Raw genomic sequence first — 57,671 nt, forward strand, 5'->3', positions numbered from 1 at the left:
ATAAACATTGTGTTTAAACTTAAAATTTAAAACTTATACATATATACTAAAAAAATCTTAAATAAAACATCATAATATCATAACCCATGTGTAAGAATTTAATTTTTTAATGTTCATAAGCAAAATCACAAAAATAAAAGAACCTTTAAAGGTTCTTTTATTTTTTATGATTATTCAAACTCAAATATGCTTTATAATATACGTCTTTTAACACCAACATGGAATCTTCCAAAGAATATCCGTATTTATCCATAGCTTCCAAAATCATATCTTTAAAATGATTAATATAATACGTCATATCTATTTCATTTTCATAACGAGAAAGTACAGGGTAAACTTTTGACCAATCTATATCATACCCACCGGAAACTTCCTTCACCTCCAAGGTCTCTTTTCCCTCATTTTTATCCTTTAACAAATAATCAGTACTTACATTTAAAACTTCGGATAAACGTATAAGCTTTGAAATTTCAGGGTGTGAAAGAGATAACTCCCACTTGGAAACAGTCTGCCTTGAGACCTCCAGCATTTCCGCAAGCCGATCCTGTGTAAAATTTAAATTTTTTCTGGCTTTTGCAATTTTTTCTCCGATATTCATTTTATACCTCACATATGTAAAATTTAATTTTATACAAAGTTTTATCAAATTCAATGTATCTTTTCTTACAATACCTATTTTACCATTTATATAAGAAAATAAAACCAATTATCGGTTTCAAAATGCAACTTATAAGTGCTCTTAAAAGTTTTAAAAAGAAATAAAACAATACTTATATTTGAAAATACACGTTATAATCAAGCGTTATTTTTAATCCTTTCAATACCTTTATAAACAGATGGAATTGAAATAATGGCAACGGTAATCAAGGCTTCGGCTCCGATATATATACCGTTATATACCAACGAATACGGAAGAGGCGCCCATCCCTCCCACGCATACATACCAAAGAAAATCCAACCGGAAATTACAACAAAAACATATCTGCCTAAAACCCCAAGCAAATACCCCTTAAGAAGTCCTTTTTTCGACTTATAAAAAACACCTGATAATCCAAGGGCTCCAAAAGCCATAACATAATCAATAATAACCTGCAAAGGAAAAACAATATAAGGCTGAATGATAAATTGAAGTATACCGTATGCACTTGCCGTTAAAATACCGGTTATGGGTCCGTAAAAATACCCTGCAAGACACACAACGAGCATACTGCATAAAGTAATTGCTCCTCCAAACGGGAACTCATAAACTTTAAGCATTGAAGCAACTGTACCGAGAGCTATTATCATTGCACAAAATACCAACTGTTTTGTGCTCATAGTTTTCTTTTCTCTCTTCTTTGAAAAAAACACCGCAAGGAGCAATACTCCAACCAACAAAACAAATAAGGCTACATAACCATAATTTGTAAGAACATAACCGTCTGCAGTAGCAGACACAAAAAATGACATAAAAAATCCTCCTTATATAAACAAAACAGGAGGTACAAAAGATTTTCAGCTTCCTTACGCCGGCATAACCCGGATCAAGTAGTAAGGGTAAACATTATGTTTTCTCAGCCCGAAGGCTCCCCTAGCTTTGTTTATTTTATTAAATTTTTATTATTTTATCATCGACAAAAAATAATGTCAAACTTTATTTATGTATTTATAAATATTTGTCAAAATTTTTAAAATCGTCTTTATTTTTAAGCCAAAAAATTTTGCTGAATTTCAAAGAATCGACATTAACACATGCGCTTTCACATCCACATATAATAACGGCAATATCGAAACTTCCTTCACAATCATATGAAACATTAATACCTGAATTCTTTCTTAACAAGTTATTCAACTCTTTTATTCTGTCATACCTTGGATTGCATCCTCCGCAATATTTTACATAAATATCCATAAATTCACATCCTTAAAAGACATAAAAAATATCCGCTGACTTTTATTTTATCAAAACTTTAAACACAAGGATTATCTTAAATTTAAATATCCTATAAACATTATATATGCGTTAATGTTTTAATATTTTTTTCGCAATATCTATTAATTCTTCGCTGACTTCTTCAACTAAAATAACATCTTTGACTTCGGCAAGTTCATCCATAATATTGAACTTTATCAAATCTTCATTGGTCGCTTTTGCGGCAGGACATGAAGAACATGCTCCTATAAGCTTAACTTTTAATATACCTTCATTATACTCTTTTACAACAACATCTCCCCCATGACTTCTAAGAGAAGGTCTGACTTTTTCATCAAGAATTTTTTCTATTTTTTTCAACATAATTATCACCATCCAACATAATTATTATATCCTACGAAGAAAATAATTACAATTACTTATTAATTCTACCAAAACACAAAATCTTTATTATTGAATTAATAAGCCGAAACTACTAGAATAACAAACAAACTTTTGTTGTAAAAATGCAACAAAAAGAGTAAAATAAAGATATATTTCTTATGGGAGTTTTATATGGACAGCAAATTTGAAATGTTTAAAAATTTACAAGAGGCAAATGAAAGGCTGGACGCAGTAATAGAAAATTCTTTTGACGGAATTTACATTACTGACAATAAAGCCAATACAATAAAGGTAAATAAATCATATGAGATGATAACCGGACTAAAAAAAGAAGAAGTTCTGGGCAAAAACATGATAGATTTAATAAAAAACAATGTAATATCAATCTCAGGATCCGTTCTTGCATTAAAAAAGAAAAAGCCCGTAACACTAAAACAGGAGTTTAAAACCGGGAAAAAAGCTTTAATAACCAGTTCTCCGGTATTCGACAATAAAGGTAACATAATTATGGTTGTCACCAATGTAAGAGACCTAACAGAAATATATAACCTGAAAGAAGAAGTAAACAAAAACCTACTGTCTAAAGTCACAAATGACAAAAATACAACGCATTCAAAAGAGAACTCCTCACTGTCGGAAAAATTAATATGTGTAGACAAAAATTCCATCGCAACATTGGATATGGCAAGAAAAGTCGCTCCCCTGGATACCACGGTAATGCTTATGGGTGATACGGGAGTGGGTAAAGAATTATTTGCCAACTATATATACAAGAACAGTTCAAGAAAAAACAAACCCTTTATAAAAGTTAATTGTGGTGCAATACCTCAAGGTCTGGTTGAAAGTGAATTCTTCGGATACGTAAAAGGGGCATTTACAGGTGCGGACAAAAACGGAAAAGAAGGATTATTTGAAGCCGCAAATAACGGAACGATATTCTTGGATGAAATAGGAGAACTTCCTCTCTCTATGCAGGTAAAACTGCTTAGGGTTTTACAGGAGCAAGAAATTGAAAGAGTCGGAGGAACAAAACCGATTAAAATAAATGTCAGAATAATCGCTGCCACAAATGCAGATTTGGATAAACTTGTTGAAGAAAAAGTATTCAGAAAAGATTTGTATGACAGATTAATAGTGTTCCCTATTCATATTCCGGCATTAAAAGACAGAAGAGAAGATATTATCCCGCTAACGGATTTTTTCACCGATAAATTCAATAAAAAATACGACTTCAACAAATATTTTGACAAAGAGGCATTAAATAAATTAAAGGAGTATTCTTGGCCCGGCAATATAAGAGAGTTGAGAAATATAGTTGAAAGAGGCTTAATATTAAGTGACAACAAGAAGGTTACGTTAAAAGATCTCCCTTTTAATGAAAAACCCAAAGAAGACTTCGTCGGGTTCAGATTAAAAGAAACGAACAATTTAAAAAAGTTAACCGAAAGCATAGAACTTGAATATATAAATCATGCTTACCAAAAATACAAAAATGTCAGAGAAGCGGCTGAAAGCCTTGGAATGGACCCATCAACATTCGTGCGAAAAAGAAAAAGATATTCAAAATAAAACGGCATAATGTTTATTGCCGTTTTTTATGCAATCAGCTTTTATATTAATACACATTAATATACATAATAAAATATATAATTTATAATTCTAAAGCATATATATTATTAAATCCCAATATTTATTTTGCATTTATAACAAAATAAAATTACAAAATCGCAATATATCAATTTAAAGTCAATTTTTCATCAAAACTTCGACAATTTAGAACGACAAATATGTAGTATAATATCTCTTGTATTATGTTTAAATAATAAAAAAGGAAAAAGAGGTTTGGGGAATGAGTATGAAAAATTTAAACAAAAATATGGAAACAAATGGCACGGAAAGCGAATCCTTCTCAGCGGAAACGAGGATCAACGGTTCCACTGCAAATTCAATGAAAGATTCTTTAATAAAATCTTTATCAAAACTGGAAATGTCCGTTTTAACGCTAAACAGAAAAGACATAAATTCTATCATCAAAACATATGAGGACTTAAACGAACTAAAAAAATTAATGAAATATGTAAGAAAATATGTTCCGATAAATAATTTTATCTTAAATCATATTCAAGGACATATAGACAAATACGAATTTTATCTTAGAAATAAGTTTCAAATATAATTAAATATACTTTATTTAAAAAGGCTGTTATAAAGCAGTCTTTTTATTTTGAGCATAATGTATTTAATTTACCGATATTTTATTTTTTATAAATTTCAAATAAAGTACTATATGTAAATTAAACAATATATAATACCAAATCCATAAAAATAGACAATATCATATAACGTTCCTATACAAAACAAATAAAAAAGAGATTACATAACGTAACCTCTTTGATCAAAACATTAAAAATCAACATCGTCAGGATCGGCACATTGACCTCCGCAATAAGGAATGTTGTCAATAAGAGCCATATCCTCTTTTGTCAAATTAAAATCAAATATATTTGCATTCTCTACTATCCTGTTTGGAGTAACCGATTTCGGAAGAGGAAGTATATTATGCTGCAAAACCCATCTCAAACATATTTGAGCAGCAGATTTATTGTATTTTTCAGCAAGAGAAAGTAATTTTTCATTGCTTAAAGCATCCTTTCTTCCAAGAGGAGACCAAGCCTCGACAACTATATCATTATCAATGCAATACTCGGCAGTTTCAATCTGAGCAAATCCGGGATGAAATTCTATTTGATTTACCATAGGCTTAATTTTAGCGGTTTTCATCAAAGCTTCTATATGATGAGGAAGGAAGTTGCTTAACCCTATCGCTTTTACTCTTCCGCTTCCATATATCTCTTCAAAAGCTTTCCATGTCTGTGCATTTATCTCTTCCGCATTATCAAATTGTTTTTTTATAGCCGGCCAATGGATTAAGAACAAATCAAGATATTCAAGTCCAAGATTATCCATTGTCTTTTCAAAAGCAATCTTTGCACTTTCGTATCCTCTGTCACTGTTCCAAAGCTTACTTGTAACAAATATATCTTCTCTTTTTACTCCGCTTTCTTTTATTGCTTTTCCGACACCTTTTTCGTTTTGATAAAAATATGCAGTGTCTATATGTCTGTATCCTGCTTTTAATGCCTCCTTGACACCGCTTACAACACTCTCTCCGTCAGGGGTCTGGAATGTACCGTATCCGACACATGGAATACCGATACCGTTATTTAATGTAAAGACATCTGTTAAATTTTTCATTTCGCACCTCTTATTTTTAATTATATTTATATTTTAACATAATCTGAAACGTTATGTAAATTTCTATAAAATATTTTTATTAAATTTATCATATACCCCTATTTGAACAAAAGTGATAAATTTATCTATGCAACATAAACATTTTAAGTTATAATTAATTTAATTTATCAATTAACAAAAAAGAGGTTAAAAATGAACATACAATGGTATCCGGGGCATATGGCAAAAGCCACAAGACTTATAAAAGAAGATCTTAAAAACGTAGATATAATAATAAAGCTTTTGGACTCAAGAGCCGTATTAAGAAGTGAAAACAAAGATTTCAACAAAATAATAAATCAAAAAAAATCCATCAAAATATACAACAAATCAGATTTGAGTGATGAAAAAGCTACAAAGGAATGGATTTCATATTTCAAAGATAAAAATGAAGATGTATTCTTCATTGACTCCATAAGCAAAAAAGGTATAAACGAAGTTGTCGAATACTTAAACAGTTTAAAATCAAAATTCAGATCAAACAGAGAAGTAAGGGCTATGGTTGTCGGAATACCAAATGTGGGTAAATCGATGTTTATAAACTCTATAACAAAAAAATCCAATGCAAAAACAGGAAACAGACCGGGAGTAACCCTATCAAAACAATGGATTAAAGTAAAAGGCGAACTATACTTATTGGACACACCGGGAGTTCTTCCTCCCAAATTCGAGAATTTGGAGGATGGAGTATGCCTTGCATCTTTAGGTTCTGTAAAAGAAACTATACTCGACAGAGAGGAGTTATGTCTTAAACTTATTGAATTTTTAATTGACAATTATCCAAACAATTTAAAAGAAAGATATAAACTGGACAATGTAAACAATCCCCCCCTTGAAGTATACGAAGACATAGGAAGAAAACGAGGATTTCTCTTAAAAGGAGGAGAAATCGATTATTTAAGAACCGCAGTAACGGTTTTGGATGAATTTAAAAACGGACAAATCGGCCGTATGTCATTTGATAAAGTATCAGATCTATAGGAGGTATTGGTATGATTGACGTTAAAAACACAAAAATTACGATTATAAAAGAAATGTTGAACGATATCCCTTTTAATGAATATGAAAAATACATCGAAGCCTTTAAAGCTGATGACAGAAAGGCAGTTCATAAATACGCATTAAAACTTCAGCGAACACTTGATGCATATAACAAAGAAGTAACAAGATTAAACAACATGAAAGAATACGAGTATCACCTTTATGAAAAAGGCTGCAAATATATAGCCGGCATTGATGAAGTAGGAAGAGGACCTTTGGCGGGACCTGTAGTTACGGCCAGTGTAATAATGCCAAAAGACAGCAAAATAATGTATATAAATGATTCAAAAGCACTCAGTTCTCAAAAAAGAACAGAGTTGGCAGAAAAAATAAAATCGGAAGCTTTGGATTATTCATACGGCATTGTGGATAACAAAGAGATAGATAAAATAAATATACTTAACGCAACAAAAAAAGCAATGCTAAGCTCCGTAGAAAATCTTAAATTAAAACCTGATGCACTTCTTATAGATGCAGTTACAATCGATACCGATATAGAGCAAAAATCCTTTATAAAAGGCGACAGTAAAATCTACAGTATAAGTGCGGCAAGCATACTTGCAAAAGTATACAGAGACAAATTAATGGACGAATACGCAAAACAATATCCTGATTACGGTTTTGATAAAAACAAAGGATACGGAACGGCAGAACATATGGAAGCCATAAAAATGAACGGGCTTACTCCGATTCACCGAACTTCTTTTACGCAGAACATAGTAAAAAGTGCAGTTGAAAAAGGAAGAAGTTATGAAAATGTAGTAGTAAATTACTTGGCAAAACAAGGTTATACCATACTAAACAGAAATTATAAATGCTCTTACGGAGAAGTAGACATAATAATAAAAAAGGACGATATGATTGTTTTTGTCGAAGTTAAAGGGAGACATAAAAATATCATTCCGCCCAAAAATTATGTGGAAACATCAAAACAAAAAAGAATAATAGACAGTGCTCAAAATTATCTGAAAGAAAAAAATATGACGGATAAATATAAAATACGATTTGATGTCGTTGAAATTATAAACAAAACAAAAGGAACTTTCGATATAAATATAATAAAAGACGCATTCAGAGCTTGATACATATTACCTTAACAATCATATTAAATATAAAACAACCATGCTTTAATGAACATAATTTTAATTTTTATAAGCGCAATAATTTTTATATAAAAACATGATTTATCAAAAGGTATGCTTTACTAAAGAAAAAATATGTTATATACTTTATAAAGATTATTTTTAAGGAGAAGAAAATGAAAATCGGACTAGTAGGATTACCAAATGTAGGTAAAAGTACATTATTCAATGCACTCACAAAAGCAAACGCAGGAGCAGAAAACTACCCCTTTTGTACTATTGAGCCAAATGTGGGAGTTGTAAATGTTCCGGACGAAAGAATAGATAACTTAAGTAAACTTTACGATACATTAAAAACAATTTATGCAACCGTTGAATTTGTGGATATTGCGGGACTTGTAAAAAATGCGGGAAAAGGCGAAGGACTGGGCAATCAGTTTCTTTCAAACATAAGAAACGTACACGCGATACTTCAGGTGGTACGATGTTTTGACGACGGAAACATAACCCACGTAGACGGAAGCATAGACCCGGTAAGAGATGCCGAAACAATAAACTACGAGCTTATTTTTTCCGACTTGGAATTAATAGACAAAAGAATAGCAACAGTACAAAAAGCGGCAAAAAGCGGCAGAAAAGAAGAAAAATTTATGCTTGCCACGCTGGAAAAAGCAAAAAAATACCTTGAAGACGGTAAATTCGTAAATTTGGACGAGTTTGACGAAAGTGAATCTGAGTATTTAAAATCACAGGATCTTCTTACTACAAAACCGATAATGTATGCGGCAAACGTAAGTGAAGATGATTTAACAAAAGACAATGACTACGTAAAATCGCTAAAAGAATATGTAAAAGAAGTAAACCCAAATATAGAAGTAATCAAAGTATGCGCAAAAATCGAAGCAGAACTCAGTGAACTCGACGAAGAAGAAAAAAAGATGTTCTTGGAAGACTTGGGAATAAAAGAATCAGGTCTGGATCAAATCATCAAAGAAGGATACAAAATACTTGATTTAATAACCTTCTTAACGGCGGGGAAACAGGAAGTAAAGGGATGGCAGATAAAAAAAGGAACCAAAGCACCCGGTGCTGCGGGAAAAATCCACTCTGACTTTGAGAGAGGATTCATCAGAGCCGAAGTAACAAAATACGATAAACTTATGGAAGCCGGAAGCGACGTAAAAGCAAAAGAACTTGCATATACAAGAATCGAAGGAAAAGATTACGTTGTTGAAGACGGAGATGTAATATTTTTCAGATTTAACGTTTAGTTTAAAAAGAACATTGCAATAATTTATATAAAAATAAGAGATACAATATATTTGATATCTCTTATTTTTATTAGCATATGGATATTTTATTATAATTATGACGATTAACCTATTATCCGATTAAAAAATACTTGATATTATAAATTTCTTAATAAATATTTTAAGATATCTATCTTATATAATAAAATTTTATCACTTAATTATCTTTTTTAAAATATTAAAGAAATAAATAATACTTACAGTAAGCATAATATGAGATATGCCTGCCATTCCGGAAATTGATGCATTTATTGGAGTGGACAAACTAACGTTTAGAACCTGAACAACTCCTCGTACCAATAACATGACAGAAAATAGACATAAAGAAATATTGTACCAAATATAAAATATACTAAATTTTTTATTTTCTAAAATATCGGGATAACTTTTAATAAAAAGTGCTAATAAAAGAAAGAAAAAAACTCCTAATACAAACAAGTGAGTATGCACTACTCCAAGTGTTGTTTTACCAGTAAATCCATTAAATTTTGTAAATTCTCTGTAAAATACTCCTGCTACAAATGCCAATATTGAATATACAAAAGACGTATTTATAATTTTTCTCATCGCTTCCTCCACTAAAACATAAATTTAGAATGTATAACAAAAATAATTTTTCATAAATTTTATTCCTGCCCCAAATAATGCAGAACCCAAACCAGAATAAAATACCGCAATCACCATATCCGGTAAAAGATTTAAGTTTCTTATTAAAATACCGACTGTAATCATAAAAGCCATAATTAAAAATGACTGAATATCAAAGAAATTCCAAAAATATTTTTTTTCTTCATTATATCCAGTGATACGCACAGTGTGTTTCAAAACCAATTTATTAAAAATAAAAAAACAAAATAAGAAAAACACAATTAACGAATATATAATATTAACAAAATAAACATGTCCGGAATAAGATATAATACCGATTTTTAAAATATTAAATCCTGCAATCATCCAGACCAAACCGGCAATAAGTAATAATGTTTTTCGTTTAACCATAAACTTCTCCTATTCGAATAACCACATAAGATATATTAGTTAAAAATTTTTCAAAATAATTTTTAATGTTTATTATCATACTTTTCCAAAATCTATTTGTCAATAACAATACATTATTTTCTATACAGTTATTTAATAATTCGAAAAATAACTTTATAAATTTTAGTTCTACTTTAAAGGAACAATGCTTAAACTGAAAATTTACTCATATATAATGACAGTAATAAGTAATATATCATCATAATTTTGAAAAATATTCAAAATTCAAAGTATACCCAAATCAATACAAATACATAAACATTATTTCATAACTCAATCTCTGAAACATTTAGCATAAGTAACTCATATATAATTTGAAACAAAAATAAAACAGAGAATAAAGAGAAAATAGATTTCTAACAAAATCACACAAAAACTTTGCAATAAAAAGCTAAAGAGATATACTATATATTAATAATACTATATACCTGTATTTGAAGGAGAACAAATGAAAGCAACATTAATCGGAATAAACAGTGCATACACTCATACAAACCTTGCGGTTTATTATTTATTTAACAATTCTATACCAAAAGGTATTAATGCCAACATAAAACAATACAATATAAACATGCCAAAGGAAAAGGTTTTGGAGGATTTATTCGCGCAAAAAAGCGATATTTACATTTTCTCCTGCTATATATGGAATATAGAATATGTACTTCATATAGCTTCATCTTTAAAAAAGATTACAAACTCGACAATAATATTCGGAGGAAGCGAAGTAAGCTTTAATGCAAAAGATTATTTTGATAAATACGATTTTATTGATTACATCACAGCAGGTGAAGGAGAAGAAATAACATTAAAACTTTTAAAATCTATACAAAACAAAGAACAACCAAGAATACAGAATGTATTCGATAAAAATTCAAAAGATTATAACTATATAAAAAAGCATATAGATTTTAACGATGTAATATTTCCTTATACTAATATAGACATGAAAGAATTTGAAAATAAAATCGTCTATTATGAAACCCAAAGAGGATGTCCTTACAACTGCAGTTACTGCCTTTCGGAACTCGACAAAAGACTTAGATTTCGCGATATAGAAAAAGTAAAAGAAGAAATAATGTTCTTCATAAATAATAATATACCTTTGGTAAAACTTATCGACAGAACATTTAACGCAGACAACAAACGGGCAAAAGAAATAATAAAATTTATTTTAAAAAACAGCAAACACACAAAATTCCATTTTGAAGTCTGTGCAAATTTACTCGACGATGAAATAATAGAACTGTTTCAAAACGCACCAAACGATATGTTTCAACTGGAAATCGGTTTGCAATCGACAAATGAAAATACAATAAAAGAAATAAACAGAATTACCGATATACAAAAGATAGGTAAAAATGTAACCAAATTATTGAAAAACGATAATGTTCATATTCATCTGGATTTAATATCGGGACTTCCCTATGAAGATTTAACATCATTTAAAGAAAGCTTTAACTATGCTTACAACCTTAACCCTCATATGCTACAACTGGGATTTTTAAAAGTTCTTCACGGAACGATGATGGAAAAATCAAAAGAGAAGTACAAACTTAAATACAACAACTTCACTCCTTACGAAATTCTGGAAAATAAATGGATAAATTATAGTGAACTGTCAAAACTCAAAAACATAGAATTCTTAACGGACAAATACTACAATTCAAATAATTTTTGCAATACGCTGGAATATTTTGTGGAAAAAATTTCATCGACTCCATTTGAGTTTTACGAAAATTTAAACAAATATTTCATAAAAAGAAATCTATTCAAAAAAAGTCTCAGCAAAGAGGATTTATATGAAATACTGTATGATTACTTAAAACAATTTGATGAAAAAAAAGCCTATAACTTAATAAGCTTTGATTATTTAAATCACATAAAAATCAGAAAACCGCAAAAGAACTTTATCAAAAAAATACAACCTCTCAACAAAGAAAATATATTTGAGATTATAAAAAACGAAGCTTTTAAAAATAAGTATTTAAAAGAATTTACAGGAATGCCAACAAAAGAAATATATAAAAAGATAAACGTCTTTACTTTCGATATAAACCCAATAACAACAGAAGAAAAAGAAACGGTGATTATATTTAAGAACATAAAGGAAAAGAAAGTAAAAGAGGGTTTTAAATTCGAAATTATAAATTAAAACATACAATATAAAAAACAAGTAACAAAAGAAATCTTTTGTTACTTGTTTTTTATAATTTTATATGTTATTCAAATAAGTATACACATCTTCAGGAACGATAAAATGAATCCTTACATCGACGGAACGAAACCTTACCAGAGGTCTGTCTTTATAAACGGACAGACTCGCTTCATATTTGTCATATAAAAATATGTATTCATAGCTATACCGTTCGTTGCCTTTACCTGCTCCGATATCTTCTTTCTTATGCCCTTTCCCCTTTTCTTTCGCAACCTGCCAATCATCAATTTGAATTTTATTAACAAAATTTTTAATATCCTCTTTACTATTGAAAATTTTAACTATTTTATTTTTTGATTTATCCCTAACCTCAATCTTATTGCAATTTTTCAAAACCCCGGAATAACCGATAATCGGTTTATCATCTTCTTCTGCACCGCAAGCACAAAAAAACACAAAAACCGCAATTAATGTAAATATACAAAAAACTGCTTTTTTCATAAAATTCCCCCATCAAAAATATATATAAATATAATAACATAATTCACTTCTCTTAACCATATATATTACTTTTTTATTTTTGTGTTATATGATATAATTTTTTATTAATGAGGTATAAAATGACTGAAACAATAAAAGGAAAAGTAGATAGAATTATTTATCACAATGCTGATAATTTATATACGATTGCAGATATAGATTCTGATGATATTTTAATAACCATAGTCGGATATTTTGAAAATCTAAAACCGGGAATCGATATTCAGGCAACAGGTGAATACGTAAATCATATAAAATACGGCGAACAATTCAAAGTCGAAAGTCTGGAAATAATCGTACCTACGGATACTGATTCCATCTACACATATCTTTCAAGCGGAATGTTAAACGGTATAGGACCTAAAAAAGCAAAAGATATAGTAGACTACTTCGGAGAAGAAACCTTAGACATATTGGAAAACGATCCGATGCAATTATCAAAAGTAAAAGGCATAGGCAAAAAAACGGCTCTTATTATAGGAGTTGAATACAAAAACCAAGAAAATATGCGAAACATAATAATGAAACTCTCAAAATACAATATAAAACCAAACTATGCCAGAAAATTATACAATGAATATAAATCGGATACACTTAATATAATACAGACAAATCCCTATGCTTTAATAGATGATGTATACGGAATAGGATTTAAAAGAGCGGATCAAATTGCCATGAGCGTAGGAATAGAGCCGGAAAGCCCATACAGAATAATAAGCGGAATAAAATACGTTTTAAGCGGATGTTATCAAGACGGAAATACTTATATATTAAAAGACGAGCTCGAAAACAAAGTATCAAAAATGCTCGGAGTGGACGAAGACAATGTAAATCATATCCTAAAAAATATGTTTTTAGATGACAGTATTATACTTGAAACAACCCAAAACGAAGAAAGATGCTTTCTTAAAGAGCTTTATAACTGTGAAATAGAAAGCGCAAAAAATCTAATATATTTAAACACATACAAAGAAGAAAAAGAAGATACTGATTTTGAACAACTCATAAAAAACTATGAAACCCATAATAAAATAACTCTTGACGAAAAGCAAAAACAAGCTGTAATAAGTGCAATCAAATCAAAAGTTTCAATTATCACAGGAGGTCCCGGAACAGGAAAAACAACCATCATAAACGCTATAATATACATACTTGGCAGCATAGGTAAAAAATATACTCTTACGGCTCCTACGGGAAGAGCCGCAAAAAGAATGAGTGAATCGACAAAAAGTGAGGCTAAAACAATACACAGACTTCTTGAATACGAATATACACAAGAAACCGATCATTTCCTGTCTTTCGGAAAAAATGAAGACAATACAATAGACAGCGAATTTATCATAATAGACGAAATGAGCATGGTAGATATTTCCTTATTCGATGCTTTTTTAAAAGCTGTGAAACCAAAAACCTCATTGTTATTTGTCGGAGATATAGATCAGCTTCCCTCTGTGGGAGCAGGAAACGTATTATCTGACTTGATTTCCAGTGATATATTCCCCGTCACACGACTGAATACAATATACCGTCAAGACAAAGAAAGCTTGATAATAACGAATGCCCACAGAATAAACAAAGGCGAAATGCCGATACTGAAAAAAGAAGCAGAGGATTTCTATTTTATCAACACGATTTCACAAGAAAAAATAAAAAGGAATATACTGAATATAATATTCAATTACAAGAATACTCCTCTAAAAAAATACGACCTTCTTAAAGATTTTCAAATAATCTCACCAATGAAAAAAGGACTAGCCGGAGTAAGTGAACTAAACAAATCTGTACAGGAAATTTTAAATCCGCCTCACAAAGAAAAAAAACAAATTAACCACGGTCTCACTGTATTTAGAGAAAACGACAGAGTAATGCAGATAAAGAACAATTACCAAATGAAATGGACCGATATCAATACTCTAAAAAAAGGAGAAGGTATCTTCAACGGTGATATGGGAATAATAAAACGAATCGATAACGAAAAACAAACTTTGGAAATAGTATTCGACGATGAAAAAAGAGTAATATACCCAAAAGACCAAATGGAAGAATTAACACTGTCATACGCCATAACAGTACATAAAAGTCAAGGCAGTGAATTTAAGGCAGTCATAATCCCGATATTCAGCGGATACTCAGGATTTTTAAATCGTAACTTGCTTTATACCGCAGTTACAAGAGCAAAAGAAATGGTAATTCTCATAGGAGAAGTAAACGGGCTTAAAGGTATGATAAGAAGCGTGCAAAGAAATAAGAGAAAAACAACTCTTGCAGACAGGCTCAAAGAATTTTTATAATTCAAGAAAGGTTTTTGAATGAATCTCCAAAATATAATAAAAGAAACACTTGAGAAAATATTCTTTCCAACCGCCCCAAAATGCGGTATATGCAACAAAGTGCTGCTTACAAAAGAAGATATATACTGCAACGAATGCAAAAACAAAGTGGAATGGATAAAAGGAAAGCGATGCGATATATGCTCACGGGATATATCGGATAACCTCTATTCAAACTTATGCGAAAACTGCGAAGGAAATGAATATTATTTCACACAAGGCTATTCCATTTGGAACTACGACAAATACTCTAAAAGAATAATAAAAAAGATAAAATATTCAAATTGTGAAGGGCTGGCGATAGAGGCAGGAAATGTCCTCTATAAAAATACCCGGGATGTAGAATTTCTACAGGATATAGATATTGTAATCCCTACTCCTTCAGACAAAAAACGTTTTGAAATCAGAGGATACAATCAAGCACTGCTGATAGCAAAAGGATTTGCAGCCAATACCAAAATACCTTTAAAAGAAAATATAATCATAAAAGAAAGAAGTACAAAAGATCAAATCGGACTAAGCGAAAAAGAACGAAAGACAAACTTACACGAAGCATTCAAGGTAACAGACAGCGAAATAATCAAAAACAAAACTTTACTTATAGTGGATGATGTATTCACAACAGGTTCAACCATAAACGAAATAAGCAGAACTCTTCTTAAAGCAGGAGCAAAAGAAACCTATTTCTTAACTCTTGCTTCCAAAAAAAATATAATTTAGCGTATAAAAAGTAGAAAATTTATGAAAACGTGTTATAATATTAATAAGTTAATAAGAAACGTCGCAGATAGAATTTTATATCCTGACAATCCAATATGTTGTATATGCAAAAAAACAATGCTGCACGAAAATCAAATATATTGCGAAAAATGCAAAGATAAATTAACATATACAAAAACAAATAAAAACTTATACAATAATAAAAAAAGTCACTCAGTATACGATAACGATATAAATATATATAAAGGTCACAGTTTATGGTACTACGATAAGATTTCAAAAAGAATAATAAACCAAATAAAAAATAAAGGTTTTGAAAATCTATGCATAAAACTAGGCCAATTGATGTACGAAGAAACAAAAGATATGGATTTTATAAATGATACCGAAATAATAATCCCCGTTCCCTTACACAAGGATAAAAGAAAAATAAGGGGATACAACCAATCATATCTGATTTCAAAAGGTTTCAATCAAAAAGCAAACAAAAAACTGAAAAGAAATATTCTCATCAAGACAAAACCTACAGCAGACCAGAAAAGTCTGGATAAAAAACGTCGACAAACAAATTTAACAAATGCATTTGAAGTAAGGAACAAAAATGAAATTTTCAACAAAAAAATTCTTTTAATAGATGATGTTCTAACTACAGGTGCAACAATAAATTTGTTGAGAAAAATACTTATTAACAATGGTGCGAGTGAAGTGTATTTTCTTACTCTTGCCACTACAAAACCATTAATAAAAGAAACGAGGTAAAGATCATGAGAACTGACATTAAATTTAAAAATTATAATGGTGATTATGCTCTAATTGAAAAAGAAGCGGAAAAGAAATTGGAAAAATTAAGCAAGTATTTTCCTAAAGACCCAAAAGCAAGCATTATAATAAGTGAAGTAAGAGGCCTTGTTACAACCGAAATCACGGTTACTGTCGACTCTACATTCATAAGAGTAGAGGTTGCGGACAGAGATGTAAGAAACGGTATAGATAAAGCAATAGAAAAACTGGAAATACAAATCAAGAAAAACAAAGATAAACTAAAGAAAAAATTAACCGATTCCATCAGATATGATGAGAGCGAAGAAGATCTCGAACAAGAAGATTTAAAAATAGTAAAAAGCAAAAAATTTGCCATCAAACCGATGTCAAGTGAAGAAGCGGCTTTACAAATGGATTTACTCGGACATATGTTTTTTGTGTTCTTAAATGCAGATACAGATACGGTAAATGTAATTTATAAAAGAAAAGACGGACAATATGGGCTTATAGAGCCTGAATTTTAGACGAATTTCTTAAAAAGTATTGAATTTTCATTAAAAAAAATGTTAGAATGTAGTGTCTATGGTTTTATCCTTAGACACTACAACAATATTAAGTAGAAAAATACATAAAGACATTTATTTTTAATAATTACATTAAAGAGAATACTTTAGCTTTTTTACGGTTAAGAAAGGAATTGATTATGTTTTTATTTGAAATCGCAATTATATCCATAATAGTTGGACTGATCAGAAAAGGAAGTATAAAGAACTTTTTTATCGGAGGAGTCAGAGGTTGGTACATATTCCTTGTATCCATAGTACTCTTCATGTCTCAAAAAATATTGGCACTTGCGGGAGTAAGCGCACTTAACGATTACGCTTTTTGGATAACGATAGTAGCTTACATACTTCTATTCTTTGGTTTATTCTTAAACCTTGAAGGTATATGGGTCTATGCTTTGCTTATAGGGGCTTTAATGAACTTCGTTATTTTGGTTTTAAACGGAGGTCTGATGCCTGTAAGTGAATCTGCTTTAAGTATCGCAGGGCTCGGAAACGCAACCGGTGCATATATGACAAAATTTGCATCAACAATGGCCGTTGCAAATGATTCAACTATTTTCCTTTGGAAATATCTCGGAGCAATAATACCTTTACCTCTTCCATCAATTCTTGGCGAAGTATTAACTCCGGGAACCGTAATAATGGCTATATCTTCATTTGGATTTATACAAAGTGTAATGACTACAGAGTATATGGATGAAGATGAATATGAAAAATACATGAAAGAATTAAGCAGTGATGACAAAAAAGAAAGTCCTCTTTTAGATGATATATCAAGAATAAAAGAAGACAAAGATAATAAAAATGATATTTCTGATGACAACGATATAGACTACACCAATATCAATGAAGATGACAATTCATTGCTTGATAACGACTCAAATGAAGATTCTTTTGAAGAAGCACAAGAAAAAGAACTTGTAGAAAATGCAGCAGAAGAACAAGATTTCTTTGCCGATTTTGAATTGGACGACTTAAATGAAGAAGATCCTGAAAGTGAAGAAAATATCGAAGATTTATCTCTAATTCAAGAAGAAGGCTCAAAACTTGAAGACGAAGACCTTTTAAAAGAATTAGAAGACGAATTCAACGAAGGCGAAGAAGAGTTGTTTAATGAAGAAGATGAACCTGACAATCTTCTTGACGAAGCAATAAATGAAGAAGAATTAACTTCAGAAGAAGACGAAGAAGAAATTCAAGAAGAAGTTGAAGATATACCGGAAGAAGAAAAAGATGAAGATGACATTATAGAAAATATTGCCCCAATAGCAGCAGGAGCGGGAATTGCAGCCGCAGGAATTGCTATGGCAGATAAAGAAGAAGATGATAAAAACGAAAAAGAACCGGATTTGGAAGACTTATTAACAGAAGCTTTAGGCGACGATGAAGACGATGAGGATATAGAAGAACTTTTAAACGAACTCAGAAACTTATCTATGGAAGACGAACTTGAGTCTGAAGAAGCTGAAGTTGATTATGAAGAAATAGAAGAAAACGAAGAATCTTCTGATGAAGGAATCGATTATGACTTCTTTGAAGACGAAAATGACGATGAAATAAACGAAGAAGTTACAACGAAAGACCTACAAGAAGCTGAAGAATACGAAGACGAAGACAGTGAAACTGAAGAAATCATATCAAAAGATGATGATGAAGAATATGAAGAACTTACCGAGGAATCGTTCCAAACTCCAGAAAGTCATATAAAGGATGCAAAAGAAATCCTCAAAAAAGTAGGAAATACAAAATCAGAAAAACTCTCTGATCCAATAAATCCAATGCCTGATGTGGATGTTGAAAGTCCTTTCATTATCGCAGATGGAAGAATTGTCGAAAATCCTTATTATAAATTCAAAAAAGGCGGTACTTCCAGAAGAGAGCAAGTAATAGCTTCTCCAGAAATAGACGATAACGGAATTTATGTTATGAGTGGAGGCGGACTTGCAAAGGTAAAAGAAGGAAAAGTTGAACCACAAATACCTAAAGAAGAACAAAGGAAAAATCCGGTAAGAAAATCAAACATACCGAATATGACATCAACACCGGGATTTGATCAAAATCAGGAAGAAGAGTTTACGACAATAACAAAAAAAACTTCAGACAAACAACAATCAAGCGATATGTCACAATTCAAACCTTTAGGTTATAAAGAAAATGTAAGAAAAACAGCAGTTCAAAGCGAACCTTACACACCTATGAATAATTATGATATCAATAATGAAATACCGATGACTCAAAAAAGAGAAAACCCTATAAACTCACAACAAACAAATAATGATGTTTACGAAAGAGAATCAAAGATGACAATCGTCAATGATTCTTCTACGGGAAGAACGGTACAAAAAGATTATAATTATCCAAAAGAACAAGTTGTACAAACATACAGAGAACCGGTTATTGATTCCGAAGGAAAAGAAGTCATGAATCCATACGAAAAGGTTGAAATGAAAATCGGTGATGTGGAAATAAAATTCTGGAAAAAAGATAATCAATAAAAATCATAACCGCGGAAATATTTTCCGTGGTTATTTTTATAAGGAGCATAAAATGAGATTTTATAAGAACGAACTTCTTATAGGAAAAGAAAACACCGAAAAACTCCAAAACAAAAGCGTCATTATAATCGGTTGCGGAGGAGTCGGAGGGTTTTGTGCTGAAGCAATAGCAAGAAGCGGAATATACAATATAACGATAGTTGATAACGATAAAGTTGAAATAACGAACTTAAACAGGCAAATTATCGCTTTAAATTCAACCGTAGGAAAATATAAAGTCGATATATTAAAAGAGCGAATAATGGATATAAACCCGAATGCGAAAGTAACAAAAATAAACTCGTTTTTGGACAAAAGCAATATAGATAATATTGTATCAAAAGAATATGATTATGTAATAGATGCAATAGATTCAATGAGCAGCAAAATTGATTTAATAGACTACTGTTATAAAAACGATATAAACATAATTTCTGCTATGGGAATGGGAAATAAATTATCTCCCGAAAATATTATAATAGATGATATATATAATACTTCCTACTGTCCTATGGCAAAAATAATCAGAAAAGAATTAAAAAAGAGAAATATAAAAAAATTAAATGTATGTTATTCGAAAAACGAAGTGGATAAAAAGTTAAAAACACCTTCAAGTATGATATTTGCCCCGAGTATATGCGGCATTACCATGGCATATAAAGTAATAAAAGATCTAACGGAACAATAAAGGAGAATGTATTATGGCTGTTGAATTTAAAAATGATTGGCAGGAAATATTAAAAGGAGAATTTGACAAAGAATATTATAAAGAAATCCGAAAAAAACTGGTATATGAATACAGACACCACAAAGTATATCCTGATATGTATGACATATTCAACGCTTTGCATTATACATCATATAAAGACACAAAAATATGCATTATAGGTCAAGATCCTTATCACGGCGAAGGACAGGCTCATGGACTTTCTTTTTCCGTAAGAGAAGGTGTTCAGCCTCCCCCATCACTTTTGAACATATATAAGGAACTGGAAGACGACTTGGGAATAGAAAAACCTAAAACGGGATGTTTGGTACCATGGGCAAAACAAGGTGTTCTGCTTTTAAATGCAGTTCTTACGGTACGTGCAAACCAAGCAGCAAGCCACAGAAGTTTGGGATGGGAAGAATTTACAGACACTATAATCAAACTTTTAAACGAAAGAGAAAAACCCCTTGTATTTATTTTATGGGGAAATTTTGCGATTTCAAAAAAAACATTGATTACAAATCCGAATCATTTGATTCTTACAAGTCCTCATCCAAGTCCACTTTCCGCAAACAGAGGCTTTTTCGGAAGCAAACCATTTTCAAAAGCAAACGAGTTTTTAAAGCAGACAGGACAAACACCTATTGATTTTTCTCTTAAATAATATATAAAAACTATTTACAAATAACAAATATGACAGTATATTATAGTAAGACAAAAATTATAGGAGATGAATATGAGAAACAGCACAAAAGAAATTTTCAGCTGGATATTTACCATATTTATAGCGATAATACTCGCATTACTGATAAGAACATTCATATGCGAGCCCGTAATGGTAAAACAAACCAGTATGTATCCAACTTTGAACGACTCGGATAAAGTTCTTGCCAGCAAAATATCTTATATAATATCAGCCCCTGAATTTCAAGATATTGCCGTCGTAAAAATAGATGAAAACAATGACTATGTCAAAAGAGTAATAGGACTTCCGGGAGACAGCGTAGAAATAAAGAATTCAAAAGTATATGTAAACGGTGAAGAAATACAAGAACCTTACATATCGGAAGAACTGACCTACAACGACTATCCCCTTACCGTTGTACCCGAAAATCAATACTTTGTTTTGGGAGATAACAGACCGAATTCAAAAGACAGCAGGGATAATGAAATAGGAATGATTTCCAGGGAACAGTTTAAAGCCAAAATAGTCTTTAGAATACTTCCTTTCAGCAGTTTTGGAAAGATAAAATAAAAAGAACCTCTAAAGGTTCTTTTTATTTTATAGTCATATCTTCTCCCGGTTTTGTAAAGAAATCCATCGGAGGAAGTTCTCTTTCATATTTTTTATATACTCTGAAAGTATTATATAGCCAATTCCCCTTATCCAACTCCTTATTAGGTAAATGTATGATAATAACTCTTCTCGGATTTAATTTATTTATAATTTCTCTTCCTGCTCTTAAGGCTATATAAGGAAAAGGCGCCAATAAAACATCAATATCTCTTTTGAACATATCCGCATCTTCAAAATTTTCAATAACAGGAGCGCTATCCCCCAAATGAAGGAAAGTTTTACCTCCGAATTCAAAATAATAAGAGAAGTTTTCAACATCATTATAATTTTTACCGTCATGCTGTATGGATATAACCTCAAATGAAATATCTTTTATTCTTGCCATAATCGAATCCGAAAAAGGAATCTCAAACTCATGAACCTGAGACACTATTATAGGGTCAAAATTAGCTGCTTCTTTTAATCTTTCCATAACAGTAAAAGTACAAATCAACTGGGTAAGTCTGTTATTCTTAAGTATCTCACATACACTTGTTGCATCAAAATGCTCTGCATGATGATGAGTAAACAACATAACATCTATTTTATCATACGGAGCAATTCCATTTATCATTTTATTCAGTGTACTTTTATCCACACTGAAATAAGGAGGAATATCTTTAACATGAACTCCGTCTATAAGTATCTTTTTCCCTTTATTCTCCAGTAACACACCGGAATTTGCTATATATTCTAAGGTCACATTTTTTTTACCAAATGCCATATAAACACCTCTGCTTTTATAATTTAACATTTTAATTATACATTTTTTTTTATATTTTAACAAGTTAATATAATTTGTTTTTAATAATTTGTCAATAATTATTTAATTTAATTAGATTATTATGTTGAAATAGACTATAATATATTATAAGGGATAAAACTCCTTTAAATGTGACTTATGTAAAAGCATATAGCTTTAAACACTGCAATAAACGAATTAAATACATACAAATATAATAAGTCACAATATATATTTATTTAAAATTGATTTTCCAGAGGTTGGATGTTTTTGATATTTATTAATCTGTTTGTCTAAAATTATAATTAAGCAATGAATAAAAATCTATTAAAATAATTATAGTTAACAGTCAAACTCCTAAAATATTATATATTAAAAAAGGAATAAAACATATGAAACTTGATGAAGATAAAATTGAAATGCTGAGATACGAAACCGGCAGAGATTACGGTTTTTGCGAAAAGGCACTTATACGCTCCAGGAATAATTACGATAAAGCATTGGAATATATAGAAAACTACGATGACAGATATTTTATAAGATTATATAAACATATAGTGGCAATCAGTTTCGGAGAAAAAAGCTATAGATTCAGGATTAACAGTATGGATGAAAACATAATGGATATACCTCTTTTGATTCCTGTAATATTATGTCTGATAATTCCAATACCCTCAATTTTCATAGCACTTCTCATGATTTTGATTATGATTACCAATTCTTCTATTACCCTTGATGTAATAAACAGTGAAGATGTATTCATCCCCATAAAGAAAAGAGAGAAAATCAAGAAAAAAAACAATAAAGCAAACAAAAGTAAAACATCAATCGGTCATACAAAAATAATAAAGGATGACGAAGGCTTTAATATAATAGACATTATATAAATCGGAGGATAACATGAAAGAGATACTACTTATAGAAGACGAAGTCAAAATAGCAAGATTTCTTCAACTGGAACTAACCCATGAAGGTTACAATTTAACTATAGCAATAGAAGGAAGAGACGGGCTTATAAAAGCTATGGATGACAAATATGACCTTATTATTTTGGATTTAATGCTTCCTAATTTAAGCGGAATAGAAATATGCAGAAGGTTAAGAGCAAACAATATTTCTACACCGATAATAATGCTTACGGCAAAATCAGACGTTTCTGATAAAGTAATGGGGCTGGATATAGGTGCAGATGACTACATGACAAAACCATTCGCAATAGAAGAACTTCTTGCAAGAATAAGAAAGATATTATCAAGAAAAATCGCAAGCGAAGAAATAAGAGAACGTGAAGCAATTATCAAAGCAGGGAAAATAACACTCGATAAAAATACATATACTGCTCACTACGAAAATGAAGAAATATCCCTTACAAAAAAAGAATTTGAACTTTTGGAATACCTGATGATAAATAAAAATATAGTCCTTACCAGAGAACAAATAGTAAGCAACGTTTGGGGATATGATTACGAATCAGAAACAAATGTCACAGACGTTTATATAAGATATTTAAGAAGTAAAATAGATCAAAAATACGATACTCATTATATAAGAACGGTAAGAGGAATAGGATATCAATTTAAAGATGAGGAAGAAGAAAAATAATTCAAATTCAAATATCCATAAAAAAAAGATAAAGGTAAAAGGAACCAAAAGCATAAAGCAAAAAACAGCGCTTTGGTATACTTACCTTTATCTTTTAATTGCATTGATTGCAGTATTGGTACTAAGCATAACCATTTTAAAAACCGCTTATAAGAACGTATATAAAGAAAACAGCAAAATAAACAAAAGTATGACGCAAATATTACAAAACGGAAACTTTGAAGATACGGAATATATAAAAAGAAATATTTACAATATAGAAAAAACTTATGACGAATCCGTAATTTCTCTTATAAACACAAACGGAGACTACTATTTACTCGATGATAACAAAAATATCGAAGAATATATAAAGGGATTAAAAGAAAACGTGCTGTTTGAAATTTTCCCAAGATTATCTTTACTGAACAAGGGATATCTGGTAAGCAGCCGGGATATAAATGCAAACTCTCAGGTATATAAGCTCCTCATATTCTACCCCGCAGGACCTTTGATAAATACTTTGATGATAATTTTGCCACCGATAAGCATAGTTTTGAGTCTGGGAGCTTTTATGATTCTGATACTGGGCAGAATGAAATTAGGGAAAATACTCGCCCCTATTAATCAAATGAGCAGAACAACAAGAAAAATAACCGCTGAAAATTTAGATTTAAGACTGGATGTATCAGAAGCAGAGTATGAACTAAAAGAACTGGCAAAAACAACCAATGAAATGATAGATTCCTTCCAGGAAGCGTACGAAAAGCAAGAGCAATTCGTCTCAGACGTTTCACACGAGCTCAGAACGCCTATATCCGTAATTTCCGGATACGGAAATATGTTGAAACGTTGGGGTAAAAAAGACGAAGATATTCTAAATGAAAGCGTAGATTCAATTATATTTGAAGCAGAAAATATGAAAGAACTAGTAAACAGATTGCTATTTTTGGCAAAATATGACAAAAATAGTCTTCATTATAACTTTGAAAGAATGAATCTTACAGAATCCCTTAACCTGATAATAAAAGACTTCAGTGTAACACACCCGGATGTAACTATACTTCATAATATTCAAGATAACATATTCATTATGGGGGATGAATTCAGAATAATAGAAGTAGTAAGAATTTTTATAGATAATGCAATAAAATATTCTAATAATAACATTACATTAAAAATAAATTTACAAAAACAAGAAAATAATGCTATACTAACTATTAAAGATAATGGTATAGGAATAAAAGAAGAAGATTTAAAAAATATATTCTACAGATTTTACAGGAGCGACAAATCCAGAAACAAAGAAACAGGCGGAATGGGACTCGGACTTAGTATAGCAAAAGCCATTATCTTGGATCATAAAGGTAAAATAAGAGTCAGAACAAAAGAAAATGTAGGAAGTGAATTTTCAATTACATTACCTTTAGTAAAATAATATAAAGGAGATTCAATATGAGCAGTATGAAACAATGGCTTGAAACAAGAAGCAAAGAAATTTCCGGACAGGTAGTTGATATAAACCAAAAAGAATTGACCGACGAGGGTATAAGCGGATTCGGAACAAAAATAAGAGTAAATGAAATAATAGAAAATTTACAAGCCGGATTATTCCCTACAATATACGAAAAAGATCTTGATAACAAAGAATTTATAAACATTTATGTAAGAAAAAGATTAAATACGGCCGCAATGGAGCTAAACAGCATTATAAGAGAAGTTTTTATAAATATGTGTGATAATGAAAATAAGGATAAAAAAAATTGCAATAAATGCAAAACCAAAGCGGACAATGCAACAATAAGCTTTATGGAAAGTATTCCTAAAGTAAGAGAATATCTTTCAACAGACATTATTGCCGCATATAACGGAGATCCTGCGGCAATGAGCATAGAAGAAATTTTGCTGAGCTATCCTTATTTGGAAGCTGTAACCATTCAAAGACTTGCACATGAATTGTTTTTGCTTAAAGTTCCTTTAATTCCGAGAATCATGACAGAATATGCTCATACAAAAACAGGTATCGACATACATCCTGGTGCAAAAATAGGGAAATATTTCTTTATCGATCATGCAACCGGAGTTGTTATAGGAGAAACCTGCGAAATAGGAAATAATGTAAAACTATATCAAGGGGTGACTCTTGGAGCAAAAAGCTTTGAACTTGATGATGACGGAAATCCCGTAAAAGGAGTAAAAAGACACCCCAATATTGAAGATAACGTGATTATATATTCGGGCGCTACAATCTTAGGAGGAAACACAACCGTCGGAGAAGGCTCAATAATAGGCGGTAATGTTTGGCTGACCAAAAGCGTACCAAAAAATTCACGGGTTTACAACAATACTCCGGATAATTTAATAGAAGTGGCAAAATAAAAAGACCTTTTTAAAAGGTCTTTTTTATTTGATTATTTATTCCGTTTATTTTTATGAAAAATGGAAAAAATAGTATAAAAATAAAATGAAAAGGAGATAAAAAATTTGAATAAACTTGTTTTATTATTAGTTATAATAGGCGCCGTAAATTGGGGACTTATAGGATTTTTTCAATTCGACTTGGTTGCAACATTATTTGGAGGTCAAGCTTCAATAATGAGTAGAATAATATATGCAATCGTAGGACTCAGTGGACTGTATTCACTTAGTTTCTTTAATAAGGTAGACTAACAATGGTAAATTCCCTTAAATAGTTATTGACATATGACAAAAAATGATTATAATTATATATAAATAGCATATGCTAATAATTTACAAAGGGAGATGAAAAAAATGCCAAACAGAGATGGTAAAGGTCCAAGTATGAATTCAAGTTATTGTAATAATACTGGCAACTGCCAGCGTAAACAAAAAAGACAATGCAGAAGAAGAAATTGTAAATCTGATGAAAACAATCAAAATTGCAAAAGAGAATTTCATTGCAATAAAAATGAATATTAATATATCTTGACAAATAATAATTTAATAATTATTATATACTTGATTAATTAATTAGAAGGTATATTATGTCTAGACCCAAGAAATATAAAAATGTGTGTAAAATGCCTAATATTCAATATTTTAAAGGGAATAAAGATAATGACTTGAATCCTATAATGTTAAATATTGAAGAATATGAGGTCATACGATTAATAGACAAAGAAGATTTAACACAAGAAGAATGTTCTATTCAAATGAATGTATCAAGACCTACTATCCAGCTTTTATATGCAAACGCAAGAAAAAAAATTGCAACATTTCTTACCACAGGAGCACCTTTGAAAATAGAAGGAGGCTCATATAAACTGTGTAATAAAAGAAATACTCATTGTAACCATAGAAATTGTAAATATCGTGGTGAATGTAACAAATAAAAAAGAGCATTAAAATGCTCTTTTTTTATGCTTCCCATGTTAACTTTTTTCCGGCAAGAAGGTGAAAATGTAAGTGATGCACGCTTTGTCCACCATCTTCTCCGCAATTATTTATAATTCTAAATCCTTTTTTATCAAAACCCTCTGTTACAGCCAGCTTATTGCAAACAGAAATTATATGATTTACAATATCGTCATTCTCTTCTATATCCAAAACAGAGTCATAATGTTTTTTAGGAACTATCAAAATGTGGTAAGGCGCAATAGGTTCTATATCCTTAAAAGCATATACCTTATCATCTTCAAAAACTTTCTTAGAAGGGATTTCACCTTTTATTATTTTACAAAACAAACAATCATTCATAATAATTCACCCTTTATTTTTGTCTTACTATAATATCCTGTCCATCCAAACAATTCTCACCACTGCTAAGTAGATTTGCAATTACATCAGCAACATCCTCAGGCTGCATTATTGTTGTAGGATCTTCTTCAGGGGCAAGTATCCTTCTAAGCTCCGTTGCACATCTTCCGGGTGATATACAATAAACCTTTATGCCATATTCTCTAAGCTCATCGGCAAGAGTCTTTGACAAAGATATAACACCGGCTTTTGCCGCTGCATATGCCACCCAGCCCGGTCTTGAAGTTGAGCCTGCAGTTGAAGCAATATTTAATATCTTAGCATCTCTGCCTTTCATATATCTCACACACGCTCTAATCATTACAAGCATTGATACCGTATTGATGGTAAATGTTCTTTCAAAATTTTCGTTTGTTGTATCCAAAAGTGCTGTGGGATTTACAAACCCCGCACCGTTTATGAGTAAATCAATCGAGCCAAATTCCTTTACGACTTCTTGAACTTTTAACTCTATACCTTCCAAATCCATCATATCATGAGGCAATACCATAACATTACATTTTGGATTCATAAGTTCTTTGGTCTTATTTAGATTGTCTTCGTTTCTTGCCATTAAGACAATGTTATCTATACCTTCTTCATTACTCATCTTTATTGCGGTAGCCCTTCCAATCCCTTGACTGGCTCCCGTTATAATACATGTTTTCATATCTTACCTATTCCTTTCCGACTATAAATTCCTTATATATTTCTTCACAAGTAACCAAATCAACAGGTGTTGTTATTTTTATATTGTATAAAGAGCCAGGTAATACTTTAATCTTTTTACCTGGATTATAATGATAGAACAACGAAGCATCTTCAGTAAAAGACAATCCTTCTTCTCTTGCTTTCTTATGAGCATCAAACAATAATTTTGAATCAAACTTATGTGGAAGCTGAACATTTACAAGCTCATCCCTAACTAAATTTTCATCTATAAATCCATCTTTTTGTTTTAAAACAGTAAACGGTATATCAAGTCCATAAATTGCATTTTCGTTTTCATCACTTATAAGAGCTTCATATTCTTTTTTACTAACAAAAGGTCTTACTGCTTCATGAACAATAATACTATCCACATCCTGAAGATATTTACACCCTATATAAGTTGATTCCTGACGGCTTTTTCCACCTTCCACACATAAAATATTTTTTTGAATGTTGTGATTGAAAATTAATTTTTTCATTTCGTCTATATGCTCTTTCGGCGAACATATTACTACTTTTTCAATTTCTTCTATTTTTTCAATTTTTTCCAGTACATGAAGAATAATAGGTTTACCTCCAAGTAATAAAAACTGCTTTGGTACAGGCCTACCCATTCTTTTACCTATACCTCCGGCTAAAATGATCATTCCTGTTGACATTTTAACTCCTCCTTAAAATATTTTTATTTTATCATATTAGGTTTTATTAACTCATTAACAAATCGTTCGCTGGCTTTTCCGTCAGCGACTTCGAAAGTCTGTTTTTTAAACTCTTTAACCTTTTCTATTTCAAAGTTACCGTTTTTTATATCATGTGCCATAGACAGCGTATCGGTATAAACTTTGCCCGGCAAATCTGTTCTAAAATCTATATAAAATCCTCTTTCGTCAATATAATCATAATAATCGCTTGCAAAAAACATCATAGGTCTTTCAAGCAAAGAATATTCAAATATTGCCGATGAATAATCGGTAATCATTATGTCACTTATCATCATTAATTCATTTATATCGGGATAATCACTTACATCAAACAAGAATTTTTTTAAATTATCATCTATTTCATATTTCTGTGTTATCCATGGATGCAGTTTTAATAATATGATATATTTATCACCAATAATTTCTTTCATTAGGGAAAAATCCAAATCATCTTGATAATGAGCAGAAGCTCTGTTATTTCCTCTAAATGTAGGAGCAAACAAAATGATTTTTTTATCTTTAGGCAAAGAATATCTTTCTCTTACATTTTCAAGCAAATTTAATTTTAACTCATCATTAAAAAATACGTCCGTTCTTGGAATGCCAATATCCGTTCTAAACTTGCTGATATCCGTTCTAAAAGCTTCAGCATAAAACTTAGCATTATATTTACTACCCATTAAACAATAGGTATAATTTGAATGAATGTTTATGATTTTCGCAGTTTTAGGACTAACCCCAAAAGATTTATCTAGGACACTATACCCTATTTTCTTAAATCCACCACTTGCATGCCATACTTGAATAACTATTGTTTCTTTTCTTACTTTAGTAACGTATAACGGGAAATAATAATCATCTACAATCACAAATCTTGATGTTGCAATATGATATTCTGTCACTATATGCGTAAAAACTTTCTTTAATTTTGTTAAAAATGTCTTATCAACAGATTTTGTAAATCGCAAACAAATTTCAATATCCAAATTTTGACTTTCTATTTCATTATATATATATAATAAATTTCTATCCAGTTTATCTGAACTGTTTGAAGCAATCAAAATCTTATTTTTTACTTTAAATATCTTAAATATATTGTAAGAAACTGCTAAAATATTTTTTACTATTCTTTTTTTTAATCTTGTTCTAGAAATAAATCTTTTTATAACTCGAAACATTATTTTCTCCCCATAATATTACAATAATTTCTCTCTGATTTCATCCAACGTTCCATTTTCATCTCTTTGTTCAAGAGTATATTCATCTTGCATTGTTTTATATGGAAGATAATATACACCATCACCATGATAGTCACTACTTGTAATAATTAACCTTCTAATAGAAGCAAATTTAAAATGTAGCCCTGCTTCATTATTCCAAAACTCTCCAGCAACTCTATAAGTTCCAGGAAGCAATTTTAAATTAGGAAGAACAAATCTGTAAACATGTCTTCCTACAGAAGAATCTACCACATTATTCTCATCTTGTTTACTGGTAGAAAAAACAATTCTATCTTCAATATCTCTAATAGAAAAACAAGCTATTAAATTATTTGCAATTTCTTTTTTTACTAAATACTCTACTTCAAATATAATAGAAGAATCATATGGGAATTTAACTCTATTTTTTGTATCTTGCTCAAGATTTATAAATCTTGTTTTTACAAGTTCCCAAATATCTTTTTTTTCAAACACTTCGTTTTCTTTTTCTCGTTCTTCTCTTTCTTTAATTCTCTTTGCAGCTCTAACTTCTTTTAAATAATCTTCATAAAGTTTAGAAACCATATCAGTATCGCCTTTTGCCATCAGCTCCCCGTCTTTTATCCACATAGCTTTTGTACAAAATCCACGAATTGTAAACAAACTATGACTTACAAAAAGAATTGTTTTACCTTGTTTTCTAAACTCTTCTATTTTTGATAAACACTTTAATTTAAATGTATCATCCCCTACAGCCAAAACTTCATCAACAATTAAAATATCAGGCTCCACATTTACGCTTATGGCAAACCCAAGCCTTGATTTCATACCAGATGAATAAGTTCTTACCGGTTGATACAAATGATCTCCTATATCTGCAAATTCAATTATATCCGGAATTCTTTTTTCCATTTCTTCCTCGGGAATACCAAGAGTTGTTGCCTTTAAAAATATATTTTCATATCCGGTAAGTTCCTTATCAAAACCGGAAGTAAGTTCAAGCAATGCAGAAATTCTTCCATTTACTTCAATAGAACCCTTTGTAGGAGTTGCAACTCCTGTAATCATTTTAAGGAGTGTTGATTTTCCTGAACCATTTACTCCAAGGATACCAATTGTTTCACCTTTTGGAAACTTAACATTTATATCTTTTAAAGCATAGAATTCACCATATTTAACTTTACTTGAAAAAGCATTTACAACTCTATGCCAAGCTTTTTTATATATTTTATACATTTTTGTAACATTGTTAACACTAACAGCAACATTCTCATCCGGTATATCATCAGGCCAATCTTCCAGCATTGTTGCTTTCATTTCATCTGTAATTTCTATATTAACATCAACTGAATTTCTTGTAAATTTTTTTGCCATAATAACCTCCTATAATACATCAGAAAACTCATTATGGAGTTTTTTATAAAGATATGCCGTTAACAATGTAAATAATAAAGTAAATACTAACATATATATAGTATATGAAGGCCTTTCAAAAAACCATATTTTGTTCAAAAATGTATCTCTATATCCTTGTATAAAATAATAAAAAGGATTAAGTTTTAAAATTTTAAATAATAAAGAACCTTCTGCTAATTTAGACGGAGCCCAAACAACAGGAGACAACCAGAAAAATATCATTGTAGTTGACTTTACAAGTTGTTCAAAATCTCTGCTTATAACTGATAACGTTGATAAAAAGGTACAAAGCACACACCCAAAGAAAAATAAAAATCCAGTATAATATATAATTTGTAAATAATATATATCCGGATAATATCCACAAATAAAAAGTACTATCAAGACAAGAACTAATAATATTAAATGCGTAAAAAATAACGACATTACATTAAATATAGGAATTGTTTCAACAGGGAATACAACTTTTGTAACCAAATAACTATCTCTTCTTATGGAAGAAATACCTATATTCATAATGTCATTAACAAAAAACCAAGCTATTATACCCGTCATTAACCAAAAAATAAAAGGAATATTACCATCCATAGGCTTTCCTCCTCTTATCCCGATTTGAATACCAAACCAATAAACGAAAATAAACAAGATAGGTTTAACAAGAGACCAACCAACTCCCAGAGCTGAGCCAGAATATCTTTTTTTAATAGTCATTTTAGCCATAGCCAAAGATTTTTTTCTATTTTTTATATTGGATTTAAAAATATCAACAAAACTCTTAATTGCTTCTTTAATCATTATTGTTTTTTCCTCATAATAAATATTTTTACCATAATTTATCTAATTATGATACTATAACTATAAAAAAAAGTCAAATTATCATCAATTACAAACAACAAAAAAAGCCTTAAAATAAGGCTTTTTTATTTATTGTTATGTAATTATATTTTAGCCGAAATATCTCTTAAGTAAACCTTCGAAAGCTTTACCGTGTCTAGCTTCATCTCTTGCCATTTCATGAACTGTATCATGAATTGCATCAAGATTTGCTTCTTTAGCTCTTTTAGCAAGATCAAATTTACCTGCTGTAGCACCGTTTTCAGCTTCAACTCTCATTTCAAGATTTTTCTTTGTGCTGTCTGTTACAACTTCACCTAATAATTCAGCGAATTTTGCAGCATGTTCAGCTTCTTCATAAGCTGCTTTTTCCCAGTAAAGACCAATTTCAGGATAACCTTCTCTGTGAGCTACTCTTGACATTGCAAGATACATACCAACTTCAGAACATTCTCCTTCAAAATTTGCTCTTAAATCTGCAATAATATCTTCGCTAACACCTTTTGCAACACCTACAACGTGTTCTGCAGCCCAAGTTCTTTCTCCTGACATTTCTTGGAACTTTTCAGCAGGAACATGACATTGAGGACATTCTGCTGGTGGATTTTCTCCTTCATGAACATAACCACATACTGTACATACCCATTTTTTCATAATTAATATCTCCTTTTTAATTTCATTTTATATATTTAACAGCATCATTACATACTGTTATAAACTTTTATTACATTTCTGCGACTATTTTCAACTCATCGCTTAAATGATTTTCTTCTTTAATTTTTTTTAGTTTTTTCTCAAGCAACATCGTAAACTCTTCATCTTCATAATCAATAATCTCATTCGTTTTCGTATTATATATATGTATATGAAATCCCGTTCTGGCGTCAAAACGCATCATGTTACTTTCGTCGTCTCTTACTTTGATTATAACACCTTTATCAATAAATGCTTCCAATATATTGTATACGGTAGCAAGAGAAAATTTGTTTCCCAGCGAATTGAGATGATCTTTTACCATATCCGCACTGGGATGCTCACTGCTGTTAATCAGATACTCCAAAACGGAAATCCTGTTTGGAGTAGCTTTAAGACCGTGACTCCTAATAATTTCTTTTACATCCATACATTTATTTTCCCTTCCCGGTATTTTAAATTAGAATGATTATAATTTAATTATATAGGATTTTTATTCTTTGTCAATACTTTTTTACTAAAAAACTATATTTTTTTATAAAATTTAAAAAAGAGTTTTATAAAATTCTTCAACTATAAAATTGCCGTAACACCGTATGTAAGACACATTATAAGTATACCTGCCGTCAACACTCCCGCAACTATAGGCAATATGGCATCTTTAAGCCTTATATCCAAAAAAGCAGCAACCAATGCTCCCGTCCATGCTCCCGTTCCAGGAAGAGGTATTGCAACAAATATAAATAATCCCCACTTTTGATATTTTTTAACTTTTTCACCTTTTAAATGAGCTTTATTTTCAAGTTTATCTATAAACTCACTCAACTTTGGCAAATATTTTCTTATGAGGATAAATATTCTTCTTATAAATAAAATAATAAAAGGTACCGGAATCAAATTCCCCACTACAGAGGCAATATAAGCCGCAGGGAAACTGAGTCCCGAGGCAATGCCTATGGGAAGACCTCCCCTAAGCTCTATGATTGGTACCATAGAAATAATTAAAGTGTATAAAAAACTATTCAAAATCTTTATTCCGTTTCTCTTTCTTTTAATATTACTGAACTTTATATAATATTATAATAAATATTTAAGTTTATCAATCTATTTAATGATTTCTAATGTAAATATAATAAAAACGGATATGTACTATCCGTTTTTACTAGCAAATGTTATCTATACAATGTATTTGGATTAATATATTCTTTATCCCTTTTTACCCCAAAGTGTAAGTGGTAATCATCGGCTATTTCAAAATTGGCACTCTTTCCGACGCTACCGATAACATCACCTTTGTTTACTCTCTGACCTTTTTTTACATTAATATTCTTATTTAAATTTGAATAAACACTGTAAAATTCATTACCATGATCGATTTCAACACTGTATCCCAGTTTATCGTCCAAGTATACCCTTTTTACTTTTCCGTCCATTATACACTTAACATTTTCATTCTTTTCTGATTTTATGTCAATTCCGGTATGAGAAGAAGAATATTCGTTTAATGTTTTCGAATATACAGGAGTTGTATTGTAACTGTAATCCATTATTATTTCAGCACTCTTAACCGGTCTTTCCACAGAAGTCAAATCTAACTTTGAAATATTCACTGCACTTTCAGATTTATTATTTTTATCATCATTATTCTCAGTGCTTTTTTCTTTCTTATCTATATCGGATTTCTTTTGTTCTTCTTTTTTAGTATTGTCATCACTTGCAACTTTCGGCTTTACCGTATCACTCATAACAGATTTATTCGTTATTCTGTCCTCATTTATATCCGACACCTTTACATTGCTTTTGTTTACAATACCTGCAAACAGTACTCCAACAATCAAAAGAGTGGAGCAACCTATACATAATTTTGAAATGAATTGTTCTTTCTTATTCATGATTACTTTCTTTTTAACTTTTCTATTTTTCTTATCCACTGTCAAACCTCCCCAAACAAATCAATTCACAGCTTAATATTGAAATATTTTTATATATTATTACCCACTATAAAACTTTTAAACATGTCACAAAAATTTTTATTAAAATATTAGAATAAATAAATCTCAAACAATAAAATCGAATTTATTTATATTGTTAACTTAAAATTTCCATTTATACCCAAAATATGGGGAAAAACAAAAAAATACTTTTAAATACTCGGGTTTTGGTGTATAATTCCATAAGAGAAAACGGAGGGATAACATGTTAGATAAATTAAAATCTATTGAAAAAAGATTTAATGAAATAAGTAACGATATTTCAAACCCTGATATAATTAACAATCATGAATTATATACAAAATTAATAAAAGAACATTCACATCTGGAGCCTATCGTAATCGCATATAAAAAATACGCCGATGTAATGGAACAATTGGAATCAAATAAAGAAATGCTTAACGAGAGCGACGATGATGATTTCAAGGAAATGATTCTGGATGATATCTCATCTTTAAACACTCAAAAAGAAGAATTGGAAAAAGAAATAAAAATTCTTTTAATACCTAAAGATCCGAACGACGAAAAAAACGTAATCGTTGAAATACGTGCAGGTGTAGGAGGAGACGAAGCCGCTTTATTTGCAGGAGATTTACTCAGACTTTACACAAGATATGCAGAAAGAAACGGCTGGAAAGTTGAAATGCTTTCCACTAACGAAATCGGCATAGGCGGATATAAAGAAGCCGTATTTTCAATACAAGGGAAAGGCGCATATTCAAGACTGAAATATGAAAGCGGTACACACAGAGTACAAAGAATACCCGATACGGAATCAAGCGGCAGAATTCATACTTCCGCTATCACAGTAGCCGTACTGCCGGAAGCCGAAGATGTCGAAGTAAATATCGACCCAAATGATTTAAGAATAGATGTTTACCGTTCAAGCGGCAACGGAGGACAAAGTGTAAACACGACCGACTCAGCCGTAAGAATCACCCATATTCCTTCAGGTATAGTGGTTGCATGTCAGGACGAAAAATCCCAGCTTAAAAACAAAGATAAAGCATTAAAAATATTAAAAGCAAGAATATTTGAAATAGAACAGAGAAAACAACAAGAAGCTATCGCAAGCAACAGAAAAAGCCAAATAGGAAGCGGAGACAGATCAGAAAGAATAAGAACATACAACTTCCCTCAAGGAAGAGTTACAGATCACAGAGTAGGCCTTACTCTTTACAAGCTAAATGATATACTCGATGGAGATATTGACGAATTCATCGATGCATTGATTGTACAGGATCAATCGGAACAAATGGGAATAGAAGAATAAAAAAGGACTTTTAAAAGTCCTTTTTTATAATTTATTTATTGCAGAATTCCTTCTACTGCTTATAACCGAATAATAATTATACATATTCCTTGCAACTTTATCATCCCAAGTAGAACTTGAAGCGTATCTTTTGTTTACGGCACTGATTGTCTTACCGTTATACAGTGAACTGCCGGGTTTTAAATACCCCTCACTAAGCCCCTTTGCAACATCATATATATTATCTTCTTTTGTAGCATACCCTTTTGACCCATAACCAAACATATTATTGGGTTTAAAACAGATTGTTCCGTTCGCACTCTCCATAGATGCTATCGCAACCAAGAATAAACAATTAACACCGTACTTCTCTTCAGCCCCCACAAATGCCTCTTCCAATCCAACCAATCCCTGCCTTGTTATAAGTTTTAACTCAGATGCACTTACACCGCTTGTCTTACTCATATCCATATTATATATTTCATTTAAAGAATAGCTTTTCATTTTTTCATTCTTTTTGACTTTACGTACAGTATGTTTCCTCAAATTATCAGATATACTTACCTCTTTTGCATTCGACGCAATGTTTACGGCCTTTTGAGCTTCCGCTTTCATTGCTTTTTCTTTCATTGACCAATATTGAAATACACCTATCAAAGAAACCAAAATACAAATACATAAAGATAAAGCTATAACCTTTAAACTTTTCTTTTTAATTCTTTCTTTTGGCAATACATCTTTTAGCTCTTTCTCTATACCTTCCAACTCATGTTTAATTTCTTTAACGTCATTTATAATTAAGTTATCATCCTCAGTCTTTTCATCTATCTCTTTCAAAGAATCATTTGATATATCATCAATGGTTTCTTCTATCAATTTTTCGGTCTTTTCAATATTCAAAAGAGCATCTTCGAAAACCAAATCTTCACTGTCATAAGTACCTGTACTTTTAGATTTTTTATCTGTATCATCGTACTTATTCCTCATAAAACCGTGACGCTTCAAAAACTCTTTTTCCCTGCTGTTCAGCCTCATCGTTTTTTTTACTTTTATCTTTTTATCATTGTTATTCATAAATATTTCCTTTTATAAAAATATCTTAAAGTAATTCAATTTTACTTCTTTTATACGAAAAAGTCAAAATTGAATAATTTTTGTTGAAAGATAGATATTTTAAATATACAATATATCATAGAGAGGTTAATTAAATTATGAAAAAAACAATATCAGTTTTATTATCGTTAATATTACTTATATGCCTTACAGGATGTACACTGATAAAACCCGAAGATAAAGTTAATGAATTTTTATCAGCCGTAAAAACACAAGACAAAAACATCCTAATGGGATACGCTGATAATAAATATATCAATATGCTAGTAAACAATTCAGAAGACGAAAAAACATCAAATGAAATATATTCTAACTTATTTAAAAATTTAAACTATAAAATCATATCTTCATCAGTTGATGAAAAAAGCGAAGATGCAACTGTAAAAGTAGAAATATCAAATACAAGTTTTAAAAATGTATTTAAAAATTATGAAAAAAAATCTTATGATTATGTACTAAACAATCTTTACTCCAAAACAAAAACAAAAAAATCAAACCTCAATAAAAAGTTCATGAAAATATTTTCGGATGAAATAATAAAAGCATCAAAATCAAAGAAAAAAGTAACAAAAACCATAAATATAAAACTTACAAAAAATGAAAATTACGGTTATGATTTAAAGCCCGACAAAAATCTAATAAATGCATTAACAGGCGGATTAATATCATCTAAAAAATAAAATAAAAAGGCACTGTACAGTGCCTTTTTATTTATGCCATAGCTTCCTCTACTTTTTTAAATTTATCTGCGCCCACACCGCATACAGGGCATTTAAAATCAGCAGGAAGCGGATCCCCGTCATATACATATCCGCATACTGTACATACGTACTTCACATTACCGCTTTTCTTTTCTTCTTTTTCTGCAATATATGTAGGTGCATTTTTTGGAGACTTACCTCTTATCACTTCGTGATAATAAGCATAAGTCATTTGTCTTCTCTTTTCGTCATATACTTCAGCTTCAACAACTTTACCAAGAAATACCGTATGAGTTTCTGTTTCCATTTTATCTATGACCTCACAAACCACATATCCGGCACTGTCTTTGACAACGGGAACTCCCTCAACCATTTCGTAATCTATTCCATCAAATTTATCATTATCTTTACCCGATTTAAAACCGAAATTTCCGATTAAGGTCGAATCGGAGTCTTCTGCAAGTATAGAAAAAGCAAATTTACCGCTTTTTTCTATACAAGAGTTTGTGTAGTTGTTATGATTAACACTTACCGCTATCGTTGCAGGGTCCGATGTTATCTGCATTATACTGTTTGTAATACATCCCGTAGGTCTGTTACCATCCATAGTAGAAGTTACATACACACCGTAAGACATTTTTCTAAAAATATTAATATTCATATTTCCATCCTCATTTCTTTCTATTTAACTATATTTTATTATCTCTTTTATCCAATTATTACTGCCATTTATTTTATTCCATTTTAACTCATTGTAGCACCATCAACAGAAAGTACAACGCCGGTAATATAACTTGCAAGGTCGCTTGCCAAAAACAAAAAAGCATTCGCAATATCTTCAGGTTCACCTATCCTACCTAAAGGTATAGTTGCTATTAAAGGCTTAATCATTTCTTCGGGAAGAGCCGCAACCATATCCGTATTTGTAACGCCAGGGGCAACCGCATTTACCCTTATATTATCTTTCCCAAGCTCTCTTGCCAACGATTTTGTCATACCGTTTATGGCAAATTTTGATGCAGGATATCCGACTCCGGCAGGTTGTCCATAAATACTAACCATCGAACTGGTATTAAGAATCACTCCCCCACCTTGCTCTTTCATAATCTTTGCAACTTCTTTTGATGCATTAAAAGCCGCAGTGACGTTTAAATTCATTATCTTCTCAAAATCTTCTAATTTATACTCATATAGACTTTCTCTTGCAGAAATCCCAGCATTATTCACAAGAATATCGATTTTCCCATACTCTTTCTTAATCTTTGCAAAAGTATTTTTCATATCCTCTTCATCCGTAAGTTTTGGATACATTCCATTTATATCATAATCCTTGTTTTCGCATTTCAATTTATCTAAAGCTTTATCAACAGTATCTTTTCTTGAGCCAAATAAAATAACTTTCGCACCATTATCCAAAAACTTTTTTACCGTAGCAAACCCTATTCCTCTGGTTCCTCCGGTCACCACCGCAACTTTACCTTCCAACATTTTATACATTTCTTTCACCTCCGTTTATTAATATATTTTCCTCTAATATTACTTTTAATACAGTCACTATATCTTTAAATTAACTATACATCTTTTACCAAAAATTGTCAAGTAAATTATAATGGTTCTAATTTAATTTTAATAATAACATCCGACCTTCTATGAAATAAATAAAAAAACTTTGAATAATAAATTCAAAGTTTAATAATTTCTTATAATACAAATCAAAAATATAATATTAAAAATATCCAGTAATTTTTCATCAAATATGCTAATAAAAATATTCCTATTACTTATTCAATATTTTTTATTTTAGGCGCAGAATTCTTTTTTGATTATCTCCTATCCCTTTTAATATTTCAAAATAGAATTAATTATTCATATAATGTCCATACACTTTATAGTATACATAAAAATTTATTTTTTAATATAATTTTACTTCTATCTATAAATTTATTGACTTAAAAAAAAAAAATAGTCTAAAATATAAACAAACAAAAAAATACAAAAGAATATATAATTAAGGGAATCCCAAAGAAATATGAATACATACTATACAAATGTTCATTAGCAATTAAAAAATATTTTAGAATAAGGATAAATGACTTTATATCAAAAATCATTATATAAATATTAAAACACCTTATTTAATTATTTAAAAGATTTTATAACATAAAATCTCATTAATATAGCAATCCTAAAATAAAAAAGATAATAGTAATATTATAACTCTACTCAAATCTTTTTAAAACAAAACTAATATAAAAACAATATAATAAAACTTTTGCAAATGAAATAAAAACATAAGATCATTAATTTATTTAAAATTACATTTATATAAAAGGAGGGAGTAATTATGAAAAAATTTTTATCGATTTTACTAGTATTGATGTTAGGTATTGGAATTTTATCAGGTTGCAAAGGGGAAGAAAGACAATCTGATGCAGCACATACAGAAACAACAGAAAAAAGTAAAAATGAAATTCCAACCATAAAAGGATCAAATTCTGAAGAAGTTCTTTTAGCAATGAAAAAAATGGGCTTTCCAGAAGCAAAAGGACACGTAACCGATACAGGTATTATTTATCAAGAAACTAATGGCATATACAGTTACGACATGGACATTGTTCATAAATCCAATGAAATTTCTTTTATAAATTTTATTGTTACCAAAGATAAAAAAGGCAAAGAAATTCTTCCTGTATTTGCTACACTTGTTCATTCAGAGGACATATCTCAAGAAAAAGCAGAGAAATGGGTAAAAAATAATATTGGTAAAAAAACTAAAAAAACTTTTGGCAATACGACCTTTTCTATATATCAAACTAATACATCATATATCTTGGAAATAAAGAATAAGGATTACGAAGATGTTGTAAAATATAATTTATAAAAACATTGTAACTAAGTAATTTTACACCAATAAATACATTTAATTAATTTATATATTATTAAAGTACGTCATCAGATAAAAGAGCTTACAGAGGTAAGCTCTTTTTTTTAATACATAATAAAAACAAAAAAACAAAGCAATATAAAAAATACAGTTGTTAAGAAAAAAATATCATATAAAAATTTCTTATTATAAAGAAAATAAGCAAATTTAATTATCAATGGTAAATTTGTTGAAATATTATTCATAAAAATATAACTAAAAATACCGCACTTTTGACCGCACTTTTAATTATTTGAACATATAATTAAAATATTTCATAAAATAAAAAAAGGCTTGAAAGCCTTTAATATAACGCATTTAGATATTTTATTTATTTCACTAAATAATAAATAGTGGCGGAGAAGGAGGGATTTGAACCCTCGCGCCGCTTGCGCGACCTATACCCTTAGCAGGGGCACCTCTTCGGCCAACTTGAGTACTTCTCCGTAATCCGAATAAAAAAAAAGATATTAAATTTATTATCTTAATGGCCGAGAGGGTGGGATTCGAACCCACGTGGGCTTGCACCCTAACGGTTTTCAAGACCGCCCCGTTATGACCACTTCGGTACCTCTCGGAATTCATTAAGCTCAATTATATTATCATATACTTACCCTTTTGTCAATAATATATACGATAATTTTTTATATTTATTTCTTACCGCTCATTTCCAAAGTCTTGTTTATGCTTTCAAGAAGAGCATCTATTACAATACCGCGAAATCCGGAATACTCCAAAGAGTTCACACCTTTTATCGTAGTACCACCAGGAGAACATACGGCATCTTTTAATTTGCCCGGATGTTCACCAGTTTCCAAAACCATTTTTGCTGAACCCATTACCATCTGTGCCGCAAGTTTATATGCCATATCTCTTCCAACACCACTTTCAACAGCAGCATCTGCCAAAGCCTCAATAAACATATAAACATAAGCAGGGCCACATCCGCTTAAGCTCCCTGCAGTGTCAATAAGGCTTTCATCAACCCTTTCACTTTTGCCAAAACTGTTGAAAATATTTATAACATCATCAACATCTTCATCTGTTGCATTCTCATTCGGACATATAAGCCCCATACCTTCCATTACCAAAGCCGGAGTATTTGGCATTGTTCTTACAAGCCTTATGCTTTTACCAAACATATTTTCAATATTTTCTATACTTTGCCCTGCGGCAATGGTTACAATAAGTTTACTCTCATCAACGATATCTTTGATTTCATCTATTACTGTTTTATAAATATGAGGTTTTACAGACAGAAACACTATATCGGAGTTTTCAACCACGACTTTATTATCTTTTGTGATATTAACACCGTATTTTTCTTTCAATTTTTCTAAAGAAGATGTTGACATATCACCTGCAGTAATATCTTTACCCTTAACAAGCTCAGAATTTAAAATACCGCCAATTATAGCCGAACCCATATTTCCTACACCTATAAATCCTATTCTTTTATTCATTATGTATTCTCCTTTTAATTAAATAATATATTTTAAAATAAAAACCAAGTATTTGAATATTTAAAATCCTTTTTTATAATTCTCGAATAATCATCATAATCGGGACATACTTTATACAGCATATTATAAAACCCCTTTTGATGATTCATTTGTTTTATATGACACATCTCATGAAATATAACACTTTTTATTATATCTTTATTGTATTTTATCAAACATAAATTCAAGCATATAGTGTTTGTTTTTAAAGAATAACTGCCTAGTCTAGACTTCATCAATTTAATCTTCAAATTAAAATCTTTTTTTATTTTAAATCTTTCCATTTCTGCCATACAAGAATTTATCAACTCATCATTTAATAAATTGACAAATATCTCTTTTAAATATTCGTTGATAATTTTTATTTGCTCAGAAATATCTTCATATTCGGTAAATATATACAATATTTTATCTTTAATTTCAATTATATTTTTATTCGATTTTATTATCCTAATAAGGTACTCTCTTCCCAGTATAGATATATTTTTACAGTCTAAATCTTTGATATGACTATTTTTTGACATATCATCAATTCTCTTTTTTATCCACGGTTCTTTTTGTTTTAAAAGAGCATATATATAATCATTTTCTATATTTTTATTTGCATTTACAACAACATTTAAATCATCATCTATACGAATATAGATATTCTTTATATTTTTTCTGTTTATTATAACATTATAATCAAACATATATGTTATAACCTCTGTCATATTATTTTTATTATTTGTGTTTTTTATCTTTATAAAAACACAATAAACAATCTTATTATTTTTAGTTTAAAGAAGTAAAAATAAAATTTGTGTATATTATTATAACATATTTTAAACTTCTAATGAAAATGCTTTTTTATCATATAATAACAGAATATTATAACTGCTATGCTTAAAAGTATAACCCCTACATACCCATATTTCCAGGTGATTTCCGGCATGTAAACAAAATTCATTCCATACCATCCGACAATAAGCGTAAGAGGAGAAAAAACAGCAGTAATAATAGTCAGAGTCTGCATTGTTCTGTTTTGTCTTATATCCGCCTGAGCCTGATACAAATCCCTCAGATGTCTTGTGTACTCCATTAAAGTATCCACTTTGCTGTTGAGCCTGCTTACCTTATTCGTAAAAATCTTAAACAATCCCTTATAAGCATTTTCAAAAATATCTTCTTCATTTTCTTCAAATACCAACCCCATTTCTATAAGCTGATCGTAATAATTATTTAAAATTAGAAGCTGACGCTTCATGTTTACTATCATATAATTGAAGTTTTTCAAATCTCCGGTAAGAACCCTGTCTTCAAGTTCATTAATATTTGTTTCAAAATGTTCCAAATAATTTAAATCATTGCTAATTAAAATATCCAGAAAATCATACAAAAAATGAGCTATCGATGGATTCTTCCATTCTCTTCTTTCTTTTAATCTGTCTATTATCGGTTTTACTACATTGTCATTATCTATAAAATACATTCTGTGCTTTTTTATGTAGTATCCGAATTTTCCCTGAAATCCACCTTTACCCATCTTCGGAATGTAAAACGTGCCTACTATAATATCTCTGTAAACTTCTGATTTGGAAAAACTTATTTTATTAAAATCTATATAATTACTGTATATATCATTTTTTTTACATACTTCTTTCCACTCCTCAAAAGTAAGAACCACAATTACATCTTCCTTATCCGAAAGATTTTCTATACTGCCAATTTGCTCAAGCTCTCTGTTAAGCTTAAAATACATATTATCACCCCACATAGCAATATCATAAACTTACTTTTATCTTATTATACCCCAAACAAAAAAATATCCATATATAATATAAAAAAGAATATGACAATTCATATTCTTTTTTATTAATCTTATAATATTAAATAAACACAAAAAATATATTTAATATATTTAAATAATTGCCACTACTTCAACTTCAACAAGAACGTCTTTTGGCAGTCTGCTGACTTCAACACACGAACGGGCGGGTTTGCTTACAAAATACTCTGCATACACTTCGTTAAAATCGGCAAAATCCTCTATATCACTCAAAAAACAAGTTGTCTTTACTACCTTTGAAAAGTCAATACCCGCCGCTTTTAATATTTCACCTATATTTTCACAAACTCTCTTAGCCTGTACTTTTATGTCTCCTTTTATTATCTCACCGCTTTGTGGAATAATCGGAATCTGACCAGATGCATATAACATACCATTTACAATAATTCCTTGAGAATACGGACCTATTGCCGCAGGTGCTTTCTTTGTTGATATTACTTTCATATAAAATCTCCTCCATAAATTATTGATATATAAATTGATTTATTTAAGATTTATCAATATATTTTATAATGCTATTAACGTAAAAAATATGTGTGTTATTTTTAATTTTTCATTTACCATTCTAAGCATTTTCAATAATAATTCAAATATTTTATCACATTAAAAGCCTTATTGTTTTGAAATCAATTATAAACCTATTTATACTTATTATCAATAATAATCAAATGCTTTTCCATAAAAGTTTATTGAATATTTAAACTAATTACAAATAGAAAAAATATAAACTAACAGATTTTATATAATCAGTTATTCATAACCTTAAAAACTTTAAAAGAAAATGTTATCACTTAATAATCAAGATTTCATTTGTCACAATAAAAAGTTTTTTTGAATATATTATAAATGAAACAAATCTTATAAAGGAGGATTTAACAATTGAATGAAAGAAAATACAAACCATTGGTTCCTTATATGCCTTTAATACCAAAAGTTGCAAATGCATATGTACCTTTTCAACTGAATACGGATATGTATTCTCCTCATGAAGGATTAATGCAGCATGGAACCATGTTTGAAGCTTTATATTCACCATTTGAAGGAAATGTAAAAGGGAGTGACGTAATATGCAAATAGGAAACGGATGCGGTTGTACTGGACCGACTGACAATAACAACAATATAAACGATAATCAATTTTCAGACATGACAATGGAAGAAATTTATCACAATATAAAAATGTATACTTTTGCCGTTCAAGATACGGCGTTATATTTGGATACACATCCCAACGATTTAGACGTATTAAAAAGACACAATGAATTTTCCAAAATGCTTGATATGGCCAACGAAGCATACAAACAGTTCAATAACCCGATAGACAATACAGGTGCAAGCAGTGGATTTTGGCATTATATAGAAGGTCCTTGGGCCGCTCAAAATATGGATTGGAGGGATAATGAATAATGTGGGTTTATAAAAAAATGCTACAACATCCTGTTACGGTTTCAGGAAAAGATTTAAGAATGGCAAAAAATGTTTTGACACAATATGGTGGTCCTGACGGAGAATTAGGTGCATCATTAAGATATCTAACACAAAGATTCTATATGCCATTAAAAGAAGGTACAGCAATTTTAACAGACATCGGCAGTGAAGAATTGGGGCATCTGGAAATGATAGGCACCATATTTTCCGAACTTGTAAAAGGAGCAACAAAAGACGAACTTATCGAAAGCGGACTTGGCGGATATAATATAGAACACGGATGCAATCCTTTTTATGTAAATGTGGACGGCGTCCCTTGGAGTGCAAACTATATAGGTTCCAAAGGAGATCCTGAAGTAGATATGTATGAAGATATGGCTGCGGAACAAAAGGCAAAAATAACTTATGAAAACCTTATTAAAATGACTGACGATCCTCTCCTCAAAGATACATTAAGATTTTTGAGAGAAAGGGAAGTCGTTCATTTCCAGCGTTTCGGTGAAGTTTTAAGACTTGTACAAGAAGATAAAGAAAGAAAAAAAATATTCTGATCTAAACTAAGAGCTCTCATTTTGAGAGCTCTTAGTTTGTTATATATAAATAAATCACGACAACTAGTTTAAGGTAACAAACTCTTTAAACATACCTTTTATAAAAGGAATCATACCAATACTTTCCACTGACTTTGATGCGACTATATCGCTGGTACCAACTATATCATTACCGTCCTTCACCGTTACCGTTCCGAGCTTATCACCTTGTTTTACAGGAGCATCGACTTTTTTATTGTCAAGTTTAATATCCGTAGTGTAACTTTTATTTTCATTGCGTCCGCTAATAACCGAAACATTTTCTTTCGCAACTGCATCAATGGTATTTGCCGTCCCCTTATTAACCTCTACCTGAGCAAAACTTTTACCTTTTTGAATAACATTTACTCCTTTATAGTTATTAAATCCATAATTTAAAAGCTTATTGGCCTCAGAAAATCTCGTTTTTGAGTCGGGTGCACCGAGAATAACGGCAATAAGTCGTAGATCCCCGTCTTTTCCTGTAGCAGCTATACAGTGCCCCGCATCTGCGGTGTATCCTGTTTTAAGTCCATCAACTTTATCATTCATCTTAAGGAGCTTATTCGTATTGTTTAACGTTCTTTCTTTATCATTATTTTTTCCTATTTGTATATCTTTCTGCCAAGTAGAACTTATTTTAAATACATCAGGATATTTACAAACCTCTTTTGTCATAATGGCTATATCATATGCACAAGAATAATGATCATCAGCAGGAAGACCATTTGAATTTACAAAATGAGTATTCTTCATACCAAGCTCTTTAGCTTTATCGTTCATCATTAATATAAACTTCTCTATACTTCCGCCTATAAATTCTCCCATCGCCGCACAAGCGTCATTTGCACTTTCTATGATTATGGCATAAAACAATTCTTCAACCGTTCGGCTCTCACCTTCTTCCATAAATAGTTGACTGCCACCCATTTTACTCGCATAGTCGGATATTGTTACTCTGTCTGCCATATTAATTTTACCTTCGTCTATATCCTCTAAAATCAAGAGTATCGTCATTACCTTCGTAACACTGGCAAGAGAAAGCTTTTTATTTTTATTTTTTTCATATAAAACTTTTCCGCTCCCAGCATCCATCAATATAACAGCTTTACTTTCTACCTTCATACTTACTTCCTTTTTATCCTCAACGTCTTTTCCGTAAACAAAAGCCGGGGTAAATTATTATTATTTTTATAAAAACGCAGATGAAAATACTACCATAAACATAGGTACGATATAACTTTCTATATAAATTCCCAAGATATTCAATAAAAATGCTATTATAATATATATAGTGTAGCGTATGTAAAAAGCAGAGTTATTTACCTGTTTATATTTGTTTTTGTTGTTTTTTTGCACATTGAATTTAAAGGAAGATGCAGTTACCGTAGCAAAAAACAACGCAGCTGTTTTTATAATATTTTGAACGAGTAACATAACAGCCGCAAACACAATACCTTTAAGCCCAAACTGATATATAAAAAACGTACTTGTAAACCCAAGAATAAAACCCTTGTAAAAAACTACACTTACAGAATAAATCAAGCTCAAAGCACTAAGACCCAAAATCCATAAAAACACATATAATTTTAAATCTCTGTAAAGCGTAGTCATAAAAATATCTTTGCTGTTTATACCTGAAGTATCCTTAGAAAGAACAGAAAAAAACGAACTTATATAACCTACCAATTCTTCTGTTTGCTGAGAAGTTAAAAAATATATTGTAATGCCTCCAACAACCAATCCCAAAACAAACACAAAAGTAAAAAACAAGTATTTTTTCCTATTCTCTTTAAAGTGATAATTAATAAATTCTCTGATCATAATTTTTTATCCTCAATTTTACTAAGGACATAAAAAAGACATGCCCTGTTAATAAAGGGTATGTCCCAATTAATTCTTTTATGATTATTTCTTTAAATATTATTTTCAGTGCAATACTTAAGCACGGCACATATAAGTTTGCTGTCCTTGTACTTATTATTCAAAATATCTTCTTTCAAAGTTTTTATATCTACTTTTATCACATTTAAAAATTCATCTTCATCCAAATTCTGTGATGTTTCATATAAATCCTTTGCAAGATAAATATGCAATACTTCATTGCAATAACCGACAGCCGAATATATATCCATAAAATGTTCAAAATATTTTGCTCGGTATCCGGTTTCTTCCTCCAATTCTCTTATGGCAGCATCTTTCGGGTCTTCTCCATATTCAAGCTTCCCCGTTGGAAGTTCTGTTGTTATATCATATACAGAACATCTAAACTGTTGTACCAAAATGACCTCATTTGCATCAGTTAAAGCAAAGATAGCAGATGCCCCATCATGATCAAGGTCATCCCTTGTCGCTGTTTTACCGTTTGGCAAAAGTACATGATCTCTTCTTACATTGAATATGTTCCCTTTTAGCAGTTCTTCTGTTTTAATAACCTTCTCTCTTATTTCCACTATTGTTTTCCTCTTTCATTCAGCATATTTTTAAGTTCGTCCATAAAGCTGTTAACATCTTTAAACTGTCTGTATACGGATGCAAATCTTACATAAGCGACTTCGTCCAAATCTTTTAAATATTTCATAATCTGTTCTCCGATTATATCGGAAGATATTTCTTTCTTTGCTATTTTTTGAATATTGCTTTCTATCTCATTTACAATATGCTCTATCTGTTCAACGGATACAGGTCTCTTTTCACAAGATTTTATTATACCGTTCATAATTTTATTCCTGTCGAAAGACTCCCTTGTTCCGTTTTTCTTGACAACAATCAACGGAATCGTCTCTATCTTCTCATATGTCGTAAACCTTTTTTCGCACGACAAACATTCCCTTCTTCTTCTTATAGCTGTATTATCGTCTGTAGGTCTTGAATCTATAACTTTACTTTCCAAATAACCACAATACGGACACTTCATTTTATATCACCTTTCACACCAAATATTTCTGATATTTTAACAATTAGATTATATAATAAATAAATTCGTAATTCAATAATTAAATAAAAGCAGGTATATTCTGATATTATCTTATATATTTTTCAATTTATACTCTTAAAAAAATCCATAAAAATATACATGAATAACAATTAATAAAAGTAAAAAAGATTACAAAGGTCTTCTTTAATGTCAATCATATATTTCTTTATCGATTAGTTTAAGATTTACAAAATATTCATTTTCAAATTTTTTAATAATTTAATAAAAAATCATATAGCGTAACTTTTATATTAACCCCGTAAATCAAGGTACATTTGAAAATCTGACTCAATTAATATATAATTGATAAAAAATCAGAAAGGTATCAAATAGATGAATAAAGTAAAAGTTGAAATAATAAATAAATCTCCGTATCCTATACCAAAGTACGCAACCTGTGGAAGTGCAGGCGCAGATTTATACGCAAATATAACAGATAATATAACAGTAAATATGGGAGAAATAAAACTTATCCCTACAGGTATACACATAAAACTCCCAAAAGGGTACGAAGCACAAATAAGAGCAAGAAGCGGACTTGCCCTAAAACACGGGATAACCCTTGTAAACGGCATAGGAACAATAGACAGTGACTACAGAGGAGAAATAGGAATAATCCTTACAACATTAAAAAACGAACCTTTTACAATAACTCCCGGAATGAAAATAGCCCAAATGGTTATAGCGAAACACGAAGTTGCGGAATTTATAGAAGTGGAAAGACTTGAGAATACCAAAAGAGGCGACGGAGGATTCGGACACAGCGGAATATAAACCAGAAAGCAATATGCTTTCTGGTTATTTTTTCGGTTCTTTTATTGTAAAATAAATATAAGAAGAACTATACTTGTCATAATCATCTTTTTTTTCCGTAAAATAATCCACATCGACATTTTCGTTAATACTATAATTTATTTTTTTATAATACGAACCTTCTATAAATTTATCACAAAAATCCTTTGGCAGTTCATACTCCTCGAGCAAATCACTTGACAATGCTTTTACGTTTGCATCATTTAGCATTACATTTAATTTCAAAATATCCACTTTTGCTTTTTCCAAATTTTCTTCTTTACTTTTAGTTATATCAATATCAACATTGTAAATTACCTTTTCTATTAATCCTTCATTATTTACACTTACATTTATGCTTGAATTATATGCTTCATCATAATCATATAAATATCCCGCAACATCATATCCATGGGAATTATATTTTTCAAGCGGGTCATTAATTCTTACATTCACGCAGTCTATTTCAAATGAGCTTTGTAATGCATATACTGATTTTGATGAAATCAGAGCTTGATTATTTGCATTATTTGCGGAAAAAATAAAATGAGGAACATATGTAGCTATCAATAAAATAACCGGAATTAATACTATTGACAAAACATATTTCTTTGCTTTGGGAATTTCAATATCAAAAACTCTTGCGACTGTTTTTGCATTAGAACTTAATTCATTTGTCATTGAAGCAACCATCGCAACACTACCTATGGCAGAAATAGCATCCAAAGCATCAGAAGTGTTTTTTAGACTTTTATTATCAGACATATCAAGTAAAGTTGAAGCTCCCCTTGCACCTAAAAGCAAACTTATGCTTTTTGAATAATCCTTATTTGCTAATTTTAAATCTGCATGATTTACAATTTTAGTCCACTTTTCTTTTCTCATTCCAATCTTTGTATATAAAAAACAATAAATGAAAAATACTAAATAAACAACTACAATTCCGATATATGTCCATAACCCTGCAGTATAAAATCTAATAGAATTAAAAACCAAATCCCCAAGCATATTTAAAATTATCCAAAGAAATCCAATTGTTAAGGAAACAATTAAAAATGCCAATGAAAGACTTGGATAAAGACAATATTTTTTAACCAATTGTTTTTGCCCTTCGTCTAACATTTTTTTCACATCCTTTTATCACTTATTATATTTTAATTATAACTTATAAATATAAAAAATACTAATAAAATATAACAAGCGCAAAACCATATAATATTTACATACACTTTTATTAATAATCCATAATTCTTTTCATATATTTAAAAGAGGTGAAGCACATGAATTTATCACAATTAAAAGACAGAATAATAGTCAATATAAATAATGGTGAAAAACTGGGGATTTTAGGGAATTGTGACTTGCAAATAGATGAAAAAGAAGGTAAAATAGAAGCAGTATTGATTCCGCAAGGCAAAGCCAGAACTTTCTTTTCCGGCGAAATTCAGTACTTGACCATACCTTGGGAAAGTATCGTAAAAATAGGAATGGATACAATAATGATAGATATAAAAAAATAAATACACAGAGGTTTAAGCAATGAAAATTATTGTGCAAAAGTACGGCGGTACAAGCGTAAATACGGCAAAATCAAGAAGTATGATTATAAAAAACATGATTGATGCGATTGATGACGGATTTAAACCTATTATAGTAGTTTCAGCCATGGGGAGAAAACCTGAACCCTATGCAACAGATTCTCTTTTGGGATTGCTTCCGGACATGAAAAACGCAAATTTAAGAAATAAAGATTTACTTGCGAGCTGCGGAGAAATCATCACGACAGTTGTCGTAAGTGAAGAAATAAGAGCAAAAGGAATTAACGCAAGAGCTCTTACGGGAGGACAAGCCGGTATTGTAACCAACGAAAATTACGGAGACGGAAAAATACTGAAAATAGACACAAACAGATTAATGGAACTTGTAAATCAAGATATAGTACCTGTAGTTGCGGGATTCCAGGGAATGAGCAAAAACGGACAAATGCTTACACTCGGAAGAGGCGGCAGCGACATCACAGCAACAGCACTCGGCGCTGCTTTAAATGCAGAATTGGTTGAAATATATACGGATGTTGACGGTGTAATGACAGCTGACCCAAGAGTTGTTGAAAATGCCGAATTAATCGAAAACGTGGATTACGATGAAGTATTCCAACTTGCCGAATACGGAGCAAAAGTAATTCATCCGAGAGCCGTGGAATATGCAATGAAAGCCGATGTGCCTATAGCTATATTAAACACCCAAAAAGGAAGATATTACGGAGGAACGAGAATAGAAGATACACCTCAGGATATTTTCAGCGAAAAGCATTTTTCTGCAGTAACTCAAATAGACGGATGCAGCCAGGTAGATATTAAATTTACCGATATTAAAAAAGAAGACAGATTATTCGAAGTCTTGGCGGAACAAGAAGTATCAATAGATATGATAAACATATTCCCTGACAGAAAAACCTTTATTATAGATTCTGATAAACAGCATATAGTAGATAAAGCGATGTCAAAACTTGAACTTGAATATACAATATGCGACGGATTTACCAAAATAACAATAATGGGAAGAATGAAAGGAGTTCCGGGGGTAGTTGCAAAAATAATCGCAGCTCTTTATTCGAACAATATATTTGTTCATCAATCTTCGGATTCCAGCACGACAGTATCAGTTCTTGTCGATACAAAGCAGGCAAAAGATGCAGTAAATATACTTCATAAAAATCTAATTAAATAAAAAATACATAAATTTCAAATAATTGATAAAAATAAGAAAGGACAAAAGTTCTTTCTTATTTTATTATATTTGAAAGGAAATATTATGAAAGAAAAAAACAGAATGGAAAACGAGGCAGAATTCGATATAAGTCACGAATCGGATTTTGATGAAGAAACAATAAACAGATTAAAAGAGCTCGGACAAATGAATGACAAATACGAAAGCGGAATACAAACCATAAGCATAATAGGAGAAATAGAAGGACATATAGAAGCCGGATCTCCAAAAAAATCAACCAAATACGAACATATAATACCTATGATTATGGACGTCGAAGAAAAAGACGAAATAAAAGGAGTTTTGCTTATCCTGAATACAATGGGCGGGGATGTAGAAGCAGGCCTTGCAATATCCGAACTGATATCCGGAATGAGCAAACCATGTGTAACGCTGGTACTCGGAGGCAGCCACAGTATAGGTGTTCCCCTTGCTGTTAGCGGAACGTATTCATTTATTACTCCAACCGCAACAATGATGATACACCCTATCAGAACAACAGGTCTTGTAATAGGAGTACTTCAAAGCTTTCTTTATTTTCAAAAAATGCAGGAGAGAATAACGGATTTTGTAGTTGAACACTCAAACGTTGATAAAGATTTATTTAATAAAATCATGCTCAACACTGACGAACTCGTAAATGACATGGGATCCGTGCTCGTAGGAGAAGAAGCTGTTAAGATAGGGCTGATAGATGAAGTTGGATCTCTTAAAGACGCAAGAAATAAATTACTTGAACTTATAAAAGAATATGAGCATACCGGAAAAACAAACAAAAGCAAGAACAAATAGTTCTTGCTTTATTTTCTTTTCAAAACAAAACCCTTTATCTTGCCAAGCATATAAACATATGCATCAAGTTTAAATATATGACAGAAAATTATATAAAAAATTATACCGGATATAATTTGAATAAACAAAAGCAAAATATTTGCAACACTCAATATCATACTTAAACCATAAACCAAAATAGACATAACAATCGAAGCCAATAAATAAGGGAATATATCCCTCCATTGTTCTTTTATGGAATAATTAATAAGAGTTTTGTTCGGGAATCCGTTAATTACGGTTGCCAATAAAGAAAACAATATTTCACTTCCGACAATAGCATATACCCCAAAAGGGAAGCTCAAACCTATAAGGCATAAACCAAGTACACGTTTTATTATCTCCAACTTTAATCCGACATCACTTCTTCCAAGCGCATTTATTGCCTGTAAATTTGCCGAATGCATCGGATAAAAAGCATAAGCAATACAAACAAGTCTCATAAACGGAACAGCCCCCAGCCACTTGTCTGTAAACAAAAGAAGTATTAAAGGTTTTGCAACAGCAACAAGTCCAAACATAACAGGGAATATAACAAAACAATTAAGAGACATTGTTCTTCTAAGCATTTTTTTTAATTCTTCAACCTTATCTTGTTTGGTTGAAAGCACAGGAAGCATAACAGCCGATATTGCCCCTGTAAGCCCGTTCATCAAACTTGAGCCAAGCATATCTCCTCTGTTGTAATATCCAAGTACATCGGCTTTAAAAGCCTTACCGATAATGAGTGTTCTTACATTTGTATAGACCACACTTACAAGAGAAGAACAAACCAGCTTCCAACTGAAAGAATATAAAGCTTTAACCCTCTTCATGGAAAATACAAGTTTAGGCCTCCACTTTACACTAAACCAAAGAACAACAGTAAGCATAAAGTTATTCACTATTGCAGACAGTGCCAATGCCCATATCCCGGCTCCTGCATAGGCTAGAGATACACCGGTAATTCCTGCGGCAATACACCCCGTAAGGCTTGCCCTAAAGTTCTTTTTAAACTCAAGATTCCTCGCCATAATCGCCTGCTGCACAGTATTAAAGGCGGCAAATACCAATATAATTCCCTCTGCACGCAAAAGATACTTAAGTATATCCAAGTTATAAAACTGTGCAACATAAGGAGATATAAAAAATAATGCAGCATATAACACAAAGGATGCCGTAATACTAAAAAAGAAAATTGAAGAAGTATCTACTTCATCTATTTCCGCCTTTTGAATAAGGGCAGTACCAAATCCGCTTTGAACAAAAATATTTGCTACATTTATAAAAACAGTAATTATTGCCACAGCGGCAAAATCTTCGGGAAAAAGCTTTCTGGCAAGTAAAATTTGAATAATAAGATTTATAGCCTGTACGCTTATTCTTTCCATAAACTTCCATATTAAATTTACTATTACATTTCCCGAAGACAATTTTTTATCACTCATTTAATTCTCCAAATCAATTATATTAATCATCCAAGCACCTCGGCTTAACGAAAAAGCATCCAATCACAAAGTAATATACAACAGATACGGCGCTTATATAAGGATAATAAACCGAAGACAACATCATTATAATCTCACAGCTTATAAGCATAGAACCAACAAATAAATATTTTATATCAATTTTTCTGTTTCTTATTCCTCTAAACAAGACTTTAAAAAGGTAAAATGCAAACATAATATTTAACACAACAAAACTTATTCCTGCCACAACTCCCCCACTATGCGCAATTTGCAAATATGTATTGTGTGCATTTGCTTCAAGATATCCGCCTTGATAAGGAACTTTCAGTTTATCGGCATTATGCCCGGTCAAATTCAAATCATTAAGATACGTTCTCCAAATTTCCGCTCGTCCAGAAGAGAAAGAGTTACTGTCTCCAATTCCTTTTTTCCCTCTTTCCGCCGCACCTTGCAGTTGTCCTTTTAAATCAGTAATCTCATTATAGCTGCTCTCAGGATTAAACACTATCTTAAAAGACTGACCGAAAATATTTTCTTCCAAACTCAAAATAAAGTTACTGACATATGTAAGAAGAGAAAACATCAGAATAAGAGATACAAATGATGACACAAAAATTTTTATCACTCTTCCAATCAAATCCCTCAAATTATAACTTCTGTCTATAATCATATATATAACGTATATAAAAAATGAAAAGCCCAAAGAAAGATAAGTGGTTCTGGATTTTGTAAATATACAAAGCGCAAATATACTCCCTATCAAAAACATATTGATAATCCTGTCTTTCTTATTATCATTAATCTCATACAAATATAAAACAACAACAAAAATCACCGATAAAAAAGAACCGAGTCCGTTGGGATTTCCGAGAAAAGATGCATACTGCCCATTGGAAAGAGGAGAAATAAAAACAGAAACAATAAGCATTAAAATATAACTGTATCTTGCTCCCAATGACATCATATAAAGAAAATTATTATAATCATTACCTACCGTAAAATAAAATACGGGAAGCACAAATAAAAGTATAAAAGATATTAATATAAAGGCAGCGACTTTATGCAAAACAGCTGAAATAAGAAAAAATATCCCAACAAAAAAGAATAAAATAACAACTGGCTTATTTATTAAATCCCCAGAAGATATGTGATTATCGGCAAAAAACCAAATTACAACAAACGTAATAAAAATCCCTACAATAGCGGCTACAGAGCTGCTCCCGCTATATACGCCAAGGGAAGATAAAAACATATTGCAAAACAATAAGAAAAAGCTAAAAGTTATTATTTTAGCTTTAACCTTATTAGATACATTTTTATTTTTTTTAGATATTATATTCAATAAATTAATCAAACCATTACCCATAACCACAACTCCCTTATATTACGAAATTTTAGAATGAAAGAATACAGATTATAAATATAATTTCTCCCAATCATTTTTTACTGCATGCCAAGAATATTTATTGTAAAGAAGGTTGCTTTTTTTTGTATTATCGAAAAGAACTTCTTTATTTATTACTTTTCTTAAATACCTGTTAATTTCAGAAAAAGAATTATATATAATGTAATCTATACCCAAATCATCAAACTCTTTATAAATAATCCATGACGGATTTAACAGAATGCTTCCGCTGTAAACACATTCTTGAATTGAGGCGGAAAAAGCATCGCTATCCTGTGCATGAATAAAAACATCCGTGGCAAGTCTTAGCATTGCAGCATGCTCCTTATTTAAGAAGTCTTCTATTATAGTATATTCGACATTCATCTTACTTAACGAATCCAAAATCTCACTTTTATATTCATTACTCGTAAGCCCATAGCTAAGCTGAATTACTATATTTATTTTACTTAATACACTATCTTCAAGCTTACCAATCTCCTTTAATACATCCAAATGATGCTGCCTTATATTTCCGTTATACCCTATTGCAACACTTGTTTTATTTTTATTTATCCCAAAAAATTCTTTACATTCTTCTTTGCTTTTATCTTTTTTTACCTGATTTATTACATCATAAATAGATATACCAAATTTTGCTCTGACTATTTTATTATTATATGTATCCCCAAATACATCATGAAAATACTTATCCATTCCGTCTGAAGAATAAGATATATACTTAGCTTTATTAAGACAAGGTATGGCATTTCTCAACTGCCCCTTATCTTTTGATAATAAATCGGATCCCCAGTATG

Annotated in this window: 65 protein-coding genes, 2 tRNA genes and 1 riboswitch (1 of these 68 running past the window's edge); of the genes, 31 read left to right on the forward strand and 36 right to left on the reverse strand. The window is 30.6% G+C overall.

Going from position 1 to position 57,671, the window contains the following annotated elements:
• Window positions 1-157 precede the first annotated feature (157 nt).
• The 4 genes from QZ357_RS05030 to QZ357_RS05045 form a co-directional block, all read right to left on the reverse strand.
• Window positions 158-598, reverse strand: a complete 441-nt coding sequence (locus tag QZ357_RS05030; protein ID WP_290772645.1) for a helix-turn-helix transcriptional regulator — start codon at window positions 596-598, stop codon at window positions 158-160.
• Window positions 599-795: 197 nt separating this feature from the next.
• Window positions 796-1,449 (reverse strand): energy-coupled thiamine transporter ThiT, encoded by a 654-nt coding sequence (locus QZ357_RS05035; protein ID WP_290772649.1) that lies wholly within the window; start codon window positions 1,447-1,449, stop codon window positions 796-798.
• Between the two features lie 34 nt (window positions 1,450-1,483).
• Window positions 1,484-1,582: riboswitch (TPP riboswitch) on the reverse strand.
• Window positions 1,583-1,645: 63 nt separating this feature from the next.
• Complete coding sequence (locus QZ357_RS05040) at window positions 1,646-1,891, reverse strand: hypothetical protein (RefSeq protein ID WP_290772652.1); 246 nt, start codon at window positions 1,889-1,891, stop codon at window positions 1,646-1,648.
• A gap of 111 nt (window positions 1,892-2,002) precedes the next feature.
• Window positions 2,003-2,275 (reverse strand): NifU family protein, encoded by a 273-nt coding sequence (locus tag QZ357_RS05045; protein ID WP_290772655.1) that lies wholly within the window; start codon window positions 2,273-2,275, stop codon window positions 2,003-2,005.
• Between the two features lie 192 nt (window positions 2,276-2,467).
• On the opposite strand from QZ357_RS05045, the gene QZ357_RS05050 reads away from it, so the two are divergent.
• Together QZ357_RS05050 and QZ357_RS05055 are read left to right on the forward strand one after the other, a co-directional pair.
• Window positions 2,468-3,865: a sigma 54-interacting transcriptional regulator gene (locus QZ357_RS05050; RefSeq protein WP_290772657.1), complete on the forward strand. Its 1,398-nt coding sequence runs from the start codon at window positions 2,468-2,470 to the stop codon at window positions 3,863-3,865.
• A 286-nt stretch (window positions 3,866-4,151) separates the two neighbouring features.
• Complete coding sequence (locus tag QZ357_RS05055) at window positions 4,152-4,472, forward strand: hypothetical protein (protein WP_290772659.1); 321 nt, start codon at window positions 4,152-4,154, stop codon at window positions 4,470-4,472.
• 227 nt (window positions 4,473-4,699) lie between these two features.
• Here the strand turns inward: QZ357_RS05055 and QZ357_RS05060 are convergent, their stop codons facing one another.
• Window positions 4,700-5,551, reverse strand: a complete 852-nt coding sequence (locus tag QZ357_RS05060) for an aldo/keto reductase (RefSeq protein ID WP_290772662.1) — start codon at window positions 5,549-5,551, stop codon at window positions 4,700-4,702.
• Between the two features lie 192 nt (window positions 5,552-5,743).
• Between QZ357_RS05060 and ylqF the strand changes: the two genes are divergently transcribed.
• The 3 genes from ylqF (at window position 5,744) to ychF (ending at window position 8,984) form a co-directional block, all read left to right on the forward strand.
• Window positions 5,744-6,571: a ribosome biogenesis GTPase YlqF gene (ylqF, locus tag QZ357_RS05065; protein ID WP_290772665.1), complete on the forward strand. Its 828-nt coding sequence runs from the start codon at window positions 5,744-5,746 to the stop codon at window positions 6,569-6,571.
• 11 nt (window positions 6,572-6,582) lie between these two features.
• Window positions 6,583-7,713, forward strand: a complete 1,131-nt coding sequence (locus tag QZ357_RS05070; RefSeq protein ID WP_290772667.1) for a ribonuclease HII — start codon at window positions 6,583-6,585, stop codon at window positions 7,711-7,713.
• Between the two features lie 176 nt (window positions 7,714-7,889).
• A complete protein-coding gene (gene ychF / locus QZ357_RS05075) occupies window positions 7,890-8,984 on the forward strand; it encodes a redox-regulated ATPase YchF (protein WP_290772669.1) in 1,095 nt (364 codons plus the stop codon).
• Between the two features lie 192 nt (window positions 8,985-9,176).
• On the opposite strand, the gene QZ357_RS05080 is transcribed toward ychF, so the two are convergent.
• Window positions 9,177-9,590, reverse strand: a complete 414-nt coding sequence (locus tag QZ357_RS05080; protein WP_290772672.1) for a DUF2871 domain-containing protein — start codon at window positions 9,588-9,590, stop codon at window positions 9,177-9,179.
• A 24-nt stretch (window positions 9,591-9,614) separates the two neighbouring features.
• Window positions 9,615-10,022, reverse strand: a complete 408-nt coding sequence (locus QZ357_RS05085; RefSeq protein WP_290772675.1) for a hypothetical protein — start codon at window positions 10,020-10,022, stop codon at window positions 9,615-9,617.
• Window positions 10,023-10,509: 487 nt separating this feature from the next.
• On the opposite strand from QZ357_RS05085, the gene QZ357_RS05090 reads away from it, so the two are divergent.
• The gene (locus QZ357_RS05090) at window positions 10,510-12,213 is read left to right on the forward strand and encodes a B12-binding domain-containing radical SAM protein (protein ID WP_290772678.1); all 1,704 of its coding nucleotides are present in this window, start codon (window positions 10,510-10,512) and stop codon (window positions 12,211-12,213) included.
• A gap of 60 nt (window positions 12,214-12,273) precedes the next feature.
• Here QZ357_RS05090 and QZ357_RS05095 read toward each other — a convergent pair whose 3' ends face one another.
• On the reverse strand, window positions 12,274-12,717 hold the full coding sequence (locus QZ357_RS05095) for a hypothetical protein (RefSeq protein ID WP_290772681.1): 444 nt from the start codon (window positions 12,715-12,717) through the stop codon (window positions 12,274-12,276).
• Between the two features lie 119 nt (window positions 12,718-12,836).
• On the opposite strand from QZ357_RS05095, the gene QZ357_RS05100 reads away from it, so the two are divergent.
• The 8 genes from QZ357_RS05100 to lepB all read left to right on the forward strand — a co-directional run bounded on the left by QZ357_RS05100 (window position 12,837) and on the right by lepB (window position 21,632).
• Window positions 12,837-15,047, forward strand: a complete 2,211-nt coding sequence (locus tag QZ357_RS05100; RefSeq protein WP_290772684.1) for an ATP-dependent RecD-like DNA helicase — start codon at window positions 12,837-12,839, stop codon at window positions 15,045-15,047.
• A gap of 18 nt (window positions 15,048-15,065) precedes the next feature.
• A complete protein-coding gene (locus tag QZ357_RS05105) occupies window positions 15,066-15,806 on the forward strand; it encodes a phosphoribosyltransferase family protein (RefSeq protein ID WP_290772687.1) in 741 nt (246 codons plus the stop codon).
• 21 nt (window positions 15,807-15,827) lie between these two features.
• The gene (locus tag QZ357_RS05110; RefSeq protein ID WP_290772689.1) at window positions 15,828-16,565 is read left to right on the forward strand and encodes a ComF family protein; all 738 of its coding nucleotides are present in this window, start codon (window positions 15,828-15,830) and stop codon (window positions 16,563-16,565) included.
• Between the two features lie 5 nt (window positions 16,566-16,570).
• Window positions 16,571-17,092: an HPF/RaiA family ribosome-associated protein gene (locus QZ357_RS05115; RefSeq protein ID WP_290772691.1), complete on the forward strand. Its 522-nt coding sequence runs from the start codon at window positions 16,571-16,573 to the stop codon at window positions 17,090-17,092.
• Between the two features lie 179 nt (window positions 17,093-17,271).
• Window positions 17,272-19,629 carry a DUF5317 domain-containing protein gene (locus tag QZ357_RS05120; protein WP_290772693.1) on the forward strand — a complete coding sequence of 786 codons (2,358 nt, stop codon included), beginning with the start codon at window positions 17,272-17,274 and terminating at the stop codon, window positions 19,627-19,629.
• 52 nt (window positions 19,630-19,681) lie between these two features.
• Window positions 19,682-20,356: a tRNA threonylcarbamoyladenosine dehydratase gene (locus QZ357_RS05125; protein ID WP_290772696.1), complete on the forward strand. Its 675-nt coding sequence runs from the start codon at window positions 19,682-19,684 to the stop codon at window positions 20,354-20,356.
• Window positions 20,357-20,369: 13 nt separating this feature from the next.
• Window positions 20,370-21,041, forward strand: coding sequence for a uracil-DNA glycosylase (locus QZ357_RS05130; RefSeq protein WP_290772699.1), 672 nt, complete (start codon window positions 20,370-20,372; stop codon window positions 21,039-21,041).
• Between the two features lie 72 nt (window positions 21,042-21,113).
• Window positions 21,114-21,632: a signal peptidase I gene (gene lepB / locus QZ357_RS05135; protein ID WP_290772702.1), complete on the forward strand. Its 519-nt coding sequence runs from the start codon at window positions 21,114-21,116 to the stop codon at window positions 21,630-21,632.
• Between the two features lie 22 nt (window positions 21,633-21,654).
• Here lepB and QZ357_RS05140 read toward each other — a convergent pair whose 3' ends face one another.
• A complete protein-coding gene (locus tag QZ357_RS05140; protein ID WP_290772704.1) occupies window positions 21,655-22,437 on the reverse strand; it encodes an MBL fold metallo-hydrolase in 783 nt (260 codons plus the stop codon).
• A 410-nt stretch (window positions 22,438-22,847) separates the two neighbouring features.
• Between QZ357_RS05140 and QZ357_RS05145 the strand changes: the two genes are divergently transcribed.
• The 7 genes from QZ357_RS05145 (at window position 22,848) to QZ357_RS05175 (ending at window position 27,389) form a co-directional block, all read left to right on the forward strand.
• Window positions 22,848-23,342 (forward strand): hypothetical protein, encoded by a 495-nt coding sequence (locus QZ357_RS05145; RefSeq protein WP_290772707.1) that lies wholly within the window; start codon window positions 22,848-22,850, stop codon window positions 23,340-23,342.
• A gap of 13 nt (window positions 23,343-23,355) precedes the next feature.
• Window positions 23,356-24,057 carry a response regulator transcription factor gene (locus QZ357_RS05150; protein ID WP_290772716.1) on the forward strand — a complete coding sequence of 234 codons (702 nt, stop codon included), beginning with the start codon at window positions 23,356-23,358 and terminating at the stop codon, window positions 24,055-24,057.
• On the forward strand, window positions 24,038-25,474 hold the full coding sequence (locus tag QZ357_RS05155) for a HAMP domain-containing sensor histidine kinase (RefSeq protein ID WP_290772719.1): 1,437 nt from the start codon (window positions 24,038-24,040) through the stop codon (window positions 25,472-25,474). Before QZ357_RS05150 ends, QZ357_RS05155 begins: the two co-directional genes overlap by 20 nt.
• Before the next feature lie 17 nt (window positions 25,475-25,491).
• Window positions 25,492-26,415 (forward strand): serine O-acetyltransferase EpsC, encoded by a 924-nt coding sequence (epsC, locus tag QZ357_RS05160; protein ID WP_290772722.1) that lies wholly within the window; start codon window positions 25,492-25,494, stop codon window positions 26,413-26,415.
• Between the two features lie 96 nt (window positions 26,416-26,511).
• Entirely contained in the window at window positions 26,512-26,706 is a 195-nt protein-coding gene (locus QZ357_RS05165) for a DUF378 domain-containing protein (protein ID WP_290772849.1), read from the forward strand.
• Between the two features lie 102 nt (window positions 26,707-26,808).
• Window positions 26,809-26,976, forward strand: a complete 168-nt coding sequence (locus QZ357_RS05170; protein WP_290772725.1) for a hypothetical protein — start codon at window positions 26,809-26,811, stop codon at window positions 26,974-26,976.
• Between the two features lie 65 nt (window positions 26,977-27,041).
• Entirely contained in the window at window positions 27,042-27,389 is a 348-nt protein-coding gene (locus tag QZ357_RS05175) for a DUF134 domain-containing protein (RefSeq protein ID WP_290772728.1), read from the forward strand.
• A 25-nt stretch (window positions 27,390-27,414) separates the two neighbouring features.
• Here the strand turns inward: QZ357_RS05175 and QZ357_RS05180 are convergent, their stop codons facing one another.
• The 10 genes from QZ357_RS05180 to QZ357_RS05225 all read right to left on the reverse strand — a co-directional run bounded on the left by QZ357_RS05180 (window position 27,415) and on the right by QZ357_RS05225 (window position 35,277).
• Window positions 27,415-27,753, reverse strand: a complete 339-nt coding sequence (locus tag QZ357_RS05180; RefSeq protein ID WP_290772730.1) for a histidine triad nucleotide-binding protein — start codon at window positions 27,751-27,753, stop codon at window positions 27,415-27,417.
• 13 nt (window positions 27,754-27,766) lie between these two features.
• Window positions 27,767-28,462 carry an SDR family oxidoreductase gene (locus tag QZ357_RS05185; protein WP_290772733.1) on the reverse strand — a complete coding sequence of 232 codons (696 nt, stop codon included), beginning with the start codon at window positions 28,460-28,462 and terminating at the stop codon, window positions 27,767-27,769.
• A 7-nt stretch (window positions 28,463-28,469) separates the two neighbouring features.
• Window positions 28,470-29,162 carry an IspD/TarI family cytidylyltransferase gene (locus QZ357_RS05190; protein ID WP_290772735.1) on the reverse strand — a complete coding sequence of 231 codons (693 nt, stop codon included), beginning with the start codon at window positions 29,160-29,162 and terminating at the stop codon, window positions 28,470-28,472.
• A gap of 23 nt (window positions 29,163-29,185) precedes the next feature.
• A complete protein-coding gene (locus tag QZ357_RS05195; RefSeq protein ID WP_290772737.1) occupies window positions 29,186-30,382 on the reverse strand; it encodes a CDP-glycerol glycerophosphotransferase family protein in 1,197 nt (398 codons plus the stop codon).
• Window positions 30,383-30,400: 18 nt separating this feature from the next.
• Window positions 30,401-31,777 carry a polysaccharide ABC transporter ATP-binding protein gene (locus QZ357_RS05200; RefSeq protein ID WP_290772740.1) on the reverse strand — a complete coding sequence of 459 codons (1,377 nt, stop codon included), beginning with the start codon at window positions 31,775-31,777 and terminating at the stop codon, window positions 30,401-30,403.
• Window positions 31,778-31,786: 9 nt separating this feature from the next.
• Complete coding sequence (locus tag QZ357_RS05205) at window positions 31,787-32,614, reverse strand: ABC transporter permease (protein WP_290772743.1); 828 nt, start codon at window positions 32,612-32,614, stop codon at window positions 31,787-31,789.
• A 150-nt stretch (window positions 32,615-32,764) separates the two neighbouring features.
• Window positions 32,765-33,307: an NADH peroxidase gene (locus QZ357_RS05210; protein ID WP_290772746.1), complete on the reverse strand. Its 543-nt coding sequence runs from the start codon at window positions 33,305-33,307 to the stop codon at window positions 32,765-32,767.
• Window positions 33,308-33,377: 70 nt separating this feature from the next.
• A complete protein-coding gene (locus tag QZ357_RS05215; protein ID WP_290772749.1) occupies window positions 33,378-33,776 on the reverse strand; it encodes a transcriptional repressor in 399 nt (132 codons plus the stop codon).
• Between the two features lie 143 nt (window positions 33,777-33,919).
• Window positions 33,920-34,372, reverse strand: coding sequence for a small multi-drug export protein (locus QZ357_RS05220; RefSeq protein WP_366934117.1), 453 nt, complete (start codon window positions 34,370-34,372; stop codon window positions 33,920-33,922).
• A 146-nt stretch (window positions 34,373-34,518) separates the two neighbouring features.
• Window positions 34,519-35,277 carry a M23 family metallopeptidase gene (locus tag QZ357_RS05225; protein WP_290772751.1) on the reverse strand — a complete coding sequence of 253 codons (759 nt, stop codon included), beginning with the start codon at window positions 35,275-35,277 and terminating at the stop codon, window positions 34,519-34,521.
• A 265-nt stretch (window positions 35,278-35,542) separates the two neighbouring features.
• On the opposite strand from QZ357_RS05225, the gene prfA reads away from it, so the two are divergent.
• Window positions 35,543-36,610: a peptide chain release factor 1 gene (gene prfA / locus QZ357_RS05230; RefSeq protein ID WP_290772754.1), complete on the forward strand. Its 1,068-nt coding sequence runs from the start codon at window positions 35,543-35,545 to the stop codon at window positions 36,608-36,610.
• 24 nt (window positions 36,611-36,634) lie between these two features.
• Here the strand turns inward: prfA and QZ357_RS05235 are convergent, their stop codons facing one another.
• Complete coding sequence (locus QZ357_RS05235) at window positions 36,635-37,663, reverse strand: glucosaminidase domain-containing protein (protein WP_290772757.1); 1,029 nt, start codon at window positions 37,661-37,663, stop codon at window positions 36,635-36,637.
• 137 nt (window positions 37,664-37,800) lie between these two features.
• Between QZ357_RS05235 and QZ357_RS05240 the strand changes: the two genes are divergently transcribed.
• A complete protein-coding gene (locus tag QZ357_RS05240) occupies window positions 37,801-38,382 on the forward strand; it encodes a hypothetical protein (protein ID WP_290772760.1) in 582 nt (193 codons plus the stop codon).
• 31 nt (window positions 38,383-38,413) lie between these two features.
• Here QZ357_RS05240 and QZ357_RS05245 read toward each other — a convergent pair whose 3' ends face one another.
• Both QZ357_RS05245 and QZ357_RS05250 read right to left on the reverse strand, forming a co-directional pair.
• On the reverse strand, window positions 38,414-39,064 hold the full coding sequence (locus QZ357_RS05245; protein ID WP_290772763.1) for a flavin reductase: 651 nt from the start codon (window positions 39,062-39,064) through the stop codon (window positions 38,414-38,416).
• Between the two features lie 83 nt (window positions 39,065-39,147).
• Window positions 39,148-39,909, reverse strand: coding sequence for a 3-oxoacyl-ACP reductase family protein (locus QZ357_RS05250; RefSeq protein WP_366934118.1), 762 nt, complete (start codon window positions 39,907-39,909; stop codon window positions 39,148-39,150).
• Window positions 39,910-40,747: 838 nt separating this feature from the next.
• Between QZ357_RS05250 and QZ357_RS05255 the strand changes: the two genes are divergently transcribed.
• Window positions 40,748-41,284 carry a hypothetical protein gene (locus QZ357_RS05255; RefSeq protein WP_290772766.1) on the forward strand — a complete coding sequence of 179 codons (537 nt, stop codon included), beginning with the start codon at window positions 40,748-40,750 and terminating at the stop codon, window positions 41,282-41,284.
• A 396-nt stretch (window positions 41,285-41,680) separates the two neighbouring features.
• Here the strand turns inward: QZ357_RS05255 and QZ357_RS05260 are convergent.
• The 6 genes from QZ357_RS05260 to QZ357_RS05285 all read right to left on the reverse strand — a co-directional run bounded on the left by QZ357_RS05260 (window position 41,681) and on the right by QZ357_RS05285 (window position 45,100).
• Window positions 41,681-41,772, reverse strand: a tRNA-Ser gene (locus QZ357_RS05260).
• Window positions 41,773-41,814: 42 nt separating this feature from the next.
• Window positions 41,815-41,903: transfer RNA gene (locus QZ357_RS05265), tRNA-Ser, on the reverse strand.
• Window positions 41,904-41,976: 73 nt separating this feature from the next.
• Window positions 41,977-42,789: a pyrroline-5-carboxylate reductase gene (gene proC, locus QZ357_RS05270; protein WP_290772769.1), complete on the reverse strand. Its 813-nt coding sequence runs from the start codon at window positions 42,787-42,789 to the stop codon at window positions 41,977-41,979.
• A gap of 32 nt (window positions 42,790-42,821) precedes the next feature.
• A complete protein-coding gene (locus tag QZ357_RS05275) occupies window positions 42,822-43,520 on the reverse strand; it encodes a SprT-like domain-containing protein (RefSeq protein ID WP_290772772.1) in 699 nt (232 codons plus the stop codon).
• 140 nt (window positions 43,521-43,660) lie between these two features.
• Window positions 43,661-44,569: a CorA family divalent cation transporter gene (locus QZ357_RS05280; RefSeq protein ID WP_290772776.1), complete on the reverse strand. Its 909-nt coding sequence runs from the start codon at window positions 44,567-44,569 to the stop codon at window positions 43,661-43,663.
• 159 nt (window positions 44,570-44,728) lie between these two features.
• Window positions 44,729-45,100 (reverse strand): RidA family protein, encoded by a 372-nt coding sequence (locus QZ357_RS05285; protein WP_290772779.1) that lies wholly within the window; start codon window positions 45,098-45,100, stop codon window positions 44,729-44,731.
• A gap of 435 nt (window positions 45,101-45,535) precedes the next feature.
• On the opposite strand from QZ357_RS05285, the gene QZ357_RS05290 reads away from it, so the two are divergent.
• The 3 genes from QZ357_RS05290 to QZ357_RS05300 are packed head-to-tail and all read left to right on the forward strand — an operon-like array spanning window position 45,536 to window position 46,634.
• Window positions 45,536-45,733, forward strand: a complete 198-nt coding sequence (locus tag QZ357_RS05290) for a spore coat associated protein CotJA (RefSeq protein WP_290772782.1) — start codon at window positions 45,536-45,538, stop codon at window positions 45,731-45,733.
• Entirely contained in the window at window positions 45,724-46,062 is a 339-nt protein-coding gene (locus tag QZ357_RS05295) for a spore coat protein CotJB (RefSeq protein ID WP_290772785.1), read from the forward strand. The genes QZ357_RS05290 and QZ357_RS05295 overlap by 10 nt, the downstream gene beginning before the upstream one ends.
• The gene (locus tag QZ357_RS05300) at window positions 46,062-46,634 is read left to right on the forward strand and encodes a manganese catalase family protein (RefSeq protein ID WP_290772787.1); all 573 of its coding nucleotides are present in this window, start codon (window positions 46,062-46,064) and stop codon (window positions 46,632-46,634) included. Before QZ357_RS05295 ends, QZ357_RS05300 begins: the two co-directional genes overlap by 1 nt.
• Window positions 46,635-46,697: 63 nt before the next feature.
• Here the strand turns inward: QZ357_RS05300 and QZ357_RS05305 are convergent, their stop codons facing one another.
• The 4 genes from QZ357_RS05305 to nrdR form a co-directional block, all read right to left on the reverse strand.
• Entirely contained in the window at window positions 46,698-47,777 is a 1,080-nt protein-coding gene (locus QZ357_RS05305) for a D-alanyl-D-alanine carboxypeptidase family protein (protein ID WP_290772790.1), read from the reverse strand.
• A 66-nt stretch (window positions 47,778-47,843) separates the two neighbouring features.
• Window positions 47,844-48,476, reverse strand: coding sequence for a stage II sporulation protein M (gene spoIIM, locus QZ357_RS05310; RefSeq protein ID WP_290772792.1), 633 nt, complete (start codon window positions 48,474-48,476; stop codon window positions 47,844-47,846).
• Between the two features lie 92 nt (window positions 48,477-48,568).
• Window positions 48,569-49,105 (reverse strand): NUDIX hydrolase, encoded by a 537-nt coding sequence (locus QZ357_RS05315; protein ID WP_290772795.1) that lies wholly within the window; start codon window positions 49,103-49,105, stop codon window positions 48,569-48,571.
• Complete coding sequence (gene nrdR / locus QZ357_RS05320) at window positions 49,105-49,569, reverse strand: transcriptional regulator NrdR (protein WP_290772798.1); 465 nt, start codon at window positions 49,567-49,569, stop codon at window positions 49,105-49,107. The genes QZ357_RS05315 and nrdR overlap by 1 nt, the downstream gene beginning before the upstream one ends.
• A 393-nt stretch (window positions 49,570-49,962) precedes the next feature.
• Here nrdR and dut point away from each other — a divergent pair, with 393 nt between their 5' ends.
• Window positions 49,963-50,403 carry a dUTP diphosphatase gene (gene dut, locus QZ357_RS05325; protein ID WP_290772801.1) on the forward strand — a complete coding sequence of 147 codons (441 nt, stop codon included), beginning with the start codon at window positions 49,963-49,965 and terminating at the stop codon, window positions 50,401-50,403.
• 24 nt (window positions 50,404-50,427) lie between these two features.
• On the opposite strand, the gene QZ357_RS05330 is transcribed toward dut, so the two are convergent.
• Window positions 50,428-51,543, reverse strand: a complete 1,116-nt coding sequence (locus QZ357_RS05330) for a hypothetical protein (RefSeq protein WP_290772803.1) — start codon at window positions 51,541-51,543, stop codon at window positions 50,428-50,430.
• Between the two features lie 158 nt (window positions 51,544-51,701).
• Here QZ357_RS05330 and QZ357_RS05335 point away from each other — a divergent pair, with 158 nt between their 5' ends.
• From QZ357_RS05335 to QZ357_RS05345, 3 genes are all read left to right on the forward strand, one after another.
• On the forward strand, window positions 51,702-51,941 hold the full coding sequence (locus QZ357_RS05335; RefSeq protein ID WP_290772805.1) for a YlmC/YmxH family sporulation protein: 240 nt from the start codon (window positions 51,702-51,704) through the stop codon (window positions 51,939-51,941).
• A gap of 19 nt (window positions 51,942-51,960) precedes the next feature.
• Window positions 51,961-53,151, forward strand: coding sequence for an aspartate kinase (gene dapG, locus QZ357_RS05340; protein WP_290772807.1), 1,191 nt, complete (start codon window positions 51,961-51,963; stop codon window positions 53,149-53,151).
• A gap of 84 nt (window positions 53,152-53,235) precedes the next feature.
• A complete protein-coding gene (locus tag QZ357_RS05345; RefSeq protein ID WP_290772809.1) occupies window positions 53,236-53,982 on the forward strand; it encodes an ATP-dependent Clp protease proteolytic subunit in 747 nt (248 codons plus the stop codon).
• 8 nt (window positions 53,983-53,990) lie between these two features.
• Here QZ357_RS05345 and QZ357_RS05350 read toward each other — a convergent pair whose 3' ends face one another.
• The 3 genes in view from QZ357_RS05350 to QZ357_RS05360 are tightly spaced (at most 48 nt apart) and all read right to left on the reverse strand, a layout consistent with a single transcriptional unit that may run on beyond the window.
• Window positions 53,991-55,448, reverse strand: coding sequence for a lipopolysaccharide biosynthesis protein (locus tag QZ357_RS05350; protein ID WP_290772811.1), 1,458 nt, complete (start codon window positions 55,446-55,448; stop codon window positions 53,991-53,993).
• Between the two features lie 22 nt (window positions 55,449-55,470).
• Complete coding sequence (locus QZ357_RS05355) at window positions 55,471-56,835, reverse strand: O-antigen ligase family protein (RefSeq protein ID WP_290772813.1); 1,365 nt, start codon at window positions 56,833-56,835, stop codon at window positions 55,471-55,473.
• Between the two features lie 48 nt (window positions 56,836-56,883).
• Window positions 56,884-57,671: the 3' portion of a glycosyltransferase gene (locus QZ357_RS05360; RefSeq protein WP_290772816.1), read on the reverse strand. The gene runs 352 nt beyond the window's last position; 788 of the gene's 1,140 nt are visible here — the last part of the coding sequence; its start codon lies off the right edge, out of view; it ends in the stop codon at window positions 56,884-56,886.

The sequence above is a fragment of the Anaerofustis sp. genome (assembly GCF_019420015.1).
Lineage (GTDB): Bacteria > Bacillota > Clostridia > Eubacteriales > Anaerofustaceae > Anaerofustis.

What these genes read in the sequence shown, in the direction of transcription:
- QZ357_RS05170 (WP_290772725.1), top strand. Translation starts at nt 26,809, where the DNA reads ATGCCAAACAGAGATGGTAAAGGTCCAAGTATGAATTCAAGTTATTGT.
- QZ357_RS05130 (WP_290772699.1), top strand. Translation starts at nt 20,370, where the DNA reads ATGGCTGTTGAATTTAAAAATGATTGGCAGGAAATATTAAAAGGAGAA.
- QZ357_RS05235 (WP_290772757.1), bottom strand. Translation starts at nt 37,663, where the DNA reads ATGAATAACAATGATAAAAAGATAAAAGTAAAAAAAACGATGAGGCTG.
- QZ357_RS05050 (WP_290772657.1), top strand. Translation starts at nt 2,468, where the DNA reads ATGGACAGCAAATTTGAAATGTTTAAAAATTTACAAGAGGCAAATGAA.
- ychF (WP_290772669.1), top strand. Translation starts at nt 7,890, where the DNA reads ATGAAAATCGGACTAGTAGGATTACCAAATGTAGGTAAAAGTACATTA.
- QZ357_RS05205 (WP_290772743.1), bottom strand. Translation starts at nt 32,614, where the DNA reads ATGATTAAAGAAGCAATTAAGAGTTTTGTTGATATTTTTAAATCCAAT.
- QZ357_RS05345 (WP_290772809.1), top strand. Translation starts at nt 53,236, where the DNA reads ATGAAAGAAAAAAACAGAATGGAAAACGAGGCAGAATTCGATATAAGT.
- QZ357_RS05300 (WP_290772787.1), top strand. Translation starts at nt 46,062, where the DNA reads ATGTGGGTTTATAAAAAAATGCTACAACATCCTGTTACGGTTTCAGGA.
- QZ357_RS05245 (WP_290772763.1), bottom strand. Translation starts at nt 39,064, where the DNA reads ATGAATATTAATATTTTTAGAAAAATGTCTTACGGTGTGTATGTAACT.
- QZ357_RS05035 (WP_290772649.1), bottom strand. Translation starts at nt 1,449, where the DNA reads ATGTCATTTTTTGTGTCTGCTACTGCAGACGGTTATGTTCTTACAAAT.
- QZ357_RS05305 (WP_290772790.1), bottom strand. Translation starts at nt 47,777, where the DNA reads ATGAAGGTAGAAAGTAAAGCTGTTATATTGATGGATGCTGGGAGCGGA.
- QZ357_RS05180 (WP_290772730.1), bottom strand. Translation starts at nt 27,753, where the DNA reads ATGAATGATTGTTTGTTTTGTAAAATAATAAAAGGTGAAATCCCTTCT.
- QZ357_RS05145 (WP_290772707.1), top strand. Translation starts at nt 22,848, where the DNA reads ATGAAACTTGATGAAGATAAAATTGAAATGCTGAGATACGAAACCGGC.
- QZ357_RS05090 (WP_290772678.1), top strand. Translation starts at nt 10,510, where the DNA reads ATGAAAGCAACATTAATCGGAATAAACAGTGCATACACTCATACAAAC.
- QZ357_RS05100 (WP_290772684.1), top strand. Translation starts at nt 12,837, where the DNA reads ATGACTGAAACAATAAAAGGAAAAGTAGATAGAATTATTTATCACAAT.
- QZ357_RS05195 (WP_290772737.1), bottom strand. Translation starts at nt 30,382, where the DNA reads ATGTTTCGAGTTATAAAAAGATTTATTTCTAGAACAAGATTAAAAAAA.
- QZ357_RS05115 (WP_290772691.1), top strand. Translation starts at nt 16,571, where the DNA reads ATGAGAACTGACATTAAATTTAAAAATTATAATGGTGATTATGCTCTA.
- QZ357_RS05275 (WP_290772772.1), bottom strand. Translation starts at nt 43,520, where the DNA reads ATGTTTGATTATAATGTTATAATAAACAGAAAAAATATAAAGAATATC.
- QZ357_RS05105 (WP_290772687.1), top strand. Translation starts at nt 15,066, where the DNA reads ATGAATCTCCAAAATATAATAAAAGAAACACTTGAGAAAATATTCTTT.
- QZ357_RS05335 (WP_290772805.1), top strand. Translation starts at nt 51,702, where the DNA reads ATGAATTTATCACAATTAAAAGACAGAATAATAGTCAATATAAATAAT.
- QZ357_RS05070 (WP_290772667.1), top strand. Translation starts at nt 6,583, where the DNA reads ATGATTGACGTTAAAAACACAAAAATTACGATTATAAAAGAAATGTTG.
- dut (WP_290772801.1), top strand. Translation starts at nt 49,963, where the DNA reads ATGAATAAAGTAAAAGTTGAAATAATAAATAAATCTCCGTATCCTATA.
- QZ357_RS05040 (WP_290772652.1), bottom strand. Translation starts at nt 1,891, where the DNA reads ATGGATATTTATGTAAAATATTGCGGAGGATGCAATCCAAGGTATGAC.
- QZ357_RS05060 (WP_290772662.1), bottom strand. Translation starts at nt 5,551, where the DNA reads ATGAAAAATTTAACAGATGTCTTTACATTAAATAACGGTATCGGTATT.
- prfA (WP_290772754.1), top strand. Translation starts at nt 35,543, where the DNA reads ATGTTAGATAAATTAAAATCTATTGAAAAAAGATTTAATGAAATAAGT.
- epsC (WP_290772722.1), top strand. Translation starts at nt 25,492, where the DNA reads ATGAGCAGTATGAAACAATGGCTTGAAACAAGAAGCAAAGAAATTTCC.
- QZ357_RS05120 (WP_290772693.1), top strand. Translation starts at nt 17,272, where the DNA reads ATGTTTTTATTTGAAATCGCAATTATATCCATAATAGTTGGACTGATC.
- QZ357_RS05125 (WP_290772696.1), top strand. Translation starts at nt 19,682, where the DNA reads ATGAGATTTTATAAGAACGAACTTCTTATAGGAAAAGAAAACACCGAA.
- QZ357_RS05200 (WP_290772740.1), bottom strand. Translation starts at nt 31,777, where the DNA reads ATGGCAAAAAAATTTACAAGAAATTCAGTTGATGTTAATATAGAAATT.
- QZ357_RS05175 (WP_290772728.1), top strand. Translation starts at nt 27,042, where the DNA reads ATGTCTAGACCCAAGAAATATAAAAATGTGTGTAAAATGCCTAATATT.
- QZ357_RS05110 (WP_290772689.1), top strand. Translation starts at nt 15,828, where the DNA reads ATGAAAACGTGTTATAATATTAATAAGTTAATAAGAAACGTCGCAGAT.
- proC (WP_290772769.1), bottom strand. Translation starts at nt 42,789, where the DNA reads ATGAATAAAAGAATAGGATTTATAGGTGTAGGAAATATGGGTTCGGCT.
- QZ357_RS05210 (WP_290772746.1), bottom strand. Translation starts at nt 33,307, where the DNA reads ATGAAAAAATGGGTATGTACAGTATGTGGTTATGTTCATGAAGGAGAA.
- QZ357_RS05215 (WP_290772749.1), bottom strand. Translation starts at nt 33,776, where the DNA reads ATGGATGTAAAAGAAATTATTAGGAGTCACGGTCTTAAAGCTACTCCA.
- lepB (WP_290772702.1), top strand. Translation starts at nt 21,114, where the DNA reads ATGAGAAACAGCACAAAAGAAATTTTCAGCTGGATATTTACCATATTT.
- QZ357_RS05355 (WP_290772813.1), bottom strand. Translation starts at nt 56,835, where the DNA reads ATGGGTAATGGTTTGATTAATTTATTGAATATAATATCTAAAAAAAAT.
- QZ357_RS05350 (WP_290772811.1), bottom strand. Translation starts at nt 55,448, where the DNA reads ATGAGTGATAAAAAATTGTCTTCGGGAAATGTAATAGTAAATTTAATA.
- QZ357_RS05255 (WP_290772766.1), top strand. Translation starts at nt 40,748, where the DNA reads ATGAAAAAATTTTTATCGATTTTACTAGTATTGATGTTAGGTATTGGA.
- QZ357_RS05140 (WP_290772704.1), bottom strand. Translation starts at nt 22,437, where the DNA reads ATGGCATTTGGTAAAAAAAATGTGACCTTAGAATATATAGCAAATTCC.
- QZ357_RS05150 (WP_290772716.1), top strand. Translation starts at nt 23,356, where the DNA reads ATGAAAGAGATACTACTTATAGAAGACGAAGTCAAAATAGCAAGATTT.
- QZ357_RS05045 (WP_290772655.1), bottom strand. Translation starts at nt 2,275, where the DNA reads ATGTTGAAAAAAATAGAAAAAATTCTTGATGAAAAAGTCAGACCTTCT.
- QZ357_RS05285 (WP_290772779.1), bottom strand. Translation starts at nt 45,100, where the DNA reads ATGAAAGTAATATCAACAAAGAAAGCACCTGCGGCAATAGGTCCGTAT.
- QZ357_RS05280 (WP_290772776.1), bottom strand. Translation starts at nt 44,569, where the DNA reads ATGTATTTTAAGCTTAACAGAGAGCTTGAGCAAATTGGCAGTATAGAA.
- QZ357_RS05030 (WP_290772645.1), bottom strand. Translation starts at nt 598, where the DNA reads ATGAATATCGGAGAAAAAATTGCAAAAGCCAGAAAAAATTTAAATTTT.
- QZ357_RS05095 (WP_290772681.1), bottom strand. Translation starts at nt 12,717, where the DNA reads ATGAAAAAAGCAGTTTTTTGTATATTTACATTAATTGCGGTTTTTGTG.
- QZ357_RS05085 (WP_290772675.1), bottom strand. Translation starts at nt 10,022, where the DNA reads ATGGTTAAACGAAAAACATTATTACTTATTGCCGGTTTGGTCTGGATG.
- QZ357_RS05155 (WP_290772719.1), top strand. Translation starts at nt 24,038, where the DNA reads ATGAGGAAGAAGAAAAATAATTCAAATTCAAATATCCATAAAAAAAAG.
- ylqF (WP_290772665.1), top strand. Translation starts at nt 5,744, where the DNA reads ATGAACATACAATGGTATCCGGGGCATATGGCAAAAGCCACAAGACTT.
- QZ357_RS05080 (WP_290772672.1), bottom strand. Translation starts at nt 9,590, where the DNA reads ATGAGAAAAATTATAAATACGTCTTTTGTATATTCAATATTGGCATTT.
- dapG (WP_290772807.1), top strand. Translation starts at nt 51,961, where the DNA reads ATGAAAATTATTGTGCAAAAGTACGGCGGTACAAGCGTAAATACGGCA.
- QZ357_RS05295 (WP_290772785.1), top strand. Translation starts at nt 45,724, where the DNA reads ATGCAAATAGGAAACGGATGCGGTTGTACTGGACCGACTGACAATAAC.
- QZ357_RS05185 (WP_290772733.1), bottom strand. Translation starts at nt 28,462, where the DNA reads ATGAAAACATGTATTATAACGGGAGCCAGTCAAGGGATTGGAAGGGCT.
- QZ357_RS05190 (WP_290772735.1), bottom strand. Translation starts at nt 29,162, where the DNA reads ATGTCAACAGGAATGATCATTTTAGCCGGAGGTATAGGTAAAAGAATG.
- QZ357_RS05240 (WP_290772760.1), top strand. Translation starts at nt 37,801, where the DNA reads ATGAAAAAAACAATATCAGTTTTATTATCGTTAATATTACTTATATGC.
- QZ357_RS05330 (WP_290772803.1), bottom strand. Translation starts at nt 51,543, where the DNA reads ATGTTAGACGAAGGGCAAAAACAATTGGTTAAAAAATATTGTCTTTAT.
- spoIIM (WP_290772792.1), bottom strand. Translation starts at nt 48,476, where the DNA reads ATGATCAGAGAATTTATTAATTATCACTTTAAAGAGAATAGGAAAAAA.
- nrdR (WP_290772798.1), bottom strand. Translation starts at nt 49,569, where the DNA reads ATGAAGTGTCCGTATTGTGGTTATTTGGAAAGTAAAGTTATAGATTCA.
- QZ357_RS05055 (WP_290772659.1), top strand. Translation starts at nt 4,152, where the DNA reads ATGAAAAATTTAAACAAAAATATGGAAACAAATGGCACGGAAAGCGAA.